General features: G+C 72.0%; 58 protein-coding genes and 1 riboswitch. Of the genes, 15 read left to right on the forward strand and 43 right to left on the reverse strand.

Annotated features, from left to right (window positions below):
* Nucleotides 1-315 precede the first annotated feature (315 nt).
* Both FXF60_RS15220 and FXF60_RS15225 read right to left on the reverse strand, forming a co-directional pair.
* Nucleotides 316-1,197 carry a phosphotransferase gene (locus FXF60_RS15220; RefSeq protein ID WP_192796771.1) on the reverse strand — a complete coding sequence of 294 codons (882 nt, stop codon included), beginning with the start codon at nucleotides 1,195-1,197 and terminating at the stop codon, nucleotides 316-318.
* 245 nt (nucleotides 1,198-1,442) lie between these two features.
* On the reverse strand, nucleotides 1,443-1,976 hold the full coding sequence (locus FXF60_RS15225; protein WP_202879663.1) for a hypothetical protein: 534 nt from the start codon (nucleotides 1,974-1,976) through the stop codon (nucleotides 1,443-1,445).
* A 61-nt stretch (nucleotides 1,977-2,037) separates the two neighbouring features.
* Between FXF60_RS15225 and FXF60_RS15230 the strand changes: the two genes are divergently transcribed.
* Nucleotides 2,038-2,448: a VOC family protein gene (locus tag FXF60_RS15230; protein WP_151526832.1), complete on the forward strand. Its 411-nt coding sequence runs from the start codon at nucleotides 2,038-2,040 to the stop codon at nucleotides 2,446-2,448.
* Between the two features lie 17 nt (nucleotides 2,449-2,465).
* On the opposite strand, the gene FXF60_RS15235 is transcribed toward FXF60_RS15230, so the two are convergent.
* From FXF60_RS15235 to FXF60_RS15250, 4 genes are all read right to left on the reverse strand, one after another.
* The gene (locus FXF60_RS15235; RefSeq protein ID WP_151526833.1) at nucleotides 2,466-2,879 is read right to left on the reverse strand and encodes a VOC family protein; all 414 of its coding nucleotides are present in this window, start codon (nucleotides 2,877-2,879) and stop codon (nucleotides 2,466-2,468) included.
* 48 nt (nucleotides 2,880-2,927) lie between these two features.
* Nucleotides 2,928-4,205, reverse strand: coding sequence for a DUF418 domain-containing protein (locus tag FXF60_RS15240; protein ID WP_202879664.1), 1,278 nt, complete (start codon nucleotides 4,203-4,205; stop codon nucleotides 2,928-2,930).
* A gap of 72 nt (nucleotides 4,206-4,277) precedes the next feature.
* Complete coding sequence (locus FXF60_RS15245; RefSeq protein ID WP_151526834.1) at nucleotides 4,278-4,598, reverse strand: type II toxin-antitoxin system PemK/MazF family toxin; 321 nt, start codon at nucleotides 4,596-4,598, stop codon at nucleotides 4,278-4,280.
* A 3-nt stretch (nucleotides 4,599-4,601) separates the two neighbouring features.
* The gene (locus FXF60_RS15250; RefSeq protein ID WP_151526835.1) at nucleotides 4,602-4,835 is read right to left on the reverse strand and encodes a hypothetical protein; all 234 of its coding nucleotides are present in this window, start codon (nucleotides 4,833-4,835) and stop codon (nucleotides 4,602-4,604) included.
* Between the two features lie 81 nt (nucleotides 4,836-4,916).
* Here FXF60_RS15250 and FXF60_RS15255 point away from each other — a divergent pair, with 81 nt between their 5' ends.
* Nucleotides 4,917-5,675: a DinB family protein gene (locus tag FXF60_RS15255; protein WP_151526836.1), complete on the forward strand. Its 759-nt coding sequence runs from the start codon at nucleotides 4,917-4,919 to the stop codon at nucleotides 5,673-5,675.
* A 9-nt stretch (nucleotides 5,676-5,684) separates the two neighbouring features.
* On the opposite strand, the gene FXF60_RS15260 is transcribed toward FXF60_RS15255, so the two are convergent.
* Nucleotides 5,685-6,725 (reverse strand): succinylglutamate desuccinylase/aspartoacylase family protein, encoded by a 1,041-nt coding sequence (locus FXF60_RS15260; RefSeq protein ID WP_238335887.1) that lies wholly within the window; start codon nucleotides 6,723-6,725, stop codon nucleotides 5,685-5,687.
* Nucleotides 6,722-7,210 (reverse strand): ATP-dependent zinc protease family protein, encoded by a 489-nt coding sequence (locus FXF60_RS15265; protein ID WP_151526837.1) that lies wholly within the window; start codon nucleotides 7,208-7,210, stop codon nucleotides 6,722-6,724. Before FXF60_RS15265 ends, FXF60_RS15260 begins: the two co-directional genes overlap by 4 nt.
* A gap of 25 nt (nucleotides 7,211-7,235) precedes the next feature.
* Between FXF60_RS15265 and rimK the strand changes: the two genes are divergently transcribed.
* Entirely contained in the window at nucleotides 7,236-8,438 is a 1,203-nt protein-coding gene (gene rimK / locus FXF60_RS15270; protein ID WP_151526838.1) for a 30S ribosomal protein S6--L-glutamate ligase, read from the forward strand.
* Nucleotides 8,439-8,512: 74 nt separating this feature from the next.
* Here the strand turns inward: rimK and FXF60_RS15275 are convergent, their stop codons facing one another.
* The 12 genes from FXF60_RS15275 to FXF60_RS15325 all read right to left on the reverse strand — a co-directional run bounded on the left by FXF60_RS15275 (nucleotide 8,513) and on the right by FXF60_RS15325 (nucleotide 19,548).
* A complete protein-coding gene (locus tag FXF60_RS15275) occupies nucleotides 8,513-9,193 on the reverse strand; it encodes an SDR family oxidoreductase (RefSeq protein ID WP_151526839.1) in 681 nt (226 codons plus the stop codon).
* Between the two features lie 43 nt (nucleotides 9,194-9,236).
* A complete protein-coding gene (locus tag FXF60_RS15280) occupies nucleotides 9,237-11,522 on the reverse strand; it encodes an FdhF/YdeP family oxidoreductase (RefSeq protein ID WP_151526840.1) in 2,286 nt (761 codons plus the stop codon).
* Between the two features lie 22 nt (nucleotides 11,523-11,544).
* Nucleotides 11,545-11,697 carry an MFS transporter small subunit gene (locus tag FXF60_RS16600; protein WP_192796772.1) on the reverse strand — a complete coding sequence of 51 codons (153 nt, stop codon included), beginning with the start codon at nucleotides 11,695-11,697 and terminating at the stop codon, nucleotides 11,545-11,547.
* A complete protein-coding gene (locus FXF60_RS15285) occupies nucleotides 11,694-13,049 on the reverse strand; it encodes an L-lactate MFS transporter (RefSeq protein ID WP_151526841.1) in 1,356 nt (451 codons plus the stop codon). Before FXF60_RS15285 ends, FXF60_RS16600 begins: the two co-directional genes overlap by 4 nt.
* Before the next feature lie 99 nt (nucleotides 13,050-13,148).
* Nucleotides 13,149-13,355, reverse strand: coding sequence for a helix-turn-helix transcriptional regulator (locus FXF60_RS15290; RefSeq protein WP_202879665.1), 207 nt, complete (start codon nucleotides 13,353-13,355; stop codon nucleotides 13,149-13,151).
* On the reverse strand, nucleotides 13,348-13,737 hold the full coding sequence (locus FXF60_RS15295; RefSeq protein ID WP_151526842.1) for a hypothetical protein: 390 nt from the start codon (nucleotides 13,735-13,737) through the stop codon (nucleotides 13,348-13,350). The genes FXF60_RS15290 and FXF60_RS15295 overlap by 8 nt, the downstream gene beginning before the upstream one ends.
* Before the next feature lie 45 nt (nucleotides 13,738-13,782).
* Nucleotides 13,783-14,277 carry an SRPBCC family protein gene (locus FXF60_RS15300; protein ID WP_151526843.1) on the reverse strand — a complete coding sequence of 165 codons (495 nt, stop codon included), beginning with the start codon at nucleotides 14,275-14,277 and terminating at the stop codon, nucleotides 13,783-13,785.
* A 101-nt stretch (nucleotides 14,278-14,378) separates the two neighbouring features.
* Nucleotides 14,379-15,077 carry a sirohydrochlorin chelatase gene (locus FXF60_RS15305; protein ID WP_192796773.1) on the reverse strand — a complete coding sequence of 233 codons (699 nt, stop codon included), beginning with the start codon at nucleotides 15,075-15,077 and terminating at the stop codon, nucleotides 14,379-14,381.
* Entirely contained in the window at nucleotides 15,074-16,315 is a 1,242-nt protein-coding gene (cobA, locus tag FXF60_RS15310; protein WP_151526883.1) for a uroporphyrinogen-III C-methyltransferase, read from the reverse strand. Before cobA ends, FXF60_RS15305 begins: the two co-directional genes overlap by 4 nt.
* A complete protein-coding gene (locus FXF60_RS15315; RefSeq protein ID WP_151526844.1) occupies nucleotides 16,309-17,082 on the reverse strand; it encodes a phosphoadenylyl-sulfate reductase in 774 nt (257 codons plus the stop codon). The genes cobA and FXF60_RS15315 overlap by 7 nt, the downstream gene beginning before the upstream one ends.
* Nucleotides 17,083-17,286: 204 nt before the next feature.
* A complete protein-coding gene (locus tag FXF60_RS15320; RefSeq protein WP_202879666.1) occupies nucleotides 17,287-18,573 on the reverse strand; it encodes an MFS transporter in 1,287 nt (428 codons plus the stop codon).
* 9 nt (nucleotides 18,574-18,582) lie between these two features.
* Nucleotides 18,583-19,548 (reverse strand): EamA family transporter, encoded by a 966-nt coding sequence (locus FXF60_RS15325; protein WP_151526845.1) that lies wholly within the window; start codon nucleotides 19,546-19,548, stop codon nucleotides 18,583-18,585.
* Nucleotides 19,549-19,620: 72 nt separating this feature from the next.
* Between FXF60_RS15325 and FXF60_RS15330 the strand changes: the two genes are divergently transcribed.
* Nucleotides 19,621-20,517, forward strand: coding sequence for a LysR family transcriptional regulator (locus FXF60_RS15330; RefSeq protein ID WP_151526846.1), 897 nt, complete (start codon nucleotides 19,621-19,623; stop codon nucleotides 20,515-20,517).
* A gap of 41 nt (nucleotides 20,518-20,558) precedes the next feature.
* Here the strand turns inward: FXF60_RS15330 and FXF60_RS15335 are convergent, their stop codons facing one another.
* From FXF60_RS15335 to FXF60_RS15355, 5 genes are all read right to left on the reverse strand, one after another.
* The gene (locus tag FXF60_RS15335) at nucleotides 20,559-21,584 is read right to left on the reverse strand and encodes an SRPBCC domain-containing protein (protein WP_151526847.1); all 1,026 of its coding nucleotides are present in this window, start codon (nucleotides 21,582-21,584) and stop codon (nucleotides 20,559-20,561) included.
* A complete protein-coding gene (locus FXF60_RS15340) occupies nucleotides 21,581-22,000 on the reverse strand; it encodes an ArsR/SmtB family transcription factor (RefSeq protein ID WP_151526848.1) in 420 nt (139 codons plus the stop codon). Before FXF60_RS15340 ends, FXF60_RS15335 begins: the two co-directional genes overlap by 4 nt.
* Nucleotides 22,001-22,223: 223 nt before the next feature.
* Nucleotides 22,224-23,309 (reverse strand): homocysteine S-methyltransferase family protein, encoded by a 1,086-nt coding sequence (locus tag FXF60_RS15345; RefSeq protein ID WP_151526849.1) that lies wholly within the window; start codon nucleotides 23,307-23,309, stop codon nucleotides 22,224-22,226.
* 41 nt (nucleotides 23,310-23,350) lie between these two features.
* Nucleotides 23,351-23,554, reverse strand: a riboswitch (cobalamin riboswitch).
* A gap of 21 nt (nucleotides 23,555-23,575) precedes the next feature.
* Complete coding sequence (locus FXF60_RS15350; RefSeq protein ID WP_151526850.1) at nucleotides 23,576-24,187, reverse strand: LysE family translocator; 612 nt, start codon at nucleotides 24,185-24,187, stop codon at nucleotides 23,576-23,578.
* A 42-nt stretch (nucleotides 24,188-24,229) separates the two neighbouring features.
* Complete coding sequence (locus tag FXF60_RS15355) at nucleotides 24,230-25,366, reverse strand: DNA glycosylase AlkZ-like family protein (RefSeq protein ID WP_151526851.1); 1,137 nt, start codon at nucleotides 25,364-25,366, stop codon at nucleotides 24,230-24,232.
* 65 nt (nucleotides 25,367-25,431) lie between these two features.
* Between FXF60_RS15355 and FXF60_RS15360 the strand changes: the two genes are divergently transcribed.
* Nucleotides 25,432-25,989, forward strand: coding sequence for an LURP-one-related/scramblase family protein (locus tag FXF60_RS15360; RefSeq protein ID WP_151526852.1), 558 nt, complete (start codon nucleotides 25,432-25,434; stop codon nucleotides 25,987-25,989).
* Nucleotides 25,990-26,006: 17 nt separating this feature from the next.
* On the opposite strand, the gene FXF60_RS15365 is transcribed toward FXF60_RS15360, so the two are convergent.
* The 3 genes from FXF60_RS15365 to fdhA all read right to left on the reverse strand — a co-directional run bounded on the left by FXF60_RS15365 (nucleotide 26,007) and on the right by fdhA (nucleotide 28,192).
* On the reverse strand, nucleotides 26,007-26,339 hold the full coding sequence (locus tag FXF60_RS15365) for a TfoX/Sxy family protein (protein ID WP_151526853.1): 333 nt from the start codon (nucleotides 26,337-26,339) through the stop codon (nucleotides 26,007-26,009).
* A gap of 1 nt (nucleotide 26,340) precedes the next feature.
* The gene (locus FXF60_RS15370) at nucleotides 26,341-26,910 is read right to left on the reverse strand and encodes a mycothiol transferase (RefSeq protein ID WP_151526854.1); all 570 of its coding nucleotides are present in this window, start codon (nucleotides 26,908-26,910) and stop codon (nucleotides 26,341-26,343) included.
* Nucleotides 26,911-26,980: 70 nt separating this feature from the next.
* Nucleotides 26,981-28,192, reverse strand: coding sequence for a formaldehyde dehydrogenase, glutathione-independent (fdhA, locus tag FXF60_RS15375; RefSeq protein WP_151526855.1), 1,212 nt, complete (start codon nucleotides 28,190-28,192; stop codon nucleotides 26,981-26,983).
* Nucleotides 28,193-28,363: 171 nt separating this feature from the next.
* Between fdhA and FXF60_RS15380 the strand changes: the two genes are divergently transcribed.
* Nucleotides 28,364-29,389: a sulfotransferase family 2 domain-containing protein gene (locus FXF60_RS15380; protein WP_192796774.1), complete on the forward strand. Its 1,026-nt coding sequence runs from the start codon at nucleotides 28,364-28,366 to the stop codon at nucleotides 29,387-29,389.
* An 18-nt stretch (nucleotides 29,390-29,407) separates the two neighbouring features.
* Complete coding sequence (locus FXF60_RS15385; RefSeq protein ID WP_151526857.1) at nucleotides 29,408-30,118, forward strand: M50 family metallopeptidase; 711 nt, start codon at nucleotides 29,408-29,410, stop codon at nucleotides 30,116-30,118.
* A gap of 30 nt (nucleotides 30,119-30,148) precedes the next feature.
* Here FXF60_RS15385 and FXF60_RS15390 read toward each other — a convergent pair whose 3' ends face one another.
* The 3 genes from FXF60_RS15390 to FXF60_RS15400 all read right to left on the reverse strand — a co-directional run bounded on the left by FXF60_RS15390 (nucleotide 30,149) and on the right by FXF60_RS15400 (nucleotide 31,485).
* Nucleotides 30,149-30,544, reverse strand: a complete 396-nt coding sequence (locus tag FXF60_RS15390; protein WP_151526858.1) for a VOC family protein — start codon at nucleotides 30,542-30,544, stop codon at nucleotides 30,149-30,151.
* A 24-nt stretch (nucleotides 30,545-30,568) separates the two neighbouring features.
* Nucleotides 30,569-30,757 carry a PspC domain-containing protein gene (locus tag FXF60_RS15395; RefSeq protein ID WP_151526859.1) on the reverse strand — a complete coding sequence of 63 codons (189 nt, stop codon included), beginning with the start codon at nucleotides 30,755-30,757 and terminating at the stop codon, nucleotides 30,569-30,571.
* Nucleotides 30,758-31,008: 251 nt separating this feature from the next.
* Entirely contained in the window at nucleotides 31,009-31,485 is a 477-nt protein-coding gene (locus FXF60_RS15400; protein WP_151526860.1) for a DUF2087 domain-containing protein, read from the reverse strand.
* Between the two features lie 219 nt (nucleotides 31,486-31,704).
* On the opposite strand from FXF60_RS15400, the gene FXF60_RS15405 reads away from it, so the two are divergent.
* Nucleotides 31,705-32,943, forward strand: a complete 1,239-nt coding sequence (locus FXF60_RS15405; RefSeq protein ID WP_151526861.1) for an MFS transporter — start codon at nucleotides 31,705-31,707, stop codon at nucleotides 32,941-32,943.
* Here FXF60_RS15405 and FXF60_RS15410 read toward each other — a convergent pair.
* Entirely contained in the window at nucleotides 32,901-34,199 is a 1,299-nt protein-coding gene (locus FXF60_RS15410; RefSeq protein ID WP_151526862.1) for a citrate/2-methylcitrate synthase, read from the reverse strand. The genes FXF60_RS15405 and FXF60_RS15410 overlap by 43 nt on opposite strands.
* A 52-nt stretch (nucleotides 34,200-34,251) precedes the next feature.
* Here FXF60_RS15410 and FXF60_RS15415 point away from each other — a divergent pair, with 52 nt between their 5' ends.
* The gene (locus tag FXF60_RS15415) at nucleotides 34,252-35,382 is read left to right on the forward strand and encodes a citrate/2-methylcitrate synthase (protein ID WP_151526863.1); all 1,131 of its coding nucleotides are present in this window, start codon (nucleotides 34,252-34,254) and stop codon (nucleotides 35,380-35,382) included.
* Between the two features lie 16 nt (nucleotides 35,383-35,398).
* The gene (locus tag FXF60_RS15420; protein ID WP_151526864.1) at nucleotides 35,399-36,403 is read left to right on the forward strand and encodes an aldose epimerase family protein; all 1,005 of its coding nucleotides are present in this window, start codon (nucleotides 35,399-35,401) and stop codon (nucleotides 36,401-36,403) included.
* 3 nt (nucleotides 36,404-36,406) lie between these two features.
* Here the strand turns inward: FXF60_RS15420 and FXF60_RS15425 are convergent, their stop codons facing one another.
* The 3 genes from FXF60_RS15425 to FXF60_RS16605 are packed head-to-tail and all read right to left on the reverse strand — an operon-like array spanning nucleotide 36,407 to nucleotide 39,554.
* Entirely contained in the window at nucleotides 36,407-38,017 is a 1,611-nt protein-coding gene (locus tag FXF60_RS15425) for an ABC transporter permease (protein WP_151526865.1), read from the reverse strand.
* Nucleotides 38,014-38,934 (reverse strand): ABC transporter ATP-binding protein, encoded by a 921-nt coding sequence (locus FXF60_RS15430; RefSeq protein ID WP_151526866.1) that lies wholly within the window; start codon nucleotides 38,932-38,934, stop codon nucleotides 38,014-38,016. The genes FXF60_RS15425 and FXF60_RS15430 overlap by 4 nt, the downstream gene beginning before the upstream one ends.
* Nucleotides 38,931-39,554: a TetR/AcrR family transcriptional regulator gene (locus tag FXF60_RS16605; protein ID WP_192796775.1), complete on the reverse strand. Its 624-nt coding sequence runs from the start codon at nucleotides 39,552-39,554 to the stop codon at nucleotides 38,931-38,933. Before FXF60_RS16605 ends, FXF60_RS15430 begins: the two co-directional genes overlap by 4 nt.
* A gap of 53 nt (nucleotides 39,555-39,607) precedes the next feature.
* On the opposite strand from FXF60_RS16605, the gene FXF60_RS15440 reads away from it, so the two are divergent.
* On the forward strand, nucleotides 39,608-40,213 hold the full coding sequence (locus FXF60_RS15440; protein ID WP_151526867.1) for a rhomboid family intramembrane serine protease: 606 nt from the start codon (nucleotides 39,608-39,610) through the stop codon (nucleotides 40,211-40,213).
* Between the two features lie 135 nt (nucleotides 40,214-40,348).
* Here FXF60_RS15440 and FXF60_RS15445 read toward each other — a convergent pair whose 3' ends face one another.
* Complete coding sequence (locus FXF60_RS15445) at nucleotides 40,349-40,768, reverse strand: VOC family protein (protein WP_151526868.1); 420 nt, start codon at nucleotides 40,766-40,768, stop codon at nucleotides 40,349-40,351.
* Between the two features lie 50 nt (nucleotides 40,769-40,818).
* Between FXF60_RS15445 and FXF60_RS15450 the strand changes: the two genes are divergently transcribed.
* Nucleotides 40,819-41,835 (forward strand): LLM class flavin-dependent oxidoreductase, encoded by a 1,017-nt coding sequence (locus tag FXF60_RS15450; RefSeq protein WP_151526869.1) that lies wholly within the window; start codon nucleotides 40,819-40,821, stop codon nucleotides 41,833-41,835.
* Between the two features lie 143 nt (nucleotides 41,836-41,978).
* Here FXF60_RS15450 and FXF60_RS15455 read toward each other — a convergent pair whose 3' ends face one another.
* Both FXF60_RS15455 and FXF60_RS15460 read right to left on the reverse strand, forming a co-directional pair.
* The gene (locus FXF60_RS15455; protein ID WP_238335889.1) at nucleotides 41,979-43,331 is read right to left on the reverse strand and encodes an MFS transporter; all 1,353 of its coding nucleotides are present in this window, start codon (nucleotides 43,329-43,331) and stop codon (nucleotides 41,979-41,981) included.
* Between the two features lie 70 nt (nucleotides 43,332-43,401).
* A complete protein-coding gene (locus FXF60_RS15460; protein ID WP_151526871.1) occupies nucleotides 43,402-43,887 on the reverse strand; it encodes an HVO_A0114 family putative DNA-binding protein in 486 nt (161 codons plus the stop codon).
* An 80-nt stretch (nucleotides 43,888-43,967) separates the two neighbouring features.
* Between FXF60_RS15460 and FXF60_RS15465 the strand changes: the two genes are divergently transcribed.
* Both FXF60_RS15465 and FXF60_RS15470 read left to right on the forward strand, forming a co-directional pair.
* Nucleotides 43,968-44,375 (forward strand): VOC family protein, encoded by a 408-nt coding sequence (locus tag FXF60_RS15465; protein WP_151526872.1) that lies wholly within the window; start codon nucleotides 43,968-43,970, stop codon nucleotides 44,373-44,375.
* A gap of 45 nt (nucleotides 44,376-44,420) precedes the next feature.
* The gene (locus FXF60_RS15470; RefSeq protein ID WP_151526873.1) at nucleotides 44,421-45,410 is read left to right on the forward strand and encodes an NAD-dependent epimerase/dehydratase family protein; all 990 of its coding nucleotides are present in this window, start codon (nucleotides 44,421-44,423) and stop codon (nucleotides 45,408-45,410) included.
* Between the two features lie 629 nt (nucleotides 45,411-46,039).
* On the opposite strand, the gene FXF60_RS15475 is transcribed toward FXF60_RS15470, so the two are convergent.
* The 4 genes from FXF60_RS15475 to FXF60_RS15490 all read right to left on the reverse strand — a co-directional run bounded on the left by FXF60_RS15475 (nucleotide 46,040) and on the right by FXF60_RS15490 (nucleotide 48,426).
* The gene (locus tag FXF60_RS15475; RefSeq protein ID WP_151526874.1) at nucleotides 46,040-46,621 is read right to left on the reverse strand and encodes a dihydrofolate reductase family protein; all 582 of its coding nucleotides are present in this window, start codon (nucleotides 46,619-46,621) and stop codon (nucleotides 46,040-46,042) included.
* A gap of 163 nt (nucleotides 46,622-46,784) precedes the next feature.
* Nucleotides 46,785-47,183 carry a nuclear transport factor 2 family protein gene (locus FXF60_RS15480; RefSeq protein ID WP_151526875.1) on the reverse strand — a complete coding sequence of 133 codons (399 nt, stop codon included), beginning with the start codon at nucleotides 47,181-47,183 and terminating at the stop codon, nucleotides 46,785-46,787.
* Between the two features lie 81 nt (nucleotides 47,184-47,264).
* Nucleotides 47,265-47,849: a dihydrofolate reductase family protein gene (locus tag FXF60_RS15485; protein ID WP_151526876.1), complete on the reverse strand. Its 585-nt coding sequence runs from the start codon at nucleotides 47,847-47,849 to the stop codon at nucleotides 47,265-47,267.
* Between the two features lie 10 nt (nucleotides 47,850-47,859).
* Nucleotides 47,860-48,426, reverse strand: coding sequence for a dihydrofolate reductase family protein (locus tag FXF60_RS15490; RefSeq protein WP_151526877.1), 567 nt, complete (start codon nucleotides 48,424-48,426; stop codon nucleotides 47,860-47,862).
* Between the two features lie 84 nt (nucleotides 48,427-48,510).
* Here FXF60_RS15490 and FXF60_RS15495 point away from each other — a divergent pair, with 84 nt between their 5' ends.
* A complete protein-coding gene (locus tag FXF60_RS15495; RefSeq protein WP_302849037.1) occupies nucleotides 48,511-49,134 on the forward strand; it encodes a TetR/AcrR family transcriptional regulator in 624 nt (207 codons plus the stop codon).
* 55 nt (nucleotides 49,135-49,189) lie between these two features.
* Here the strand turns inward: FXF60_RS15495 and FXF60_RS15500 are convergent, their stop codons facing one another.
* Nucleotides 49,190-50,107 (reverse strand): hypothetical protein, encoded by a 918-nt coding sequence (locus FXF60_RS15500; RefSeq protein WP_202879667.1) that lies wholly within the window; start codon nucleotides 50,105-50,107, stop codon nucleotides 49,190-49,192.
* Nucleotides 50,108-50,441 lie beyond the last annotated feature (334 nt).

The following is a 50,441-nucleotide window of genomic DNA, read 5'->3' on the forward strand; positions in this document are numbered from 1 at the left end:
GGCCGCGTCCGCGCCCGACGTACACGCCGGGAACGATCACGGTGACCGCGCTACACCACTATGCGGGACTCAACTGGGCACCGATCCTGAGGTCAATAGAACTAGTAGCCGCGAGTCGGTCGCACGAGACTTGAGTGGTTTCGCGGAACGTGCGTGAGCAACCGTCGGGGACCTGTGGATCGGTGTGTCACGCGAGGCACCGCAGAGTTGGCTCATGCAGCCTAAAGCCAGCGAGATCGCCTACGAACGTTGGCTCATCGCACCGAGGGTGAGGCGCTGACCCTCACTAGGCCGCCCTCGACGTCGGCATCACGGTTACGGCGTGACATTGAAGAGGTCGCGGGACAGTTTCTCGCTCAAGGGAGATGTGCGGCGGAGACCGTCGAGTTCCCAGCGTCCGGGTTGACGCCCACGACGCAGGTGAAACAGGCACAGGCTGAGCATCAGCGCCCACCAGTCGATCAGGACCATCCGCCATTCCTGATCATTGAGCGCGGCTACCTGGTCGTAGGCCAGCAGCACGTCATCGTGACGACTGCGCCACACCAACATCGCCTCGGTGATGCGACGGTCGACTGTGGCTAGCTCGAGGTCCAGCACGCCCGTGAGGCGCCCACTGGACCACAGAAGGTTGTGACCTACGAGGTCACCATGAACCAGAGTTCGCGGGGACGCGTCCCAGTCCACGTCCTGTGCCCCAGACAGGACCTGGTCCAAGCGCCTCAGCAGCCACCCTCGATCCTGCTCGTCGGCGCACTCGGCGAGAACCTGTGCGGCATCGGCCTCGACCAGCACAGCGAGATGGTCGAACCGATGAGGCTGAGGACCGACTTCCTGGGCCAGATCGCCAAGCTCCCCCCAGCGGGCGAGCAGGTTCGCATGTTGGGTCGGGCTCACCTGGGCCGCCGTGCCCGGCAGCCATTCTTCGAGCGTCCACCACGCGCCGCCAGATCGGAGAGGTTGGCCGACTGGAGCGGCCACCGGCCAACCGGCCCGGTGCACCCGAGCCCGCGTCTGGACCTGCCAGTCGATCGCCTCGCGCTGCATGGCCGGACCCAGTTCGAGAACATCGAGGTACTGCCGCAGCACCAGAGCATGGCCTCCCCGTGAGACGAGCCAGTTCGTGCTGGACCGACCACCCAAGGCGCGCTCGAGCGAGACCCCCAACTCACGGGTCGCGTCCGTCACGTCGGGCATATCGGATGCTAGCGGGATCATCGCGGACACTCTCGCACGCTGGCCTGCCAAGGCTGGCCACGATGTCGGCGCGTCATGCCGTGGTCTGTCATCATTCCTCTCTAGGCCAAGGCGTGGGTGGCAGGCACCCGCGAACGCGACGTTGCCGATCAAGATGCGGCCGTCAGGTGGTCGATGGTCCGTCTGTAGGCGCAGGTGATTCCGCGGCGTCGTTGGAGACTGCTTCACGGAATGCATGGCGAGAACTACCGGGCAGGCTCAAGGTCGACCTCGAGGAGCACCCCGGTGCAGACTTCGTGGCGGACCGTGTGAGGTTCCCGGCCTCCGTCGAGATTGTGACCGCAGGATGAGACCTCCTCGTAGCGTGCGTCTGAGGACTCGGGCCCCCACACGCGGCTGCCGGGTGGGTCCTGCACGTACCACCGGTGCACAGTCCACATGCGCGCGACGATCCCCGTCGTCGTCGGCCAGTCAGGCGGAGCGAGGTAGGTGTCGAGACCCAGCACCCCGGTCGCCGTCGTCGCTCCTGCCTGCACCCTCCCTGGAGACTCCCAGTAGACAGGCGCAGGACCGATGTCCAGACGATGGGCGTGCTGGTGCAGGCCCAGTCCTTCCCACGGCGGCAAGGGCGTCACGAGGCCCTCGTAGGTTCTCGACAGTTCAGCCGGCCAGCCCTCTGGGCCGTGCAGCACCAACCATTCCGAGAACGGGTCTCCGACGGCGACGCCGTGGCCGCGGTCGCCGAGCACCCACTCCTGGCAGTGCACCCGCAGCCGCATGACGTGATCTGCCACGTCGGGCGAGATGCCGCCTCAGCGCAAGGTCGATACGTTGCACGCCATGGCCCACTACCCCCAGTTGCTCCACACCGTGCTCGACACCCCCGAGGTCCGCGAGCTGGCGGAGTTCTACCGCCTCCTTCTCGGTCTGCAGTATCGGCCAGGCGACGAACCCTCAGCAGAGGGGGACCACGACGTCGACTGGCTGGTCCTCACCGATGCGCACGGCAACCGCAAGCTGGCCTTCCAGCAGGTCGAGCGCCTGGAACGGACGACGTGGCCGCGGCTTGATGTGCCGATGCAGATGCATCTCGACCTCACTGTCCCCGACCGGGCAGCGCTGGAGAAGCAGCACCGACGAGCCGTCGACCTGGGGGCCGAGCTCCTCTTCGATCGCACGGACGACCCGCTTGAGCCGTTGTACGTCTTTGCCGACCCAGCCGGACACCCGTTCTGCATCTTCGTCGCCTGACGAACCAGGCAGAGGCGTCAGGACGCCTGGGGGCCGGCGATATTGACCATCCAGCTGACGCCGAACTGGTCGGTGAGCTGGCCGTAGGTGTCGCCCCACATCTGCGGCTCGAGCGGCATGGTGACCTGGCCGCCGTCGGCGAGCCCGTCCCAATAGCCGCGCAGCTCGGCCTCGTCGTCGCCGCTCAGGCTGATCGACATGTTGCCCTCGGACGAGGCGGCGGGCATACCGGGCGGGGTGTCCGAGGCCATGAGGGTGAAGCCGGCCGGCGTGGTGAGCTGGGCATGCATGACGCCGTCGCTGCCCTCACCCTCCATGCCGTACTCACCAAACGTGTTGAGGGCGAGGTCACCGCCGAAGATCTGCTGGTAGCGCTCCATCGCTGCCTTGGCCGAGCCGTCGAAGCTGACATAGGGGTTGAGCGTGGACATGGCGTCTCCTCTCGGTCGACGGCCGGTCCGTCGAGCACATCGCGGAAACTACACCCGGGAGGCGACAGACCGCATCGAGTCGCGTGACCCATAGGTGAACCTGCGCAGCACGACCTCCGCCGGCCCCGTGCGGCCGCTGCGGTCGAGCACCGCGCAGCCGACCACGGAGACGCCCCAGATGAGGATCGCGACGCCCGCCGCAGCCGCCGACCCCAGCACCCCGCCCAGGCCCAGACCCCAGGCCGCGAAGAGCGGAGCCATCGCCACCGACTGCCACAGGTAGGACGACAGCGACCGCCGCCCCACCGCCGACAGCGCCGAGGCCACCGGCCCCGGCCGCCAGGACTCACCGGCACGCTCGGCGCGCTGCTGCGCCTGACCGACCACCAGGGCGAAGAGCGCGGCATACCCCAGACCCCCGGCCAGCCCGGTGAGCGACTGCAGACCCATGAACATCCAGCTGATCTCGACGGGCACCCACAGCCCCAGGTGGGTGAGCATCATCGGCACACCGCCGAGCCACGCCACCGGCAGCCCCAGGAGTGCGGTGCGTCGCAGCCGCGGCAGGTGCTCGGCCGGGCGGTCCAGCACACCGTCCCGCGCCCACAGCCACCCGGTGAGGATCGCGGCGGGCACGCTCAGGCTGACGACCGAGAAGCTGGTGATGAAGGCCCACTCCGAGAGCCTCGGCAGGATCGAGGCCGGGTAGGAGGCGATCGCGTTGGCGTCGGTCGTCGCGGGGATCATCCACGTCTCGGGCGGCACCTGCATCAGCGCCACCCCTCCGACGATCGCGCCGGCGGCGAAGAGCACCAGCAGACCCAGCAGCACCCCGCGCACGACCCGGATCGCGCGGGTGCTGCGCAGGAAGAGCAGCGGGACCAGGATCAGCCCGAGCAGGCCGTAGACCCCGAGGACGTCGCCGAACCACAGCAGTGCCGCGTGCACGCCGCCCAGCACGAGGAGGCCGACGTGCCGCCGGGCCAGCATCGCGCGGAACTCCAGCAGCGGCGTCCCCCTGGCCTCCTGCGCCCGGGCGAACTGCACCATGCCGTAGCCGAAGAGCAGCGCGAACATCGGCAGCGCCCGCATGTCGACCAGCGGGATCATCAGCGCCTGGACCACCCTGTCCGCCCCCTGGGCACCCAGCGGGTGGCCGAGGGTCAGGCCGCGCTCACCGGCATACAGGAACCACGGGATGTTGGCCAGCACGATGAGCAGCAGCATCACCCCACGGGCCAGGTCGGGCATCGCGGCGCGCGGCGGGACGGAGGGCGCCGCGGCGCGGCCGGGGGCGGGCGACGGCGTCCCGCTGGAGTCACTCACCCCCGCAGCCTGTCATCGACCGGGCGTCCACGGGTATGACACCCGTCACCTGAGCGGGATCCTCAGCAAGCCTCAGCCTTCGCTCATCAGAGGCAGGTCGAGGTCATAGGCCAGGACGATGGCCCGGGCGAGAGAGCGTTCCTGCTCCGGCGCGAGGAAGCCCAGCGTGCGCCCGAGGACCCCGACCGGGACGGTCACCACGTTGTCGATCGAGACCACGCTCTGCTGCTCCACTCCGTTGACGGTCCCGACCGGGACCTCGCTGGACAGGCCTTTGATGGTGGATGTGATGGGCGCGACCGTCACCTTGCTCATCGCCGAGCGAGCGGCATCCCGCGTGAGCACGAGGACGGGCCTGGTCTTGTCCAGTCGTGCCAGACAGATCTCGCGCACCCCTCAGTCCTCGACCGTCGCGTGGGAGACGGACCAGGACACCAGCTCGTCCAGGTCGTCGCCCGGCCCGTGCTCCGTCAGCACCTCCACGTCCCGCAGGGCGGCTTGCCGTCGCATCTCACGCTCCAGCGCCCTGGTCACGAGCGCTGCCCGGCTCGCTGCTCGCCCGCTGGCGACGCTGAGGTCGAGGAACCGGACGACGTCCTCGGGCAGGCGGACAGCGATCTGGATGGTCACGCCACCAGCATACCGCGCTGCATCCCAGAGTGGGATGCATCGTGGCCGTCGTGGCGCTACCCGCCCTGACATGATGCCTTCATGACGCACCATGAGCCCGAGGTGCTCCGCGACCGCACCTTCCGCGGCAGGAGCCTGCGCGGGTCGCGATTCGTGGGGTGCGACCTCGGTGATGTCGTCGTCCGCGGCAGCGATCTCGCAGGTATGGAGCTCGACTCACCGTGGCTGCTGGAGGGCGACGGCGTGCTGCTCGTCAACGGCGTCGACGTGGTGCCACTGGTCGAGGCCGAGCTGAGTCGGCGGTTCCCGGGGCGGGAGCTGCGCACCGCGGAGGATCCCGACGGCCTGCGTGAGGCCTGGGCGGCGCTCGAGCGCACCTGGGCCGCGACGCTGGATCGCGCCCGCGCCATGCCTCACGGCACCCTCGACGACTCGGTCGACGGCGAGTGGTCGTTCGCCCAGACGCTGCGCCATCTCGTCATGGCCACCGACACCTGGCTCGGCAGGGCAATCCTCCAGCGGGAGGCGCCCTTCCATCCGGTGGGACTGGCCCACGACGACTCCGACAGCGACGCCTACAGCAACGACGACGTCTCGGCGGAGACACCAGCGTTCGAGGAAGTCCTCGAGGCCCGCCACGAGCGGCAGGCGATGGTCCGCGACTTCATCGCCACGGTCACCTCGGAGGCCCTGGGCGAGACGCGCCCCAACCCTCACGCTCCCGAGCACGGGGAGACGGTCCTCTCCTGCCTGCGCACCATCCTGGAGGAGGAGTGGGAGCACCACCGCTACGCCGTGCGTGACCTGGACGTGCTCTCCGGCTCCGGCTCAGCGAAGTAGCCGCCCACCTCAGGGCGTGTCCGTGTCCCGCGCGTCGTCGTCAAGCCCCGACCGGTCCGTCGAGTCCACCTCTCCGATGTGCACCAGCGCGTCACCCCGGTTGACCAGCGGCGCCTCGGCCCGGCCGATGACGACACCCGCGCGGTCGGCCTTGACGATGGCCAGCCGCTTGCCGAAGGAGTTGAAGAGCTCGCCGAGCTTCTCCCCCTCCTCGACGTGCTGCCCCAGCGCGACGTCCAGGTGCACGATCCCGGTGCGCCGGGCGCGCACCCAGCCGCTGCGCCAGCACACCTCGCTGGGGGTATGCAGGGGCGCCAAGTCGACCTCGTCGCGGTCGACCATCCCCAGGTGGGCCAGCACCCGGAGCACCCCGACGACGCCGGCGTCGATGGCCCACTCGTCGAAGCGCCACGCCTCGCCACCCTCGTAGAGCAGGACGCGCGCGCCCCGCTCGCGCGCGGCATACCGCAGCGAGCCGTCGCGGAGCTTGGCGTGATACATCACCGGGGCGCCGAAGGCCTCGGCCAGCTCGCGGGTCTGCGGGTCCTCCAGGTCGCACCGGATCTGCGGCAGGTTGGTGCGCCGGTCGGCGCCGGTGTGCAGGTCGATCCCGACGTCGGAGGGGCCGATGACCTCGCGCATCATCAGGTGCGCGATCCGCCCCGCGAGCGAGCCCCGGGCCGAGCCCGGGAAGCTGCGGTTGAGGTCGCGCCGGTCGGGGAGATAGCGGTCTCCGGACATCACGCCGAGGACGTTGACGATGGGCACCGCCAGCACCGTGCCGCGGATGGTCTTCGGGTCCAGCACCGCCATCACCCGGCGGACCACCTCGATGCCCACCACCTCGTCACCGTGGATCGCGGCGGAGAGCCACACCGTCGGCCCCTCCTCGCGGCCGTGCAGCACGTGCACCGGCAGGCTCACCTCGGCACCCGTGACCAGCCGGGAGATGGGCAGCGACACCTCGCGGCGGCTGCCCGCGCGGACCTTGACGGTGCCGATCGGGAAGGAGGGCCGCAGCGTGCGCGACCGGGTGCGGGTCTCGCTCACCGCTTCCCCCAGTTCCTGCGGCGCACGGCCCGCCCGGGCCGGCCCCCGGCATAGCTCGCGGCCGGGTCGACGAGGAAGCCCTGCACCAGCGCCTCCCTGCCGACGAGCATCCGGAAGCCCATCTCGTCCCGGTCGGTGAGCGTCACCTCCGCGGGCACCTCGCGGCCACCGAGGACCAACGGGAGGAGCACGGCATACCGCTGCTCCTCGTGCCCCGACGAGGAGCGGACCGACCTCGTGTCGAGCAGGGGCAGCTCCATCGTCACCGCGTCCTCCGCGCTCGCCTGCCACGGGTGCACGGAGAAGCTGACCCAGGCACGGCCATACCGCTCCACCGTGCGCAGGTCGAAGGCGTGCAGCGCCGACGTCTTGGCACCGGTGTCGATCTTGGCCTTGATCCAGGGCACCCCGAGCTGCGGGATCTGGACCCACTCGCGCCACCCGACGACGGTTCGATCTGTGGTGAGATGGTTGGACCCTGTCACGCCCCCATCCTCTCAGGACGTCCCGATGAAGCTCGCCATCCTCTCCCGGTCCCTGCGCGCCTACTCCACCCAGCGGCTGCGCACGGCCGCCCTCGACCGCGGCCACGAGGTCAAGGTGCTCGACACCCTGCGCTTCGGGATCGACCTGTCCGGCGACGAGCCGGACCTGCACTTCCGGGGCAGGCCGCTGTCGACCTACGACGCCGTGCTGCCGCGCGTCGGCGCCTCGGTGACCTACTTCGGCACCGCGGTCGTGCGCCAGTTCGAGCAGATGGACGTCTACACGCCGAACACCGCCAACGGGATCATGAACAGCCGCGACAAGCTCCGCGCGACCCAGATCCTGTCCCGCCACGAGATCGGTATGCCGGCCACCGCCTTCGTCCGCAACCGCGCCGAGATCCCGCACGCGATCGAGATGGTCGGCGGCGCGCCCGTCGTGGTCAAGCTGCTGGAGGGCACGCAGGGCATCGGCGTGATCCTGGCGCCCACGATGAAGGTGGCCGAGGCGATCATCGAGACGCTGCACGGCACCAACCAGCAGGTGCTCATCCAGCGCTTCGTCAAGGAGTCCAAGGGCAAGGACGTGCGCGCCCTCGTCGTCGGCGACCGGGTCGTGGCGGCGATGCGGCGGCGCGCGCAGGGCGACGAGTTCCGCTCCAACGTGCACCGCGGCGGCACGGTCGAGAGCGTCGACCTCGACCCGGAGTACCAGGAGATCGCCGTCCGCGCAGCCCACATCATGGGCCTGCGGGTCGCCGGGGTGGACATGCTCGAGGGCAAGGACGGCCCGCTCGTCATGGAGGTCAACTCCTCCCCCGGCCTCGAGGGCATCGAGGCGGCGACCAAGCTGGACGTCGCCGGCGCGATCGTCGACTACATCGCCGACCAGGCCGGCTTCCCCGACATCGACGTGCGCCAGCGGCTCGCGGTGTCCACGGGGTATGGCGTGGCCGAGATCGCGGTCATGTCCGGCTCCGGACTGGTCGGGCAGGAGATCAAGGACTCGGGCCTGCGGGAGAAGGACATCCAGGTCCTCACCCTGCACCGCGGCACCCGGGTCGTCCCCAACCCGGCCGGCAGCAAGGTGCTCGAGGACGGCGACCGCCTGCTCTGCTTCGGCAAGCACGAGAACATGCGCTCGCTCATCCCCGCCCGCTCGCGCCGGCCCCGGCGGGTCCGCAAGCTGCCGAAGCAGCCGATCCACGAGGACACTCCCGGCGCCTGAGGTCGGCGCGCTGGGCGCAGACCCCGGCGGCCACGCGCACCCCAACCACCACACCTCCCTGCCCAGGTATGCCCTCAGGCCCCGGAGGCCACCTCGTCGAGGGCTTCGTCGATCGGGGTCTGGCCGCCGAGGAACTCGATGGTCCTCCCGGTGAGGTCGTCGCGGCCGATCACCGCCGCCAGCACGGCCGCCACGTCGGCGCGGGCGACGTCGCGCCCCTCCGTGCCGGCGATCTGACGGGAGCCGGTGCCGTCGCCCATGACCTCGATCTGGCCGGTCGGGTCGTCCAGGCTCAGGTGACCCGGCGCGACGATGGTCCAGTCCAGCTGCGAGGCGCGCAGGTGGGCGTCCGCCTCGGCCTTGGCCTGGGCGTAGGCGTGGAACGGGTTGTCCTCGGGGACGCCGTGCTCCAGCCCGGCACCGAGGTAGCTGACCATGAGGTAGCGACCGGCACCTGCCCGCCCGGCGGCGTCCATGGAGCGGATGGCGGCGGCGCGGTCCACGGCATAGGTGCGGTCCGGGTCGCCCCCGCCCGCACCCGCGGACCAGACCACGACGTCCTGCCCTTGGAGCAGCTCGGTGAGCTCGTCGGTGCTCATCGTCTCGACGTCGGCGACGACCGGCGTCGCGCCGGCGTCGGTCACGTCCTCGCGATGGTCCGGGTTGCGGATCACGCCCGTCACCTCGTGCCCGCTCAGCAGCGGCCCGAGCAGCAGGGCGATCTTTCCGTGTCCTCCGATGATGGCGATACGCATACCCCGGTCAACACGACTGGCGACGCGCGTGTTCCGGTATGCCTCACCCGCGGGTGCGCAGCTCCACCACGACCGACTTGCTGGCCCGCGTCCCGCTCCGCTTCGACCGTTGGCCGAGCGGCACCAGGACGTTGGTCTCGGGGTAGTAGGCCGCGGCGCAGCCCCGTGCCGTGTCGTAGGAGACGATGCGGAACTCCTGCGCCACGCGCTCGCCGTCCTCCCAGTGGCTCACCAGGTCGACGTGCTGCCCGTCGGCCAGTCCGCGCTCCGCGATGTCGTCCGGGTGGACGAAGACGACGCGGCGACCGTTCTCGATGCCGCGGTAGCGGTCGTCCAGGCCGTAGATCGTGGTGTTGAACTGGTCGTGGCTGCGCAGCGTCTGCAGCAGCAGCCGACCCTTCGGCACCTGCGGGTAGGTGAGCACGTTGGTGCTGAACTGCGCCTTCCCGCTCTCGGTGTCCCAGCGCCGCGTGCGCGCCCCGTGCGGGAGCACGAAACCGCCCGGGTCGTTGATCTTGGCCTCGTAGTCCTCGAACCCGGGCACGACCCGGGAGACCGAGTCCCGGATGGTGCGGTAGTCGTCCTCGAAGGCCTGCCAGTCCGCTACCGCGGCGACCCGCTCGAGCCGCCGGGCCAGGCGGGAGACGACGGCGACCTCGCTCAGCAGGTGCGGCGAGGCCGGCGGGAGCGGCCCGTGGCTGGCGTGCACCGCGGACATCGAGTCCTCCACCGTGACCCGCTGCGGGCCGCTCGCCTGCTGGTCCCGCTCCGACCGGACCAGGACGGGCAGGATGAGCGCCGTCTCGCCGGTGATCGCGTGCGAGCGGTTGAGCTTGGTCGACACCTGCACCGTCATCGTGCAGGAGCGCAGCGCCGCCTCGGTCACGTCGGTGTCGGGCGCGGCCTTGACGAAGTTGCCGCCCATGCCCATGAAGAAGCTCGCCCGCCCGTCCCGCATCGCCTCGACGGCGGCCGCGGTGTCGTAGCCGTGCTCCCGCGGGCTGGAGAAGGAGAACTCCGCGTCCAGCCGGTCGTGGAAGTCGTCGGGCATCTGCTCCCAGATGCCCATCGTCCGGTCGCCCTGCACGTTGCTGTGGCCGCGGACGGGGCACAGGCCCGCGCCGTCCCGGCCGACGTTGCCCTGCAGCAGCAGCACGTTGACCACCTCGGTGAGCATGGCCACCGAGTGCTCGTGCTGGGTCAGCCCCATCGCCCAGCAGACGATGGTCCGGCGGCTGCGCGCGAGCCGGTCGGCGAGGCCCTCGATCTGCTCCCGGGTCAGCCCGGTGGCGGTGAGGACCTCGTCCCAGTCGAGGTCGGCGACGTGCTCGCGGTATGCGTCGACCCCGTCGGTGTGCTCGGCGAGGAAGTCGTGGTCCAGGACCGTGCCCGGGGCAGCGGCCTCGCGCTCGAGCAGCAGCGCGCCCAGCGCCTGGAACAGCGCCATGTCACCACCGAGGCGGATCTGCAGGAAGTCGTCGGCGAGCTCGGTGCCCGAGCCGACCGCCCCGATCGGGTTCTGCGGGTTCTTGAAGCGCTGCAGGCCCGCCTCGGGCAGCGGGTTGACCGCGACGATGGCTGCGCCAGTGTTCTTGGCCTTCTCCAGCGCGCTGAGCATGCGCGGGTGGTTGGTGCCCGGGTTCTGCCCCGCGATGATGATGAGCTCGGCGTCGTGCAGGTCCTCGAGCAGGACCGTGCCCTTGCCCAGCCCGATGGTGTCGCCGAGCGCCGCGCCCGAGGCCTCGTGGCACATGTTGGAGCAGTCGGGGAGGTTGTTGGTGCCGTAGGCGCGGACCAGGAGCTGGTAGACGAAGGCCGCCTCGTTGGAGGTCCGGCCGGAGGTGTAGAAGATCGCCTCGTCCGGGTCCGGCATTGAGACCAGCTGCTCGGCGACCAGCCCGAGCGCGTCGTCCCAGGAGATCGGCTCATACCGCGAGCTGCCGGCCCGCTTGACCACCGGGTGCGTGAGCCGACCCTGCTGACCCAGCCACCAGTCGCTGCGGGTGGCCAGGTCGTCGAGGTCGTGCTCCTCGAAGAAGTCCGGCCCGATCCGCCGCAGCGTGGCCTCCTCGGCCACGGCCTTGGCGCCGTTCTCGCAGAACTCGGCGGGCGAGCGGTGGTCCGGGTCGGGCCAGGCGCAGCCCGAGCAGTCGAAGCCGTGTTTCTGGTTCAGCCGCGGGAGCGTGCGCAGCGTGCGCACCGCGCCCATCTGCTCGTAGGACATCTTCAGGGCGTGGTAGACCCCGGGCACGCCGGCCGCCCAGTCCTTGCGCCCGTGGATCTCGAGCTCGTCGTCGGTGAAGTCCTGCTGTGGTGCGTCTTTCGCCACGTGTCCTCCTCGCGCCGGCCGGTCAGCCGAAGAGCTGGGTGACGCGGGCGATCGTCTCGCCCACGCCGTAGACCAGGCCGGCACCGACGATCACCCAGAGGACGATGGCCGCGGTGCGCTCTGCCGCGTCGGCGCCCTCGGGGCGCTCGGCGGTGCTGGACGGGGAATCGGTCATGAGGACGCTCCTTGGGTCTCGAGCTCGTCGTCGGGGTCCGGGTCCGACTCGTGGAAGCGTGTGTCGACCGGCCGCACGAGCAGGTTCGCGACGAAGCCGACGACGAGCACGCCCACCATGATGTAGAGGGACAGCAGGTAGAGGTCCGCACCCTCCTCGCCGCGCGCGGTCTGCAAGTCCTGGATCCCGGAGACGATGAGCGGCCCGGCGATGCCGGCGGCGGACCAGGCGGTGAGCAGGCGGCCGTGGATGGCCCCGACCTGCAGACCGCCGAAGAGGTCCTTGAGGTAGGCCGGGATGGTCGCGAAGCCGCCGCCGTAGAAGCTGAGGATCACCACGCTCATCAGCACGAAGAGCAGCAGCGAGGTGCGGCCGAGGGTCGCGACGCCGAGGTAGAGCAGGGCTCCCACGCCGAGGTAGAGCATGTAGGTGGGCTTGCGCCCGATGACGTCGGACGTGGAGGACCACACGATCCGGCCGGCCATGTTGGCCAGGCTGAGCAGGCTGACGAAGCCGGCGGCGGCGGCGGGGCCGACCCCGGAGAAGAAGTTCTGCACGATCGGGGAGGCCTGGGCCAGGATGCCGATGCCAGCGGTGACGTTGCAGAAGAGCACCGTCCACAGCAGCCAGAACTGCGGGGTCCGGATGGCGTTGCGGGCGGTGACGTCCGCCGTGGTCCTCATCGAGGTCTCGTCGGACTTCTCCGGCGGGGTCCATCCCTCCGGCTTCCAGTCCTGCGCCGGCACCCGGATGACGTAGGCGCCCAGACCCATGAGCACGGCATACACCACGCCGAGGGTGACGAACGTCGGGACCAGACCGGCGACCGGGTCCTCGCCGCCGTAGAGCCCGAGCAGCCGGTTGCTCAGTGGCGACGCGATGAGGGCGCCGCCGCCGAAGCCCATGATCGCCAGGCCGGTCGCCAGGCCCGGTCGGTCGGGGAACCACTTGATGAGCGTCGAGACGGGTGAGATGTAGCCCAGCCCCAGACCGATGCCGCCGAGCACGCCGTAGCCGAGGTAGACGATCCACAGCTGACCGGCCGAGACACCCAGGGCGGAGACCAGGAAGCCCGCGACCCACAGCGCCGCGGCGACCGCCATCGTCTTGCGCGGGCCGTTGCGCTCCACCCAGGTCCCCAGGATCGCCGCGGACAGGCCGAGCATGACGATCGAGATGGAGAAGATGGTGGAGACCGCGGTGGCGGAGGCGCCGAAGCGCTCCTCGAGCGGGATGTTGAAGACGCTAAAGGCATACACCTGACCGATGGACAGGTGCACGGCGAGCGCGGCAGGCGGCACGAACCACCGGTTGAACCCGGGGCCGGCGACGGTGCGCTCCCGGGCGAGCATGGGGACTCCTCGCGTGACAGGAGTGACGGGAAGGGACACCCCAGCCTCACACGTCAGCGGCCGGTCGGCATGTCGAGCCGCGCGTCACCGCCTGCCTGCTCACTCCTCGACGAGTCGGAAGATCTCCTCGACCGGCCGCCCCAGGAGCCGGGCGATGCGCAGGGCCAGCGGCAGGCTGGGGTCGAACCTCCCGGTCTCGATCGCGTTGATGGTCTGCCGGGAGACACCCAGCTCCTCCGCCAGCCGCCCCTGGCTCCAGCCCCGCTCGGAGCGCAGCGCCCGCAGGACGCTGGTGGTCTCAGCCACCCAGCCGCTCCAGGTGGATCGTGTAGCGCACCCAGAACAGCGCCACCATGCCCAGCAGGCACAGGACGGCCCACACCATGGGCAGTGCCCCCGGCACGACGGTCAGCGCCAGAATGGTGAGGGCGACGAGGATCAGTGAGCCCTCGAAGGCGTCGCTGCGCGCGGCGTGGGTGGCGCGGCTCTCCACGCTGTCGGGGGCGTCGGCGCGCCGCGCGGCACGGCGTCGGCGGGCGCTGATGTTGGTGGCCAGACCGACCGGCACGACCACCAGGACGGTGGCCAGGATCCGGAGCCAGGTCGCCCCGTCCTCGGCGACGTAGAGCAGCGCGATGCCCCCGACGGCGAGGAGCGCCGTCACCAGCCAGATCGTCCGTGTGGTCATGATGTCAAGTGTGCTTGTCACTTCTGCGCCTGTCAAGCACACTTGTCAGTAGTTTCGCTCAGGGGGACCAAGAGGTCCGTCGCGGCCCAGCCCGGCGCGGGCCGAGCGCATCATCGCGGCGTGGTTGGCGCGCAGTGCCCAGCGGACGGGAGGGAGCGCGGCGAGGTGACGCAGGCCGGGCTTGGTCAGCAGCACCCGCTGCTCCCAGACCATGCGGCACCCGGCGGGGATCCGCGTGACCTGCACCTCGACATACCCCTGCAGGTCTCCCTCGATGCCGACCCGCAGCTGCCCGGCCTCCCGGTCCTCGCGCTCGCGGACGAGGGTCAGGTGCAGCGGCGCGGGGAGGAGGCTCCGGACGCGGACCCGCGCCCGGTCGGAGGCCAGCTGCTCGACCAAGCGCACCTGTCGCCACCACGTCGGGTAGGCCTCGAGGTCGACGAGCCGGTCCAGCACCGTCGCGGGCTCGACCGGCAGGGTCCAGTCCTCGTGGAAGCGGAACTCGCGGCCCCCGTCCGAGGGCCGCGGTGGGGTGGGCATACCGGCCATCATCGGGCACGCCCTGCGGATCTTCTACGCAGAAGCTGCACCGATGTCGTGATGCATCACGGCAGACGTACAACATCTGCGTATGAGCGGTCTCAGGACGCGGACACGGCCTCGCGGTAGCGCCGGGCGACGAGCGCGCTCACCAGGTCGTGGGTGCCCAGCGGCTCGGTCGGGGCGCAGCCGGCGGCGAGGGCGACGGCGTGCGCCTGGTCGAGGAAGTAGCCGGGCGAGAGCAGGTGCGCGGCCACCGCGACGCGGGTATGCCCGGCCTCCCGCAGGCGGGCCAGCTCGTCCGTGGGGCGCGGGCCGGGCCCGCTGAGGAAGGCGGTCGTGGGCACCGCGGAGAGCGCGGCGGCGACACCCTCGGCGACCTCGGCCACCTCGGCCCGGGCGCCGTCGACGCTCGACCCGGCCCCGATGACGAGCAGCGCCTCGGGCGACTCCTCGCCACGCACTGCCCAGGCGTCGCGGACCCGGTCGGTCAGAGCGCGCACCACCTCGTCGGCGGCGCCGAGCGCGGGCGTCACCGTCGCACCGGCGACGGCCTCGACGGCCGTGGGGACGTCGTGGCGCACGTGGTATCCGGAGGCCAGGAAGAGCGGCACCACGACGGGCGCGTCCACCTCGGCCAGCACCTCGTCCAGCGTCGGTCCGCAGACGTCGACGAAACCGACGGTCGGAGGGCCTGGCATCCCGAGCTCCTGCAGCGCGCGGGTGGCGCAGCCGCGGACCACCGCCTGCCCCTCCAGGCTGGCGGTGCCGTGCGCGGCCACCACGAGCGGGCGGCTCACGCGACCGCCCCTGCCGACCCCCTCGCCGCACCGGCCCAGCCGTGCGCCAGGGTGACGACGTCGCCGACGACCACGACCGCGGGCGAGGCGACGCCGACCCGCTCGGCCCGGTCCGCGATGTCGGCCAGGGTGCCGAGCGTGACCCGCTGCTGCGGGGTCCAGCCGTTCTCCACGATCCCGACCGGGCAGGTGCTGGGACGCCCCGCCTGCACCAGCCCCGCGGCGGTCTCGCGCAGGCTGCCGACCCCCATGAGCACCACGAGCGTGTGGTCGGTGCCGGTCGGCAGGCCGGGCAGCTCGTCGTGCCCGGTGACCACGGTGAATCCGCGGGCCAGGCCGCGGTGGGTGACGGGGATGCCCGCCGCCGCCGGGACCGAGACGGCGCTGGTCACGCCGGGGACGACCTCGACCTTGACGCCCACCGCCTCGCAGGCGGCGCGCTCCTCCCCGCCGCGACCGAGGACATACGGGTCGCCACCCTTGAGCCGCACGACGCCCCGGCCGCGCAGCGCCTCCTCCACGAGGATCCGGTTGATCTCGCCCTGCGGGACCGGGTGGTGCCGCGGCGACTTGCCCACGTCCACGACCCGGGTGCTCTCGGGCAGCCGCGCGAGCAGCGCCTGGGGCACGAGCCGGTCGGTGACCACGACGTCGGCGGCGGCGAGCAACGTCGCGGCGCGGCGGGTGAGCAGGCGCTCGTCGCCCGGTCCGGCCCCCACCAGCGCGACCCACCCCCCGGTCGGCCGGCGGCCGCGCAGGTCCACGATGCCGCTGGTCAGGTGGTCGACGAGGCTGTTGCGGATGGTGGCTGCGCGCCTCGGGTCGCCGCCCGCGTGCACGGCCACCCGCACGTCCCCGGCCGGGGTCGGCACCTCCGCCCGGGCCGGCACCTGGGCGCTGCCGGTGGTCGCGTCGCCCGCGTTGACGCAGAAGGTGTGCCGGGCCTCCGCGTCCTCGGCGACGGCCCGGTCGGTCGCCGGGTCGCCGGTCGCGGTGTGCACGAGGAAGGCGCCGTCGAGGTCGTGGGCACCGGCATACCGTCGGCGGGTCCAGACGACGTGGCCCGCGGCGGCCAGGTCGGCCAGCTCCGCGACGACGGTCGGCGCGACCACCTCGATCGCGGCCCCCTCGGCGAGCAGGTCTCTCACGCGCCGGGCGGTGACGGCACCGCCGCCCACCGCGACGACGCGTCGGCCCTGCAGCGACAGGTCGAGGAGGAAGGGCCCGGCGCTCACGATGCCGCCTCGCGCGATTCGGAGGCGTCGGCCTCGGGGCCGCCGTGCAGGCCGCACTCGGTCTTGGCGAAGCCGGACCACCGGCCGGCCCGCGGGTCGTCGCCCGGCGCCACCGCACGGGTGCAGGGGCTGCACCCGATCGAGGGATAGCCCCGGGACAGCAGCGGGTTGGCGGGCAGGTCGTGCAGGTCGGCGTAGAGCCGGACCTCTTCGTCGCTCCAGGCCGCGAGCGGGTTGATCTTGACCAGCCCGAAGCTCTCGTCGAAGGCCACGACCGGGGTGTCCGCGCGGGTCGGTCCCTCGGCGCGGCGCACACCGGTGACCCAGGCGGAGTAGCCGGCCAGGGCGCGGCGCAGCGGCTCCACCTTGCGCATCGCGCAGCAGGCGCCCGGGTCCCGGTCGTGCAGCCGTGGCCCGAGCTGCGCGTCCTGCTCGGCCACGGTGAGGTCGGGCCGCAGGTCGACGACGGTCACGTCGAGCTCGGCCGCCACCCGGTCGCGGGTCGCCAGCGTCTCCGCGAAGTGGTAGCCGGTGTCCAGGAAGAGCACGTCCACCCCTGGCCGGTGCCGGGAGGCGAGGTGCGGGAGGACTGACTCGGCCATGCTGGAGGCCACCGCCAGCCCGGCCCCGAAGGTGTGCGCGGCCCAGGAGAGGACGGTGTCGGCGTCGGCGTCGGCATAGCGCTCGGCCGCGTCGGCGGCGCAGGCGCGCAGGTGGTCGCGCTGGGCGCGCTCGGAGCGCGTGGCCAGGTGCAGCTCGGTGATGCTCATCGGTGGTCACCTCGGGGACGTCGCTGGGCTGGGTCGCGCGGACGACCGTGGGTGGTGGTCCGCGGCAACCCGGGTGGGCGGGATGCGGTCAGCGACGGGCGCACATCAGCATGCTACTGACGCGCAGGAGGTCTACTTCGTGACGCGCGGTGAGGCGCCAACCCCGAGAGTGCATGGGTCCATCATGCACAGTTATGCATGCGGTCACAAGTCGTTGGGTATGCCTGGCGCCGCGTCCGCCCGTCCCGCCGACTCGTCCTCGTCGAAGGCCGCCTCGATCGCGACCCGGTGCCGGTGCAGCACCCACCACACCCCGAGACCGGCCAGACCCGAGCCGACCCCGGTGAGGACGAAGACCGCGGGCAGGCCGAGCAGCCGCCCGAGCAGACCGCCCAGCAGCGTGCCGACGGGGATGCCTCCCCAGATGACGGTGCGGTAGGCACCCTGCACCCGGCCGAACAGGCGCTCCGGGATGATCGCCTGCCGCACCGACATGATCTGCACGTTGAAGGCGGTCACCGAGCCGGCGCTCACCGCCAGGCCGGCGACGGCGACGACCGGGTGGACCCACAGCCCCATCACCGTGACCGCGACGGCGGAGACGAGCTGCAGCACCCCCATCGAGGTGGTCCTGCCCATCAGCCGGGTCGCGAGGGGTGAGAGCAGGGAGCCGGCGATCGCCCCCACCCCCGCGACGGCGAGGAAGAGGCCGAAGGCGCGCTCGGAGAGGCCCAGCTCCTCCAGGACGAAGAGCACCAGGATGCCGCTGGTCATCGTCCCGAGGGTCGCGGCGACCCCGGTCGTCAGCATCAGCGGGAAGAGGATCGGGTGGCGTCGCAGCCACGCCAGGCCCTCGCGCGTGTCCTGGCCCGCGGTCGTGGTCGTCTCCCGCTCTGGCCGGAAGCGACCGGCGACGAGCAGGACGAGCGCCCCGGCGACGAGGTATGCCGTGGCACCCCCGAACAACGGCAGGCTGGCGGCGATCGCGAAGAGCCACGCCCCCACCGGCGGCCCGAGGAAGATCTGACCGGTCGACTCGGCCGTCGTCAGCAGGCTGTTGCCACGCTCCAGCTGACGCTTGGGCACCACCCGCGGCAGCAGCGCCCGCGCCGCGCTGTCGTAGACCACCTCCGCGGTCCCGAGGACCAGCGCGACGGCATACAGCACCGGCAGCGAGACCCACCCGGTGACCACCGAGACGGCGAGCGCCACGATGGCGAGCGCGCGCAGCAGGTTCGCCCCCGCCATCGCGCGGCGGCGGTCGACGCGGTCGACCAGCGTGCCGGCCGGGATCGCGAAGAGCAGCCAGGGCAGGAAGGCCAGCGAGGCCAGCAGGCTGACGAGGAACGGGTCGCGGGTGAGCGTCGCGGCCAGCAGTGGTGCCGCCGCCTGCATGACGCCGTCCGACACGTTGGACGTCGCGCTCGCGCCGAAGAGGTGCCAGAAGTTCCCGCCCAGCCGGCGCGCGTCCGTCTCGACACCACGCCTCACGGCGCCATGTTACGCCCCGGCACGAGCGGTCGAGACGTCCTCGGCACGGTCGCCGGACCGCTGCGTCGGGTGCCTTCGCCCACCCGCGCGCGTGGCCGGGGGCGGGACGGGCGCCGGACCACGGGCGGCCCACAGCACCCCGGCCACGACCAGCACACCACCTGCCACCTCCAGGGGGACCGGGCGCTCGCCGAGCACCCACCACGCCGCGGTCATGCCGACGACCGGGACCAGCATCGAGAAGGGCGCGACCACCCCGGCGGGGTGACGGGCCAGCAGCCACACCCAGATGCCCGAGCCCACGACCGTGCCGAGGACCACGGTGTAGGCCAGCCCCAGCCACGCGGGGACGGCACTGGCGTCCACGGAGGTCACCAGCGCGGAGCCGATCTGCTCCGGGCCCTCGACGAGCAGCGAGACCGCCAGCATCGGCAGCGGCGGGACGACGGACATCCACAGCGTGAGGTGCAGCGGGTTCGGCGCCGCCGCGAGCCGGCTGCACACGTTGCCGACGGCCCAGCCGAAGGCTCCGAGGACGACGAGCAGGAAGGGAACCCAGCTGGTGGCCTCGGCGCGGCTCAGGCCGACGACGGCCAGCCCGGTGACCGCAGCCGCCACACCTGCGGCGCGTCTCCAGGTGAGGCGCTCGCGCAGCAGCAGCACACCGAGCACGACGGTGAACGGTGCGGACGCCTGCAGCACCAGGGACGCCAGCCCGGCCGGGAAGCCGGCGGCCATCCCGAGGTAGAGACCGAAGAACTGCAGCGTCCCGAAGCCGAGCCCGTAGCCGATCAGCCAGCGCAGCGGGACCGCCGGGCGAGGGACCAGGAGCACCGCCGGGACGGCAAGGACGGCGAACCGCAGCGCGACGAGGAAGAGTGGCGGGAAGTGCTCCAGGGAGGCGTGGATCGCGAGGAAGTTCAGCCCCCAGACGGCGGCGACGGTCACGGCCAGGAGGGTGTGGCGCAGCGGCATACCTCCGAGTGTGTGCGGCTGCGTCGATGAGGTCCAGCGAATGTTTCTGCACTAATTCATTAGGGTGGCTGCATGGACACGCGCCACCTGGAGCTGCTGCGCGAGCTCTCCGTCCGGGGCACCCTCGCGGCGGTCGCGGCCGCCACGCACCGCACGCCGTCCGCGCTGTCCCAGCAGCTGCGCACGGCGGAGCGCGACTTCGGCGTCGCCCTCGTCGAGCCGGTGGGTCGAGGCCTGCGGCTCACGGCCGAGGGGCAGCTGCTGGCCGACTCCGCCGACGAGGTATGCCGGGTCCAGGCGCAGGTGCAGGCGCGGCTGGACGCGGCGCGCGGAGAGCCTCGGGGCCGGGTGAGCATCGGGACCCTGCCCAGCGCCGGGCAGGCACTGCTGCCGGGGCTGGTGTCGGCCCTGCGCGGCTCCGATATCGAGCTCGAGCTGGACGACTTCGACCTGGCGGAGCAGGACTACGCCGCACGCACCCTGGACGTCGACGTCGTCATCTCGCACAGCCTCCGCGGGGACGTGCCCGCCGGCGCCGAGCGGCTGACCGCGCGCCTGCTCGCCCGGGAGCCGATCGACGTCGCCCTGCCCTCGGATCACCCTCTTGCCCGGCGGGCCGAGCTGCGGCCCACCGACCTGGTCGGGACGGACTGGATCGGGGTGCCGGAGGAGTATCCCTTCGACACCGTGCTGCGGGCGGTCGAGGCGGTGACCGACAGCCCGCTCACCCGCGTCCTCCGGCTGCGCGACAACCACCTGATCAGGGCACTCGTCGCGCAGGGCGTGGGGCTGGCGCTGCTGCCGCGGTTCACCACGCCCGTCGGCGGTGAGGTGGTGCTGCGCCGGCTCGTCGGGGTGCCGGCGCGCCGCAGCATCGTGGCGCTCTGCCGCCCGGACCGGTATGCCCGGCTCGCCGTGCGCCGCGTCGTGGACGAGCTGGAGCGGGTCGGCTCGACCCTCGGCGGGTGACCGACCGCGCCCCGGGCCTGCCGCTGAGACGACGCCGCGGCTCAGTCGACGACGCGGCCGGCGAAGGCCGCCAGGCCAGCATAGGCGTCGCCACCCTGCGGCTCCGGCCGCGCCGGGCCGAACGCCTCGCCGCGGTTCTCGTCGGTGAGGTTGGCCCGCATGAACGCCCCACCCCGCTCCGCGACCCGCTGGTCCAGGTCCGCCGTCGAGCGTCCGAGGGCGGTCGCGAGGTCCCAGGTGTGGACGGCATACTCCGCGAGCTGCCAGTCCGGGGGATCCACGCCCTCCCCGGCGCCGGACCTGGCGTGGAACAGGTCGTCGGCAGCCTGCGCGAACGCCTGCGCCACGTCCCCCTCCACCGGCTGCGGCGACGCGGTCCAGTCGACCGCCTCCCCGCGCACCCCACGGGTGAAGGCGTCGGTCGTGGTCACGAGGTGCTCGCTCAGACGACGGACGTCCCAGCCCTCGCAGGGGGTCGTCATCCCGGCGGCCTCGCCGTCGGTCCCGGCCCTGACCAGCTCCTTGAGCTGGGCCAAAGCCGACATGAGGACCGCCTCGCCCACCTGCGCGGCGGGGAGGTCGAAGGCCTCGGCATACTCCGTCCCGAGCGCGAGGTAGCCGTCCCACGTGGTGGTCGCCACCTCACCGGTCCGCACGGTGTCGGTCAGCCGGTCCAGGTAGTACTCCCAGCCCGGTCCGACGTCGACCACCAACGCGGGGTCGGTGAGCACCTGGGCGAAGCGGAGGGTCGTGACCCCGTCCTCCTCCGCCAGCCGCAGGTCCAGGGTCCACACCTGATCCGCGTCGTCGCTCTCGTTGTGCACCCGCAAGCGGGTCGGCTCCTCGCACACCTCGATGACGTAGGGCTCGCTGCCCGCCTCGTCCTCGTAGGCCCAGCTGACCTCCACCCGGCCGCTCGCGGGGTCACCGGTCCACGTGCCGAACCAGCGACCGAGCCGCTCGCTCTCGGTGATCGCGGCCCAGACGTCCTGGACGGGCGCGGTGAAGGTGCGGGTGAGGACCAGGTGCTGCTGGCCGTCGATCGTCTCGGGTGCTCCGGTGATCATGCGCTCTCCTCGGTGTCTGCGGTGCTGGTGGTGTCGTGGTCTGGGTCGGTATGCCGCTGCTCGCCCTGCGCCGTCCGGTCGCGGACGGTGCGCCGCACCTCGAGGCCGAGGGCGTCCAGCGCGGTGGCGCTGACCGGCGGCCGGGCGGTCGCGTCTCCCCCGGTCGCGCGCAGGCGGGCCAGCAGGTCGTCCACCTGCGCCAGCGGGGACGCGTCGAGGGAGTAGTGCCGCTCCCGCCCTCGGTCGGCGGCGGAGACCAGCCCGGCCTCACCGAGCACACGGAGGTGTCGGCTGACGGCCGGGCGGGAGATCCCGCGGTCGCGCGTCAGGTCGACCACCCGGCTGGCCCCGTCGGCCGCCAGCTGCTCCAGCAGGTCCCGACGGACCGGGTCGGCCAGCGCGGCGAAGACATCCATGCCGATAGGTAACCACATCGTTACCAATCGGTCAAGGGACGGCCCTCACCACCAGGAGTGACCACGGGATAGCACAACCCTCATCGGCGAACTTCCCGATGGAGGTTGTGCTATCCCGACCACACTCCCCTGTGGGCACGCGGCGACGCTCCCTCGACTCCCGTCCGTCACACGGGATGTCACGCCGTCCCGCGGCGGTGGGCCGGCGCCGTGCCGCCGGCCGTCACGCCGTCCCGCCGAGCGCCTTGATGTGCTCCGGCAGCCGGGCGTTGTCGCCATACATGAAGTGGTTCTGCATCTTCTCCGAGAAGCGGCTGGCCTCGGTCGTCAGACCGACGGCCTCGGCCACCTGGCGCACCAGCATCGGGGAGGCGCCGCAGCACACGCCGAGGTAGTTGATGCCGAGCGCGAAGGCATCGGCCGCGAACGCCCCGACCTCGTAGCGGTTGCAGGACAGCGGGTCCAGCGCCGTCGGGAAGGTGCGGCCGTGGGGCGAGGGCACCGTCACGCCGTTGGTGTCGGTGAGGTTGAAGAAGGTGGGCTCCGCGTCCGTGGTGCGGTAGGGGATCGGCAGCGCCGCCACGTGGCAGGTCACGGCCTCCCGGATCTGCCGCAGCCAGGGCAGCATGGTGGTCGGACCGCGGAAGCAGTTCATCCCCACGACGTCGGCCCCGCCCTGCTCCAGCCGCTGGCACACCTCGACGATCCCGACGTCGTCACGCATCTGCTCGCCGGCCATCGGCGCGACGGTGAGCACCACCGGGAGCCCGCTGGCCCTGGCGATCTCCAGGGCCGCCTCGGCCTCCCCGGCGTAGTAGAAGGTCTCGCCGATGATGAGGTCGGCGCCCTCCTCGACCGCCCAGCCGGCCATCTCCTCGAACATCGAGCGCACCTCACGCTGCGAGTCGGGGTCGCTCGGGTCCCACAGGTTGCTGTTGGAGATGTTGCCGGCGACGAGGTTGCCGGGCTTCTCGTCCGCCACCGACCGGGCGATCTGCAGCGCGGCCCGGTTGAGCGGCTCGAGCAGCTCCTCCTTGCCGATGACCCGCATCTTCTCGCGGTGTCCGTTGTAGGTGAAGGCCTCGACGATGTCGCTGCCCGCGCGCTGGAAGTCACGGTGCAGGGCCCGCAGCGCGTCGGGGAACTCCAGGGCGACCTCGGGGACGAACTCCCCGGCGGTCAGGTAGCCGCGCCGTTCCAGCTCGAAGAGGAAGCCCTCGGCGCAGATCACGGCCCCCTGGTCGAGACGCTCGACCAGTCCGGCAGCAGGTGTGGTGGTGGGGTCGGTGGGGGTATGCGTGTCGCTCATCCGTGCTCATCCCTCGCGAGCTCGTCGGGCACCGGGCCCGGACGGGCCCTGCGGTCGAGGCAGGTCTTCGGACTCGTGGGCACACCTGTCGACAGGCACCTACCGGCGTCGCTTCCCAGGCGTGCAGCCCAGTGCTTGTGTGACGCGCTCGTTCCCACATACCGCTGCGGGGCAGTCCAGGACTCGCACCTGGTTCCCTCTTACGACGACCCCTGCGGGGCCGAACCACGACGCGACGATGCTACTCCCGTGGCACCGGCCGGACGTCATCTGGACTGGAGGGCCAGTCGTCCGGCCAGGAGGACATACGTCCCGCTGAAGACGCGACGCAGCCAGGTCATGACGCGAGGACGACGGATGACCCGGTCCCGCATGGTCGAAGCGAAGAGACCGTAGAGCGCGAAGACGACGAAGGTCACGGCCATGAAGACCAGGCTCAGCCCGACCATGGTCGCCGTCGCCCGCGCGGACCCGGCCGGCACGAACTGCGGCAGGAAGGCGAAGAAGAAGATCGTCAGCTTGGGGTTGAGCAGGTTGATCAGCACAGCCCGTCGGATCACCTGGGACACCGTGGCTCGCGGCGCCGACTCGTCGACGTCCACCGTCGAGGAGTCACGCAGCGTCTGCCAGGCGAGCAGCAGCAGATAGAGCACGCCGAGCCACTTGATCGTCTGGAAGGCCACGGCGCTGGTGTGCAGGACCGCTGCCAGGCCGGTGATCGCAGCCACCATGTGCGGGATCACGCCCAGCATGCACCCGAGCGCCGCGACCAGCCCGGCACGGGTGCCGCGGGACAGGCCGGCGGCGATCGTGTAGACCGCGCCGGTGCCGGGCGTGGCGACCACGACCAGGGTGGTGAGCAGGAAGGCCAGGCTCATGGTGATCCCCTCGGATGCCGTGCTGAAGGCCGACGCTACACCTCATCCACCCAGGTGGGCGGGCAGCTGCGGGTCGAGGTCGAGCCAGGCGGCCAGGTCGTGGATCTCGGCGACGACGCGGTCCCGGCGCGCCGCGCTCCAGGCCCCGCCCTCGTGCAGCGCGTCGACCCGCAGCACGCCCCGCTTGTGCTCGGCTGTGGCGTCCAGCTTGCCGACCAGCTCGTCGCCGTCGAGCACGGGAAGCGCGTAGTAGCCGAACCTCCGCTGCGCCTTGGGCTTGTACATCTCCAGCACGTAGTCGAAGGCGAACAGCTCGGCCATCCGCTCGCGGTCGAAGACCAACCGGTCGACCGGGCAGAGCAGCGCGGCGCGGCCGGTGAAGCGGTCGTCCGGGTCGAGGTATGCCGGGTGCACCCGCCAGGTGCCGGGCACCCCGTCGATGGTCGCCCGCTCACCGGCCTCACCCGCGTCGCCCGGCTCGGTGGGGCGCTCCGGGCCGCGCGAGCGCAGCAGCCCCAGGGCGGCCAGCCGGCGGGCGTCCTGCTCGGCCAGCGCCTCGTCCAGGGCGAGGTCCGGGACGTCGGGGTAGACCCGCTCGGCCAGGTCCCAGAGGCGTTGCCCGCCCTCGCGCCCGGACACGGCGACCTCACCCCGCTCGACCATGAAGTCGAGCAGCCGTTGCACGTTCTTGTCGTTGGTCCACCCGCTCGACCGCCACGGCACGTCCGTCGCGTCCGGCAGCCCGCCCGTGGGCGTGGGGCCCTCGGCCTCCAGGTGGGCCAGGATCTCGCAGCGGCCGCGGTCGTTGGCCTCGACCCACCGGGCGTTCGACTCCTGCCAGGCGCTCACCTCGCCGTGCCGGCGCAGCGGCGTCGGCCAGCCCGCCATCTGGGCGCGGTAGAGCGCGACGTCCTCGCCCGCGCGGATGAAGCCGCGGATCTCCACCAGGGTCCGCTCGGCCAGCAGCCGGTCCAGCTCACCCATGTCGTAGGCGCTGCCCAACCGGCTCCACAGCACCAGATGGTGCGCCGGTGCCACGGCCTTGACCGGGTCGATCTGCAGCAGCGTCAGCTCGCGCACGGTCTCCACCACGTCGCCGGGCCGCTGCGCCGTGAGCAGCTGGGCGCGCACCGCCACCCGCCGGGCGTCGCGCACCGAGAGGTGGTGGACCACGGTCACCGCACCCACCGCGCCGCTCGGGCAACCGCATGCGCAACGCCGGTGAGTGGTGTCAGGATCGGGACATGCATCTTCTCGAGCACGAGGTCTGGGTGATGGACCAGGTCAGCAGCTTCCTCAGCAACGACTTCGCCATCCACGCCCTGGACGGCTCCACCATCGGGCGGATCCGCACCGAGGGCGGAGCGCTCGGGCGGATGCTCATGGGCAGCCGCGAGCTGACCGTGCTGGACATGGACGGCACCCCGCTGCTGCGGTTGCAGGACACCATGACCCTCGGGCGCGAGCGGATGGTCATCACCGACGGCACCGGTGGGCCGCTGGCGCACCTGGTCAAGCGGATCACGCTCTTCAAGACCCGGTTCACGGTGGAGTTCGACGGGCAGCCGCTCGACCTGACCGGCAGCATCTGGGGCTTCGACTTCACGATGTCCGGCCCGCGCGGGCAGATGGCGACGGTCGCCCGCAGCTGGGCGGGTGTCGCCAAAGCGCTGCTCGGTCGCAGCAGGTATGTCGTCCACCTCACGCCCGAGCTGGTGGCCCGGGAGCGCCTCGTCGTGCTGGGCACGGTCATCGCGCTCGACCTGGTCCGGGCCAAGCAGGACCGCTCCTCCGCCGGCTAGGCCTCGCGCGTCGCTCCTCACCGCGCCGGCTGCGCTCGTGCCCAGGTGGTCCCGAGGCGGACCAGCTCCGCGAGCAGGGCGTCGTCGGAGGCCGCCGACGCCTCGCTGTGGACCCACTCGCGCATCGGGCGACCGCGCATCACCATCGGCTCGAGGCCCTCGCGACGGCTCAGCTCCTGCGCCAGCGCCTCGTCGACGTGGATCATCACGCCCTCGTCACCGGTCGCGGCGACCGCCATGTGCCCGTCGACGAGGAAGGCGAGCCCGCCGAACATCGCCTTCTCGACGACCCCCGTCTCCCCCGCCAGCAGGTCACGGATCCGCTGGGCCAGACCCTCGTCGTAGGCCATGTCAGACCCAGGACGCCGGCGGCGCCCAGTCGTCCGGCGGATCCTCACCGGCGCGGCCGTCGACCGCCTCCCGCAGCAGGTCGGCGTGACCCGTGTGCCGGGCATACTCCTCCAGGATGTCGAAGAGCATCCGGCGCAGGCTCATGTCGACACCCCACTGCTTGCCCCACTCGATGATGTGGTCCAGCCCGTGCTGCTCGATGTAGGCGCGCTGTCTGGCCCGGGTCGTGGCGACGGCCTCGACGTAGCGGTCGTACAGCTGGTCGGGCGTCTCCTCGGCCGCGCTGAGGAAGTCCCAGTCGGGCTGGGCCTCCCAGTCGACGTCGGTCCACGGGCTCCCGGGCGAGGACCCGTCCATCCGCCACGTGCCGGCCGTCACCTCGACCCCGCTGAGGTGCTTGAGCAGGCCACCGAGCGTGAGGGACGACGCCCCGACCCGGGTGCTCAGGCCGTCGGCGTCCAGCCCTTCGGCCTTCCACCAGAAGGTCATGCGTTGCCGGTCCAGCGCACCGAGCAGGTGACCGATCTCGTCACCGGCGACCGGCGGCTCCCAGGGGCGTTCGTCACTCATGGACGGCACGGTAGCGCCCGCGGCGGACAGATGGTGTCCGCCGCGGGCGCGGTGGCACCGACGGGGGTGGTCAGGCGACCATGCCGTGCGGGTCGATGACGAACTTCGTCGCCGCTCCCTGGTCGAACTCCTGGTAGCCGCGCGGAGCGTCGTCCAGGCTGATCGTCTGCGCGTTGACCGCCTTCGCGATCTGGGCACGGTCGTGCAGGATCATGTTCATCAGCTTGCGGTTGTAGCGCTTCACCGGGCACTGGCCGGTGGTGAAGTGCTGGGACTTGGCCCAGCCGAGCCCCAGACGGACGCCGAGCGTGCCCTCCTTGGCGGCGTCGTCCACGGCACCGGGGTCTCCGGTGACATAGAGGCCGGGTATGCCGATGCCTCCTGCCGCGCGGGTGATCGTCATCGCGTCGTTGAGCACGGTGGCGGGCGCCTCGTCCGCGCCCTGGCCGTGGCCCCGCGCCTCGAAGCCGACCGCGTCGACGGCGGCGTCGACCTCGCGCTCGCCCACGACCGCCTCGATCTTGTCGACCAGGTCGCCCTCGGCGGTGAGGTCGATCCCGACGCAGCCGAAGCTCTCCGCCTGCCCCAGGCGGTCGGCGTTCATGTCGCCGACCATCACCACGGCGGCACCGAGCAGCTGCGCGGCGTGGGCCGCGGCCAGGCCGACCGGGCCCGCGCCCGCGACATACACCGTCGACCCGGTGGTGACGCCGGCCGTGTAGGCGCCGTGGTAGCCGGTCGGGAAGATGTCGGACAGCATGGTCAGGTCCAGGATCTTCTCCAGCGCCTGGTCCCGGTCGGGGAACTTCAGCAGGTTGAAGTCGGCGTAGGGGATCATGACGTACTCCGCCTGACCACCGACCCAGCCGCCCATGTCGACGTAGCCGTAGGCGGCGCCGGCCCGCGCCGGGTTGACGTTCAGGCATACCCCGGTGTGTCCCTCGTTGCACATCCGGCACCGGCCGCAGGCGATGTTGAACGGCACCGAGCAGATGTCGCCCTTGTTCACGAAGAGGACGTCCTCGCCGGTCTCCACCACCTCCCCGGTGATCTCGTGGCCGAGCGACTGCCCGACCGGCGCGGTGGTGCGGCCCCGGACCATGTGCTGGTCGGAGCCGCAGATGTTGGTGGTCACGAGCTTGAGGATCGCCGCGTGCGGCGCCTTCCGGGCGATGCCGAAGTGGTCCGCCACCTCCTGCGGGATCTCCAGGCCGGGGTAGTCGACGGACTCGACCGCCACCTCTCCCGGACCCTTGTAGACAACGACTCTGTTGCTGGCCATGACGTCTCGCGCTCCTTCGTGCGGTCGTGGCCCCGGGGGTCGGCCGGGGCCCTGGGTGGCACCGCAGGCCGCCGGACCTCACCGTCCTCGCGCGGCCTGCGCCGCGCACCTGTTCACCCTCTCCCCGCTGGAGGGTCGGCGCAACCGCTGCCGGGTGGTACTTTCACGCGGGTGAGACGCCACGAGCTTCCCCCGCACAAGACCGCCACCTATGTCCTCCCGGACAAGAAGCTGGTCTACGTCTCGGTGCCGAAGGCGGCCTGCACCAGCCTGAAGTGGCTGGTCGCCGACCTCCAGGGGGAGTCGCGTGCGAGGTTCTACACGACCCTGAGCGAGGAGACCGGCCGCTCGATGACGGTGCACCGGCGCTCGAGGTGGCAGCACACCCCGATGCTGCACCAGCTCGACGAGGACCAGCTCGCCGAGATCACCCCCGACAACGGGTGGTTCGTCTTCGGGGTGGTGCGCCACCCCGCGTCCAGGTTCTGGTCCGGCTGGCAGTCCAAGATGCTGCTGCACGAGCCGCGCTTCGTGCGGAGGTATCCCGACGCCCAGTGGCCGCGCATCCCGAGCACGAGCAGCGACGTCGAGGAGGACTTCGCCCGGTTCAGCGAGGTCCTGGACAGCCCCGAGGAGCAGCCCATCCTCAGGGACCGGCACTTCATGCGGCAGACCGACCTGCTGCGCCTGGGCACCACGCCGTACGACCGGATCTACCAGACGTCCGAGATGGGGCAGCTGCTGACCGACCTCGCGGAGCACCTGCGGCCGCTCGGGGTGAGCGAGCTCCCGGAGATGCCGCACAGCAACGAGACGCCGCTGCGGCCCACCCGGTCCGTCCTCTCCCCCGCGGTGCTGGAGCGGATCAACCGTTACTACGCCGACGACATGGAGCGCTTCGGCTTCGACCCGGACAACCCCTCGGGCATGGACCAGCGCGAGAGCTACCCCGACTCGGAGCTGGTCGAGATCTCCCGCCTGGTCGAGCGCGGCGAGCGGATCGGGGACCTCGCGAAGATGGCGACCTCGGCCCGGCGCGAGCGCGCCAAGCTGGCCCAACGGGTCAAGGAGCTCGAGGGCGCCGCCCCGGCGTCGGCGAAGGCGCCCGTGAGCGTGCCGGCGACGAGGACCCGACGCAGGGTGGCCGGCGCCGCGCGGTCCCTCGCCCGTCGGGCGGTCCGGCGTCTGTCCAGGTAAGCCTGGCACGCTGCCGTCGTGCCCCCGCTCGACCTCGTCTGGGACCGGCTCACCACCACCCAGCCCGCGCTGTCCTGGCAGGTCAGCCTGCTCCTCGCCGTCGTCGTGCTCGTCATCACGTGGAGTCCTGCGGGCTACCGGCTGGTCCGCCACCTCATCACCCTCGTGCACGAGGCGGGGCACGCCGCAGTGGCCGCGCTGGTCGGGCGTCGCCTGAGCGGGATCCGGCTGCACTCGGACACCTCGGGGGTCACGGTGTCCCGCGGCCGCCCGCGCGGCCCGGGCATGGTGGCCACGGTGCTCGCGGGATATCCGGCGCCCGCCCTCGTCGGCCTCGGCGGGGCGCTGCTGCTCGGGCAGGGCTATGCCGCCGCGCTGCTGTGGTCCCTGGTCCTCGTGTGCGCGCTCATGCTGCTGCTCATCCGCAACCTCTACGGCCTCTGGGTCGTCCTGGTGACCGGCGTCGCCGTGGCGGCCCTGTCGTGGGCCGCCACGCCACCGGTCCTGAGCGCCACGGCATACCTCGTCGTCTGGGCGCTCCTCCTGGCGGCGCCGCGTGCGGTCGTCGAGCTGCAGCGGCAACGTCGCCGGCGGTGCGAGCGCGGCAGCGACGTCGACCAGCTGGCCCGGCTGACGGGGGTGCCGCCCGTGGTGTGGGTCGGGGTGCTGTGGCTGGTGTGCGTCGGCGCGCTCGTCGTCGGCGCGCGTGAGCTGCTGCCCCTCGGGTGACCTGACGTCCCGCGGTCCTCGCGCACCGGCTCAGGCGACGACGATCTCCACCTCGAAGCCCTGGACGTTCTCCAGGAAGAGGGCGGTGTGCCCGGGCCCGCCGGCGTGCGGGTAGGCCTCGGCGAACAGCTCGGACCAGCCGTGCTCGCCCGCCTGGGCGCGTATGCCGTCCAGGTCGGACCGGTGGTCGATGCGGAGGGCGAGGTGGTTGAGGCCGGCGCGCATCCGGTCGTGCGGTGCCGTCACGGCCGGGGACTGCTCGAGCGTGACGTAGGCCCCGCTCGGGTGCAGCCACACCCGGCCCTGCGGCCAGGCGGGGTCGTGGTCGGCGGCCCAGCCGAGGCGGGGCAGCAGCCAGTCGAAGGAGGGCTCGACCTGCGCGAGGTCGTGCGTCCAGAGCTCGATGTGGTGGACCGGGTTGCTCACCCGCCCGAGGCTAGCCTCGCCGCCCTAGTCGGACGGCATGATGATCCAGAGCACGATGTAGGCGATCACCTGCGGCCCGGGGAGCAGCACGGACAGCACGAAGAGCAGGCGCACGAGGCTGGCGCTCATGCCGAAGCGGCGGGCGAGGCCGGCGCAGACTCCGGCGATGACGCGGTCCTGGCGGGGGCGGACGAGGGCTGGTGCAGCAGTCATGTCCTCCACGCTAGGCGCGGCGGCGGGGCATCACCATCGGGTCCGCCACCCGGCCCGGGTGGGGCTACCCCCCGTCCGCCCTCTGCCCCCCTCAGGACCAACGTCGGGATAGCACAACCCTCATCGGGAAGTTCGCCGATGAAGGTTGTGCTATCCCGTGGTCACTCCCGGCTGGGGTGGGGGTTCGGGGCGGGGGTGGGGGATGGGGTGGGGCGGGTTCGGGGTGGGGGCGGGGGTGGGCTCGGGTGGGGTCAGCCGGGGGTATGCCGCGCCCGGGGCACCCGCGCCAGCCGCGCGACCTCGTCCGACGGCACCTCCTGGGCCTCCTGGGCGTGCCGCTCCGGCACCTCGTCCACGACCCGGTAGATCCCGTCGGCGCGGCGCACCCAGCGGTAGTCGACCAGCTCGCGCCGTAGGGACGCGACGTCCTCGTGCGCGGTGGCGAGGATCTCGTTGACCTCGCGCTCGGCATACTCCCGCCCGCGCTCGAAGCGGGTGAGCAGCTCCATCAGCACGGCGGCCCGCGCCCGACGCCGCGTCGGGATCGAGCGCAGCCGGTCGCCGTCGAAGAAGGAGCGCACCGCCTTGTCCGCGACGAGGTCGGTCTCGACCACGAGGGCGCGGCGGGGTGGCTCCGTGAGGAGTGCCGCACGGGCGGCGGTGTAGTTCTCCCCGGTGCGGGCCATCCGCTCACGCACCCGGGCCTTGAGGTCGGCGTCGGTCGTCATGCTCACTGCTGTCCGGTCGGTCACGCCCCAGCCGCGGCCGACCTCGGTGAGGTATGCCGTTGCGCCGGCCCCGGAGGATCTGCTCCCCTTCGCCGTGGGTGACCTGCGGGCTGGGCGCGGGTCCGGCTCGGTGTCAGGGCGACACCACGTGCACGATATCGCGGTCAGGCCCCTGCCGGCGCCTCTGCGTCCGTCGCCGCGGTGCTCTACTGTCGAGCGGTGACCGAGGCGCCACCCGACGGACGTCGGGCCACCGGCCAGCTCGCGCTGGTCTGCGTCATCAGCGTCCTGGCGCTGACCACGTGGTTCTCCGCGACGGCGGCCGCGCCGGCCCTGCGCCGCGAGTGGTCGATCGGCCCGGCGGCCGAGGCCCTGCTCACGGTCGGGGTCCAGCTCGGCTTCGTGCTCGGCGCGCTCGCGTCGGCCGCGACCAACCTGCCGGACCGCGTCCACCCACCACGACTGATCGGGATCGGGGCCGCGCTGGCGGCCGCGGCGACGACGGCCACCGCCACCCTCGCGGACGGACCGGTCACCGCCGTGGTGCTGCGGGTCGTCACCGGGGTCGCGCTCGCCCTGGTCTACCCCGTCGGGATGAAGGTCCTCGTCAGCTGGTTCGCGGTGCGCCGCGGCCTGGCCGTCAGCCTGATGGTCGGCTCGCTCGCGCTGGGCAGCATCTTCCCCCAGCTCGTCTCGGGTGCCCTGGCGCAGTCCTGGCGGCCGGCGCTGCTGATCACGGCCGGCCTCGCGGCGGTCGCGTCCCTGCTGCACCCCTGGCTGCGGGTCGGCCCGCTCCTGGATCGCTCGGAGGGCTTCCGCCCCGGCGTGCTGGTCGAGCTGTGGCGGCAGCCGGCCCCGCGGCTGGCCAACCTCGGCTACCTCGGCCACATGTGGGAGCTGTATGCCGTCTGGGCCTGGGCACCGGCCTTCCTCGTCGCCTCGCTGGCGGCCCGGGGCCAGGAGGCGCAGAGCGCCACGGTCGGGCTGGTCGTCTTCGTCGCCTTCGGGGTGTGCGGGCTGCTCGGCTGCGTGGTCGCCGGGTGGGTGGGTGACCGGATCGGGCGCGCCCGGGCCGCGGCGGCGGCGATGGTCGTCAGCGGGCTGTGCTGCCTCGGCGCCGCGCTCGCCTTCGGCGGACCGCTGTGGCTGCTCGTGCCGTTGCTCATGGTCTGGGGGGCGTCCGTCATCGCCGACTCCGCGATGTTCTCCGCCTGCCTCGGCACCGTGGTGGACCGGCGCTACGTCGGCACCGCGCTCACCCTGCAGACCGCCCTCGGCTTCCTCCTCACCATGGTCACCATCCAGGGGCTGCCGCTGGTCGCGGAGGCCACCAGCTGGCGGCTGGCCGTGGGGCTGCTCGCGGTCGGCCCGCTGCTCGGCTCGCTCGCCATGGTGCGGCTGCACCGGCTGCTCCCTCAGGACGCGGCCCCGGCCCCCGCCCCACGTCGCCCGGTGTAGACGCCCCGCAGGCGGAAACGCATACCTGGCTCGGCGAGCTCCTCGACGGCGTGCGCCGTCCACCCTGCGGTGCGGCCGCAGGCGAAGAGCACCGACCCGGCATCCCGCGGCAGGTCGTGCAGGTGCATCATCAACGCCAAGGCGGTGTCGACGTTGAGCACCCAGCCGCGCCGGACGGCCAGCTCCTCCTCCAGCAGCTCCAGCGCGCCGCGCGTCGCCTCGTCGCACTCCAGCCGGGCCAGCAGCAGCTGCGCACGCGGGTCCTGCTCGGTGTAGACCACGTGACCGAAGCCGGGTGGCGGCCGGTCGGCGACGAGCGCCGCGTCCAGCGCCGCGCCCGGGTCGCGCAGCGCGCCACGGAGCCAGTCGATAGCCAGGGCGGAGGCGCCGACGTGCAGCGGGCTGTCCGCGGCGGCGAGGCCGGCGAGCAGGGCCGAGGACAGGTCGCTGCCCGCCGAGACCGCCACCCGCACCGCTGTCGTGGACACCGCGAGGTCGTGGTCGGCGAGGAGGACGAGCACCAGGTCGACGAGGTCGGTTGGCAGGTCGAGGTATGCCGCGAGACCGGCCGCAACGGAGGTGTCCGGTGGCACACCGGTGAGCGAGGACACCATCGCGTCGGCCGCCCGGGCTCCGGCGAGCGCGACGGCCCCGGGGCGGCGGTCGTGCCGCCCCATGTCCGCCGCCCCGGCCACGAGCACGGCGTGCTTGAACCGGTCCAGCGCGGTGGTGCTCGCGGGCAGCGCCGCGACGAGGTCGCGCAGGGCGCTGTCCGCGGCGGGGTCGACGCAGACCGTGCGGTCGGTCGACGCAGACCGTGCGGTCGGTCGACGCAGACCGTGCGGTCGGTCGAGGGGTATGCCGGTGAGCAGGTCGCGGACCTCCTCGAAGGTCCACGCCTCCCCGCTCGGCACTCCGTCGTCGACCGGCACCGTCGCACCACCCTGCCCCGTCGCAGCGCCGGCGCCCACGAGGTCCCGGATGTCGCGCCCGCGGTAGGCCAGGCTCCCCGGACCGATCTCGGTGATCTGGGTGCGGACGTCGTCGCTGGTCGAGGGGTCGCGCGAGCGTCGCGAGTGTCGCGACCGGCCACCCGCACCGGACAGCGCCTGCACCTCGGCGACGTCGAAGAGGCTCCCGGTCCCCGGCACTCGGCGGCGGGGCGCCAGCACGCCCCGGCTGACGTAGGCATACACCGTCTGGACCTTGACACCCAGGTAGTCGGCGACCTGCTGGGTCGTCAGCTCGCCCCTCATGTTGACGTGATCAACGTTGACACACGATCAACTCTAGCGGCACCCTCGGCCCATGACCACGGCACCAGCAGGACTCAAGGGCCTCGTCGTCGCGCAGACCCGGACCGGCGACGTGAAGGGGCAGGACGGCTTCTACCACTTCCGGGAGTACTCCGCCGTCGACCTGGCCCGGCACCGCACCTTCGAGGACGTCGCCCACCTCATGGTCGGGGGCCACCTGCCGTCAGCAGCCGAGGCGGACGCCTTCGCCGCCGAGCTGGCCGCCGCGTCGACCATGCCGCACGAGCTGCTCGAGGTCCTGCTCGCCATCGCCCGGTCCGGTGCGGACCGCGCCTCCCTGGCCCGGCTGCGCACCGCGATCTCGATGCTGGGCTCGCTCGAGGACTTCCCCGCGAGCTACGGCGCCGAGCCGGAGCAGGTGCGCGCGGGCGTCGTCCGGCTCATCGCCCTGACGCCCGTGCTGCAGGCGGCCATCCACCGGCTCCGGCGCGGCGAGACGCCGCTGCCGCCGCGCCCCGAGCTGGGTGCCGCCGGCAGCTGGCTGTGGATGCTCACCGGCGAGGAGCCGGCGCCGGAGCACACCGCGGCGGTCACGGCATACCTCATCAGCACGATCGACCACGGCTTCAGCGCCTCCACCTTCACCGCGCGCGTGGTCACCTCGGCCGGCGCCGACGTGGCCTCGGCGGTCTGCGGCGCCCTCGGCACCTTCGCCGGGCCGCTGCACGGCGGTGCCCCCGACCGGGCGCTGGACTCCCTCGACGAGATCGGGACCCCGGACCGGGCCCGGGGATGGGTGCGTGAGCGGGTCGCCGCCGGCGAGCGGATCATGGGCTTCGGGCACGCGGTCTACCGCACCACCGACCCCCGGGCCGTCCTCATGCGTGACCACGCCGAGCGGCTCGGCGGACCGCTGGCGGAGCTGGCGGTGGCCGTGGAGCGCGAGGTCGTCGCCGCGCTGGCCGAGCTGAAGCCGGGCCGGGAGCTGCACACCAACGTCGAGTTCTACGCCGGTGTCGTCATGGAGCAGTGCGGCATCCCGCGGGAGATGTTCACCCCGACCTTCGCGGTGGCCCGGGTCGTCGGCTGGGGCGCCCACATCCTGGAGCAGAGCGCCGACCCAAGGATCATCCGGCCCTCGGCGGAGTATGTCGGCCCGCCGGCGCCGGCACCGCTGCCCTGAGCACTAGTCTGCTGCGGTGACCCCCGCTCCCCCGTCCCGCACGCTCTGCGCCGACGGCATCCGGCTGACGACGATCTCGACGGGGGCGGCGGTGGCGGGGCTCCGGCTCGAGGACAGCGAGGGCGGCTGGACCGACGTCGTCCTGGGTCACGCGGACCGTCGTTCCTACCGGCACGGGGGATACCTGGGAGCCGTCATCGGGCGGGTCGGCAACCGGATCGACCGCGGGCGGTTCGAGCTGGACGGCGCGACCCACCAGGTGTCGGTCGACGAACGCGGCAACGCGCTGCACGGCGGCGTGGAGGGCTTCGACCTGCGGGAGTGGGAGCTCGTCGACGCCGCGGCGGACCACGTGACCTGGGGTCTGGTCTCGCCCGCCGGCGACCAGGGCTTCCCCGGTGAGGTGCGGGTGCAGGTGCGCTACCGGCTCAGCCCCGGCGAGGTGAGGCTCGACTACTCCGCCACCACGACCGCCCCGACCCCGCTCAACCTCACCCACCACGCCTACTTCAACCTGGACGGCGAGTCCTCGGGCACCATCCGGGAGCACCGGCTGCAGGTCGAGGCCGACACCTTCATCCCCACCCGCCCGGACCAGATCCCGACCGGCGAGGTGCGCGAGGTCGCAGGCACCGCCTTCGACCTCCGCCAGCCGACGCCCCTCGCGGCGCCGCTCTCCGCGGCGGACGAGCAGGTGCGGATCGCCGGCGGCATCGACCACCACTTCGTGGTGCGCGGTGAGGGTATGCGCCGGCACGCGACCCTCGTGGGCGGCTCGGGGCGCCGGCTGGAGGTCTGGAGCGACCGGCCCGGGGTGCAGGTCTACACCGGCGACCACTTCGACGGGACGATCACGGGGATCTCGGGGTCGGCATACCACCGCGAGGCGGGCGTGGCCCTGGAGACCCAGGGCCCGCCCGACGCGATCAACCAGCCGGGCTTCCCCTCGCCGGTGCTGCGCCCCGGCGAGACCTTCCGGTCGTGGACCGTCTGGCGAGTGGGCACCTCCGACCCGATCTGACGGTCAGCGGACGGGGACGTCCCGGCGGCGCAGGCCGACGAAGCCGGCCGCCACCAGCGCCGCACCGACCACGGTCAGCACGACCGCACCGGACGCGGAGGCACCCTCGCCGACGACGTCCTGCCCCACGGCCAGGTAGGGCGAGGCGTCCAGCAGCGCGTCCGGCAGCCCCAGCCCGGGGCCGAGGTAGGCCAGCAGCGCGGCCACCGCGAAGACCGCCCAGGCGAGGCCGAAGCCCCGCGGCAGCCAGCCGAAGAGCGCCACGACCAGGCCGAGGAAGATCACCGCCGTCGGGGCGTATGCCGCGGCCCCGGCGAGCAGCTCACCCACCCACGAGTCGTCCTCCAGCGAGGCGGCGGCGGTCCCGCCCAGCGCGAGGGCGCCGACGGCTCCGATGACCGCGGCACCGACGACGACGATCGCCAGGTGGGTGGCCATCCAGCCGCCCCGGGACCGGCGGGAGGACAGCTCGACCTCCATCCGGGCACTCTCCTCCTCCCGGCGCAGCCCGCCGACCGCCATGACGACATAGGCCGTCACCAGCATCGCGAGCATCATCAGGAAGGTCGACATCACCGGTGAGAGCACCAGCTCGGCGGCCTGCTCCTCCGAGCCCCCACCGGCACCGAGGAAACCGCCCAGGGCGGGGTTGTCCAGCACCGCGTCGACGATCTCCTGGGCCAGCGAGCCGAAGACCGCCATGAGTGCGGCGCCGCCGACCGCCCAGCCGATCACCGCGCCGCGCTGCTGGTGCCAGGCCAGGCCGACCGGGGTCCGCAGGGCCCGCGAGGCCCGGGGCGTGGCCCGCCGCGGCTGCACCAGGGCGCTGCCGACGTCCCGACGGCCGCGCAGCCAGAAGGCGAGGACCAGCAGCAGCGCCCACGCCGCCAGGGGCAGCGCCAGCGGCCACCACCGGGCGTCGTCGCCGAAGGTGCGCAGCTCGTCCACCCAGCCGTGCGGGCTGGCCCAGACCAGGGCGCTCTCCTGCAGCGCCCCGACCCCGCGCACCAGGTAGGACGCGACGGCCAGCGCCAGGCCGATCCCCCACACGGCGCGGTTGTGCTCGACGACCTGCGCCGCCACCGCGGTGAGGCCCACGAAGACGAGACCGAGGCCGGCGACCCCGAGGCCGTAGCGGACCGAGCCGGTGGCGTCGGCGTCGAAGGCGACCATCGCCGCGCCGATGCCGAGCCCGGCCAGGACCACCGCCGCGCTGGCGAGCAGGGCCGCGGCCACGAGCGGGGCATACCGACCGACCCGGGCCGCGAGCAGCAGCTCCAGCCGGCCGGTCTCCTCGTCCCGGCGGGTGTGCCTGGCGGTCAGCGCGATCGCCATGACCGGCACCCCGAAGGACATGACGAAGCCGAACTCGTTGGCGAAGACGCCACCCAGGGTGTCCAGCCCGGCGATCCGGCCGTTGAGGACGGCGATGGCGTCGCCGCCGAGGCTCGCGGCATAGCCTGCGACCTTCTCCGGGGTGTCGTAGAGCGCCGCGATGGAGGACCCGGTGAGGACCATGACGCCGATCAGCGCCACCACCCAGGCGACCAGCCCCTTCCACCCGGTGCGCCAGGCGATCCCGGTCATGGTGCCGACGCCGTGGACCGCGCTCATCGCGCACCGACCAGGGTCTCGTCGCCCGCGTAGGCCTGCAGGAAGAGGTCGTCCAGGCTCGGCGGCGTCACGGTGAGGGTGTGGATGCCGGCGTCGTGCAGCACACCCACCAGCCGGCCGACCGCGTCCGGCTCGGCCGACGCGTGGACCTCGTGCCGGCCCTCGTCGTCGGTGCCGGTCTCGACGTCGCTGACCCCGGGCATACCCTCCAGGGCGGGCCGCTGGTCGGTGACCGCGCGCACCGTGGAGTGGGTATGCCGTCGCAGGTCCGTCAGCGTGCCGGTCGTGACCGTGCGGCCGGCGCGGATGATCGAGACCCGGTCGGCCAGCGCCTCGACCTCGCCGAGGATGTGGCTGGAGAGCAGCACGGTCGTGCCCTGCTCCCGGCGCTCACCGACGACCTGCTGGAAGACCTCCTCCATCAGCGGGTCCAGGCCCGAGGTCGGCTCGTCCAGCACGAGCAGCTCGGAGTCGGTGGCGAGCGCGGCGACGAGGGAGACCTTCTGCCGGTTGCCCTTGGAGTAGTCGCGCGAGCGCTTGCTGGGGTCGAGGTCGAAGCGGTCGATCAGCTCGGCCCGCCTCGACTCGTCGATCTGCCCGTGCGCGCGGGCCAGGATGTCGATGCACTGACCGCCGGTGAGCCCGGGCCACAGCGTCACGTCCCCCGGCACGTAGGCGAGCCTGGAGTGCAGCTCCACGGCGTCCGCCCACGGGTCACCGCCGAAGAGCCGGGCGGAGCCGCCGTCGGCCCGCATCAGGCCGAGCAGGATGCGGATGGTGGTGGACTTGCCGGCGCCGTTCGGGCCGAGGAAGCCGTGCACCTCGCCGCGGTCGACGACGAGGTCCAGCCCGTCCAGCGCGGTGGTGCGGCCGAAGGTCTTGCGCAGACCGTCGATCTCGATGAGGTGGTCGCTCATGGCGTGCCTTTCGCGTCGGGGGTGAGCATGAGGGCGAAGAGGGAGTACATGTCGGTGCCCCAGCGGTCGATCCCCTCCGGGGCCAGCGGGTCGAAGCCGAGCATGTCGCTCAGCGGTCCGCGCAGCAGGACCCCGCCGAGGTCCATCGCGAGCAGGGCGGCGGCGCGGACCTGCGGGTCCGGCCCCGGGTCGAGGACCCCGGCGTCCCGCCACCGCAGCAGCAGGCCGAGGGTGAGGTCGTACCAGCCGCGGAGGATGGCCCGCGCCCGCTCGTCGTCGGTGAGCAGCATGCGGCGCAGGTAGGGCAGCACCGGGGAGTCCCCGGGGAAGAGCTCGGCGAAGGACCCGAACTTCTGCGTCGGCTCCTCGCCGAGGGCCGCCGCGAGCTCCTGGTCGGCGACCTGGGCCTCACCGAGCAGCCCGTCGAACAGGCCGAGGATGTGCTCGTCGCAGGCGGCCCGCAACCCGTCCTTGGAGCCGTAGTGGTGCACGACCAGGCCGGGTGAGACCTCGGCCGCCGCGGCGATGCGGCGGACCGTCGCGGCCTCGAAACCCTCGTCGGCGAAGAGCCGCAGGGAGGCGTCGCGGATCCGCGCCTTCGTGGTGAGGTCTGAACGCATGTTCAATACCTTAAACGATCGTTCAATCGCACGCAAGGTGCGAGACTGGGGGCATGAGCCAGCCAGCCACCCGCAGGGTCGACGTCCCCGCCTGGGCGAACCGCGTCATACCCGTGCTGGTGCTCGTCGCCGTGATGTGGGTGACCGAGATCGTCGACCTGCTGCTGCCGCTGCCGCTGGACCAGTTCGGCATCCGGCCGCGGGACCCGGGGCACCTGGCCGGCATCGTGCTCAGCCCGTTCCTGCACCTGGGCTTCGGCCACCTGATGGCCAACACCGTGACGCTGCTCGTGCTCGGCTCACTGCTCGCCCTGACCACACGGCACCTGTGGCTGGTCACCGGCGGCGTGGTCCTGCTCGGCGGGCTGGGCGTGTGGCTGCTCGGTGGCCCGAACACGGTCCACATCGGCGCCAGCGGCGTCGTCTACGGGTATGCCGCGTTCCTCGCCGCCTACGGCTTCGTCGCCCGGCGGGTGGGGCAGGCGCTGCTCGGCCTGCTCGTCATCGTCGTCTACGGCTCCATGCTGTGGGGCGTGCTGCCGGTGCGCGAGGGCGTGTCCTGGCAGGCGCACCTTTTCGGGGCGGCCGCCGGTGTGGCGCTGGCGTTCTGGCTGGGGCGGCGCGACCGCGACCGCGACACGGCACCCGCCCGGCGCTGATCCGGCGACCCGACCGGCCGCACGGTTTGCACCGACCGGCCGCACGGTCTGCGTCGACCGGCCGCACGGTCTGCGTCGACCGGCCGCACGGTCTGCGTCGACCGGCCGCACGGTCTGCGCCGACCGGCCGGTGGGTCAGGCGTCCCAGGCCGTGACGTGCCGCGCCTCGTAGATCAGGATGTCGTCGGCGCCCGGGACCTGCACCATCGCGGCGAGCCCGAAGCCCATGTCCGTCGGGCCGGAGGTGAAGATCGCCCCGCGCTGGGTCAGCTCGGCCATGGTGGCCTCGATGTCGTCGCAGACCAGCGCGATCTCGTGATGGCGTGACCCGTTGTAGCCCGGCGAGGAGGTGGGATGCACGCCCAGCTCGCTCGGCCCGGTCGCGAAGATCAGCCAGTCCGCCGGGTCCTGCGACCCGGAGTCGCCGCCGCTGCGCCTCCCCTCGTCCCCGCTGCCCGGCTCGGCCACGAACGGCCACCGCAGGACGTCCTTGAGGAAGGCGCGGGTCGCGGTCGGGTCGTCGCTGTAGATGAGGGTGTGCACCGCCGTGATCATGACTCGACGCTAGCGAGGAATGCCGCGCCCCACCAGGCGTTGACCAGGGTATGAAGCGCATCGGCTTTCTCTCCTTCGGCCACTGGACGCCGCACCCCCAGTCCGCGACGCAGTCCGCCTCGGACGTCCTGCTGCAGTCGATCGACCTGGCCGCCGCGGCCGAGGACCTCGGCGCCGACGGCGCCTACTTCCGGGTGCACCACTTCGCCCGCCAGCTGGCCTCGCCCTTCCCGCTGCTCGCCGCCGTTGGCGCGCGGACGCAGCGGATCGAGATCGGCACCGGCGTGATCGACATGCGCTACGAGAACCCGCTCTACATGGTGGAGGACGCCGGGGCCGCCGACCTCATCGCCGGTGGTCGCCTCCAGCTGGGCATCAGCCGCGGCAGCCCGGAGCAGGTCGTCGAGGGTTACCGGCACTTCGGTCACGACCCTGCGGACGGTGAGAGCGACGCGGACATGGCGCGACGGCATACCGCCCGCTTCCTCAAGGCGCTCTCGGGCGAGGGGTTCGCCGAGCCGAGCCCCCGCCCGATGTTCCCCAACCCGCCCGGGCTGCTGCGCCTGGAGCCGCACAGCGAGGGCCTGCGCGAGCGGATCTGGTGGGGTGCCGGCACCCGCGCGACCGCCGAGTGGGCGGCCGGTGAGGGGATGAACCTCATGAGCTCGACCCTGCTCACCGAGGACACCGGCGTCCCCTTCCACCAGCTGCAGGCCGAGCAGATCCAGGTCTTCCGCGACGCGTGGACCGCCGCCGGTCACGACCGGACGCCCCGGGTGTCGGTGAGCCGCAGCGTCTTCCCGCTGCGGACCGCCCAGGACCACGCATACTTCGGGCTCGAGCGGCGCAGCTCCGACCAGGTCGGGATCATCGACGGCGTGCGCGCGACCTTCGGCAAGACGTATGCCGCCGAGCCGGACGAGCTCGCGCGTCAGCTGGCCGCCGACGAGGCCGTCGCCGCGGCGGACACGCTGCTGCTGACGGTCCCGAACCAGCTCGGCGTCGACTACTGCGCGCACGTGATCGAGGGCGTGCTGGAGGTGGCCGCCGAGCTCGGCTGGCGCTGAGGAGGTCCCGACCGTCGAATTCGACCTTGCCTTCTCGCGCCATGGCGACGTTTCCCATAGTCGAAATCGGGCCGAACCTCGATTTTCGACCGTGCTTTTTCGCGCCATGGCGACGATTCCAGTAGTCGAAATCGAGGGGCAGGTCACTCGGCGACGCGGAACTCGCCGACCTCGCGGTGCGTGAGCGCGACCCAGGCCCCCGCGGCCAGGCAGGCGAGCGAGCCGAGCAGCGCGGACCAGGCCGGCGTGGTGAGCCCGGCGACGAGGCCCGCGCGGGCGTTGCCGACGTCCGGCCCGGCGACGCCGATGACGTGCTCGACCGCCGACACCCGCCCCAGGTGGCTGTCCGACGTGGCCAGCTGCACCATCGCGGCCCGTGAGGTGACCGACACCGTGTCGGCAGCTCCCGCCACGACGAGGGCGCCCAGCGCTGCCCACGCCACGCCGGTGAGCGAGGCGACGCCGAAGCCGAGCAGGGCCAGGCCCCAGACCCCGACCGCGAGCAGCTGGACCACGCCGAGGCGGCGCCGACGGGTGACCAGGCCGGATCCCAGCCCGGCGGTGACCCCACCGATGGCGATGCAGGTGAGGAAGAGGCCGAGGGTGCGCGGGTCGCCGCCGAAGAGGGACTGGTTGACCATCGGGAAGAGCGCCACCGGGAAGGCGAGCAGCGTCGCCGCCAGGTCGAGGAGGAACGACCCGCGCAGCACCGGGTCGCGACGCACCTGCCCCACGCCCTCACCCAGCAGGACCAGCGCAGTGCGGACGCGGCGTCGCAGCCTCGCGGACCGCGGGACGGGGTATGCCTGCTCGGCCTCGGCGGGGCCGCGCGCCGGCGCCGCGCCGTCCACGTCCCCGCTCCCGGGCGGTGGCGTGGGCCGCTGCGGTGGCATCGCCGGCAGGGTCCACACGGTCCACGCGCTGACGACGAGCGCGACGGCGTTGACCAGGTAGCACAGGGCGGGTGAGGCGACGCCCAGCAGCAGACCGCCCACGGCCGGGCCGGCCATCATGGCCACCTGGAAGCTGATCATGTGCAGCGCGATCGCCGCTGGCACGAGGGTACGGGGCATGAGGCGGACGATGAAGGTGCGTCGCGCCGGGGCACCGAGCGCGCTGCAGGCGGTCTGCAGGCTGAGCACGGCGAGCAGGAGCGGCAGCGGGTAGAGCCCCACCGCGAGCTGCGCGCCGAGCACGAGCGCCGCGGCGGCCTGCCCGAGGGTGGCCCCGAGGGCGACGCGGCGCCGGTCCAGGACGTCGGCGACCGGACCGCCGACCAGTCCCATGACGATCATCGGGACCGCCTGCGCGACCCCGATCGAGGCGACCCAGAAGGGGTTCCGCGTCATCTCCCAGACCTGGAAGAGCACCGCCACGACGGCGACCTGGTGCCCCAGCCCGGACAGCGCACCGCCGACCCAGAGGCGGCGGTAGGGACGGCTGTGCCGCAGCGGCGTGAGATCGATCAGGGCGCTGCCGGCCCGAGGCCCGCTCACCTCACCCCACCGGGCGTCGCTCCTGGTTGCCCTGGTCCTGACCGAGCGTCGGTCGTGGTTGTCCGAGCCGTCACGCTCCGTCCCTCCCGAGGTGCTCCTCCAGCCGCTCGGCGAACGACCGGCGACCCAGTGCTGCGGCCATGTCCGCGGCGACCTGGGTCGCGGCATACGGCAGCTCGGCGTCCAGCTCGGCGATCGCCGCCTCGGTCGCCCGCCACTCCGCCTCGGCCAGCGGGACGAGCGCCCGGCCGCGGTCGGTCAGGGTGACGACCCGGGTGCGGCCGTCCTCGCCCGGCTCGCTGCCGACCAGGCCCGCCTGGCGCATCTGGGCGACGGTCTGCGACAGCGCCGAGTGGGTGCGGTCCAGCTCGCCGGCGAGCGCGGTGATGGTCATGGGTCCCACGTGCGCCAGCCGCACCAGCGGGAGGATGAAGCGCGACCTGACCTCGCCCTCGCCGCGGGCGCGGTAGACCTCGGTGATCGCCGCGTCGATGTCGGCGAGGACGTCGAAGAGCTGCTTGAAGTGGCTGGTGCGGGTCGGGTCGGTCGATGTCACAGCGCTAATATAACAGCACTGTTGGAAATCCGCGGTCGCATGGCGATGAGGTGCGTCGGTCCCGTGAATCAGACTGAGGCATGAGCACCGACCTGGTCCCCTCCCTCTTCGGGCTGGAGGACGCCTTCAACGGCTTCTCCGTCGACGACCTCGACGCCGCCGAGGCCTTCTACCGCGACACCCTCGGCATACCCGTCGACCGCACCTACGGGGCGATGGACCTGCTGCAGCTCCGGCTGGGTGCCCGCTCCGTGCTGGTCTATCCCAAGGGCCCGGCGCACGCCCCCGCCAGCTACACCGTGCTCAACTTCCCGAGCGACGACGTGCATGCCACGGTCCGGGAGCTGACCGAGCGAGGGCTGAGCTTCCTGCGCTACGACGGTATGCCGCACGACGAGCTGGGGGTGATGACCGGCGGTGGGCCGCTGATCGCGTGGTTCACCGACCCGGCCGGCAACGTCCACTCGGTCATCCAGCGGGACGACTGACCGGGCACCGGCCGCAAGGGGCTGGGCGGCTGGTAGACCTGAGCCATGAGACTCCTGCTGCTCGGCGGCACCGCCTTTCTCGGCCGTGCCGTCGCCATCGAGGCCATGGGTCGTGGCCACGACGTCACCTGCCTCGCCCGGGGCAGCGCGCCTCCCCCGGACGGCGTCACCTTCGTGCGCGCCGACCGGGACGAGCCGGACGCGCTGGCCGAGGTGCGCGGCCAGGACTGGGACGCGGTGCTCGACGTGACCCGGCAGCCGGGGCAGGTGCGTCGTGCGGTCGCCGAGCTGCGCACCCCGCACTGGGTTTTCGTCTCCACCGCCAACGTGTATGCCCCCGCGCCGGGCCTCCGGCCGGTCGAGACCGACCCGTTGCTCGAGCCGCTGGCCGGCGAGGTGATGGAGTCGATGGAGGACTACGGACCGGCCAAGGTCGCCTGCGAGCAGGCCGCGGCCGACGGCATGGCGGCGACCGGGGGCACCGCGACCCTGGCCCGCGCGGGGTTGATCGCCGGCCCGGGCGACGAGTCGGGGCGCGTCGGCTACTGGCCCTGGCGGTTCGCGCACCCCAGCGGCTCGGACGTGATCGTGCCGGACGACCCCGACTTCCCGGTCGCCTTCATCGACGTGCGGGACCTCGCTGGCTGGCTGGTGGACGCGGCCGAGCAGCGGTTGGAGGGGGCATACAACGTCACCGGCGAGGTGGTGTCGCTGACCGACGTGCTGGCGGCCGCCGCGGACGCGGCCGGCGCGAGCGTGCCGGCCCGGCCGGTCGCGCCGCAGACCCTGGCCGAGCTGGGCGTCGCGCCGTGGATGGGCCCGCGGTCGCTGCCGCTGTGGATCGACGACCCGGACCTGCGGGAGTTCGCGGCGCTGAACATCTCCCGGGCCGTGGGCTCGGGCCTGCGGCTGCGGCCGCTCGCGACCACGCTGGCCGACACGCTCGCCTGGGAGGAGACCCGGCATACCCCGCGGCGGGCCGGCCTCACGGACGACGAGGAGCGGGAGATCCGCGCCGCGCTCGACGCCGGCTGACCCCACACCCCACCGGGCGTCGCCTGTGGTCACCCCACACACCACCGGGCGTCGCCTGTGGTCACCCCACACCCCACCGGGCGTCGCCCGTGGTGGCGACACGAAAGTCCTCTCTTTGATGGCTTCCGGGCCAATCGCGTTCTGAGTCCGTCTATCGAGTCACGCCAGCTCGCGCTGGAGATGGACGGTACGCGGGCGCCCCAGCTGGCTCGAAATGTGTCGTTACTGGACCAGAGTCGCCAGCACGCCTTAGCGTTCGAAACGCTCCGTTATGGGTGGCGACCGACGGCGGCCCCCATCTCAAGCCCGACGCCGCTCTCCCGATCGGCTGGGTCGCCGTCGGCTACCCGGACCGTCTGATCCGACCCTGTGATCACGAGCAGCACTGTGTGTGGCGTCGACCGTGCACCTCGATGCGCAGATGTGCCGCCGCCAGTCCACCCTGTAGGGACCGAGTCACGTTGACCTGTGCCGTAGGAGGTCCCTGTCCCGGTGAGTATGTGCGGACGGGTCCAGTGAGACGCGCCAGGTTGGCTTGAACTCTTGCCACCACACCAGCCCGCGGTGTCGCCGTTCGTGGTTTGGCTTGTGGGACCGCTCGTACATGTAGAGGGTTGAGCGCTGGTCAACTATCGACGCGACGTCGGTCGGTAGACCAACTCTTGCGTGTTCCCGTCCAGGGTCCGGCTCTCCAGCAGCTCGAGGTCGAAGTCTCCCGCTCCTCGGAAGACGGGGAAGGCGCCCGTCTTGGCCGAGATCACAGGGAAGACCGTCAGCTGGATCCGGTCCACGAGACCTGCGGCCATGAGCGACCAGTTCAGGGCCAAGCTGGCTTGCGACCGTAGCGGGCGGTCCGAGGTCGCCTTGAGATGCCGCACCACGGCGACGGCGTCGCCACGCTCGATAGTGGCTTCAGGCCAGCCCAGGGTGCTCTGCAGGGTGGAGGAGATGACAGTTGCTGGGGCGCGCCACGTGCGGAGGTTCCACTCATCGAGTGCGTTCGGGTCATCCAGTGCGGTCATGATCGCGGCGTTCTCGCGGAAGAAGTTGGCTCCGAAGATCATTCGGGGCTCGGGGTCGAACAGTGAGGCGCGGTGTTCGAGCAGTTCGGGGCCCTGCTTGCTCCAGTAGCCGCCCCAGTTTGCCCCCTCGGCGTAGCCCCCGTATCCGTCGAGGGTGGAGAAGACATCCCAGGTGTAGGTGGCGCTCATCCAGCAACTCCTTCGCTTCGGTTATCGCCGGTCGACGCTCAGACCGGACCAGTGATCAAGACTCATCTCGCCGCGCTCGCACGTGCCGCGCCGGTCACGCTGCGCGTGACGATTCCGGTTGCGGCGTGACGCCTGCAGGTCACCAATCTCACATGAGCGGGCGTCAGGAAGGGTCGTCGGCGAAGGTCTCGGTGACCAGGTGGGTGTCCATGTACTCGCGGATCTCGTGGATCTGGCCGTCTGTGAAGTCGAGCACCCAGCAGTAGTTGTTGTCGTATCTGCGGCCGTCGGGTGTTGCGCTGCTGCCGGTGTGCTCGACCACCACGTGGTCTCCGTCGGCGTAGATGTGGTGCACCCGGGTGGTGCCGCTGTCGTCCAGCGTGTCCGCCACACCGCTGAACAGGTCTTCGATCACAGCTTGCTTGCCCTCGAAGGTCTTGGACCACCGATCGACGCCCATCCATCGCCACCTCACATCCTCAGCCATGGCCTCGAGAAGCGGCCGGTGGTCGCCGCTGGCCAAGGCATCGAAGATGCCGCGTACCCGATCCTTGTGCCTCATCTCCTGCTTAGTCCCTTCCGTGGGGCTGCTGGTCTCCTGTTGCCTGCCGGGTCGTGGTCGACTCTGCTCACTGAACTGTCTTCACGAATCGACATTCCGCTCAGGTTGGCCTCCGACGGAATGGATGTCGTAGCGAACGTGGGTGAGGGTGCCCCAGTCTTCGCTCAGCGTCTGTGACAGCGAGAGGGGTTCGGTCAGCAGCGCGACGCCGGTCCCGAGGACCACTGGGAGCACGAAGAGATCGAGCTCGTCCAGCTCGCCGGCAGCGGCGAGCTGGTTCATCAGGGCCAGTGATCCCCAGATCACGATGTCACCAGGCCCGTGGTGGCGGGCTTGGCGGACGTGTTCGACGGCATCAGTCACCACCGTCGCCGGTTCCCCGTCAGCCCAGGGCGCCTGGTTCAGGGACCGTGATGCGACCACTTTCGGCACGGTGTTCACCGTGTCGGCGATCGTCTCGGTAGATGTCGGCCAGTAGCTGACGAACGACTCGTAGGTCCTCCGGCCCAGCAGCACGTGCTGGATGCTCGGGCGCAACTCGACGTTGTACCGCTGGCTGCGTTCGTCGGCCCCGGGGGCCACGTGCGCGAAGAGTGCGTCCTCGCCGTCGGTCCCGCTGGCGAACCCGTCGAGCGAGACCCACTGCTGCGCGATGATCCTGGTCATGCTCGCGGCCTCAGTCGGTGACCGGTCGGTGCCGCATGAGCACGATCCCGGACCGGAACGTCTTCGCCTCGAGGAGCTCCAGTCGTGGGACCTGGTAGCCGTCGGGGAAGAGGCGACGTCCGGCGCCCTGCACGACCGGGTAGACGAACAGTCGGTACTCATCGACCACGCCTGCGGGGATGAGGGCGTGGACCAGGCTGATGCTGCCGGTGCAGACGATGTCCTGGCCCTCGGTCCGCTTCAACGCCCGGACCTGCTCGACCGGGTCGCCGGAGAGCACGACCGACCGGTCCCAGCCCGGGTCGGTCATCGTGGAGCTCACGACGTACTTCGTCACCCTGTTCAGGGTGTCGGTGACCCCGGTCCGGTCGTCGGTCTGCTGCGGCCAGTAGCCGCGCATGTCCTCGAACGTCCGCCGGCCGAAGAGCACCGCATCGTTCGTCGCGTCCTGCCGGGCCATCTCCTCGATCAGGTCGTCCTGGTCCTGCTCCGCCTCGGGCGAGAACCAATCGGTGCCCTCGAGCATCTCGATCGACCCGTCCAAGGTGATGTTCTGGGTCACGATCAGCTGTCGCATACTCAAACTCTCCTCACTGCTGAGTGAACGTTGTTCACCTGCTACCCTAACGCTGTTAGAGCAGGAGTCAAGAGAAAGGTCCTCGTGGTCCAACCCAGACCCCCCGGCGATCCGCGCGTCAAAATCACGCCAGAGTCCATCGCGGACACCGCACTGGCGATGATCCGCGAGGCTGGAGTCGACTCGATGACCATGCGGGCGCTGGCGGCCCGGTTGGACGTGAGCGCACCGGCGCTCTACCACCACGTCGCAGGGCGCGAGGAGCTGCTCGACCTGGTCGCGCGCCGGGTACCGGCCGACTCCGGGGACACCCAGATCTGCCTGGACTCGGTCACCACCATCGAGGAGTACGTCGCACTGGCCCGCCCCGGCTCCCTCGCGCTGCGCGACTACTACCTGGCCCACCCAGGGCTCGCCCGGGTCATGCTGGATCGAGTTGGCGGCCGCGGACACGACAGCGTCGACGACCGCCACCAACGCACCGCCGCCGACATCGCGGCGCTTATCCGTTGCGGGCTCGACCCGACCGTGGCTTCTACGACCTACGACACCATGGCCCGGTGGACCCTGGCCGCCATCGCCGCCGAACACGATGCCCAACCCACCCCCTCCGCCAACGCATCCTTCGCCCACGGACTGGACCTCCTCCTAGCCGGCCTCGTCGCCACCGCCAAGAACCCACTCGCAAGACCCACGTCAGATACATGACCCGGGGACAGGCTTGTCGGCCCTAGGCTCGAAACGGTCGCCACCGGACAGGTCCTCAGGAGCTGATGAGCACGCCTGCGGAGACGGAAAGATAGAACGGCGACGGGACCACGGGCCGCCTCCCCCGCAAGAGCCGCTGCGCGATGAAACGCGGCCATGATGGAGCCTCGCGGACCCCGGTGACGTACACGACAGTGCGGCCGGTGTCGGCGTCATAGAGCACGCCAGGGCCGTAGACGCCCCGCGCGAGCGATGCAGGCATCCCGGCATCTGCGGTGTTCAGCACGTGGCGCGGCACCGACCATGAGGAACGATCAGCGGAGAGCTCGCGGGTCGTGCTCACCCACAAGCCCTGCTCCGGGAATCCTCCGGTGCCATGCAGGTCCGGTCCTCGGGCGAGCACCATCAGCCACCCATCTCTCGTGCGGGCGATGGTGTTGTCGAAGAACCCCTTCGCCGGCGTGGAGAACACCCGCGGTACCGACCAGGACACCCCGTCCACGCTCTCGGTGACACGCAGCTCATAGTCCGGGTACTCCCCCGGCCCGATCTCGTGGGGATTGGCCTGGAACCACATCACGTACCGACCGCGGTCGTGGACGACGAGCGGTTCGAGAACACTGGACCGTGGTGCGGTCCCTCGGATCAGCGGCTCATCGCGGCGCACCCACGCGCCGTCGATCAGTTCCAGGGCACCGATCGCGTAGCTGCTGTCGGGGCCGTACTGCTTCTTCGACGCTCGCCCGGTGTAGTAGACGCGGGCAGGCTGGCCGTCGGCCGCGGGCACGAACGAGGGGGTATGCATACCCTCGGCATCCCAGGCGTCCTTAGGCGGGTCCACGGTGAGGGCACGGGCACGGCCACGCGCGTCACAGACAAACCGCCAGGAACGGCTCCCCGGGTCGGCGCCAGGGGTCAGGGTCGCGGTGTAGAGACGGTTGCGGAAGGACGTCGAGAACCCTCCGAGGAACATCGTCGGACCCCATCAATGACGTGCACATCAGGATCACCGACGCCCAGCACACCCCGCGGCATCGGCCCACCCACCATGTCCCACAACGAAACGATGGCAGACGGGGGAACGATCTGAAACACGGCGACCTCCACGGAATCGAACACGCCAAGCAGGCGCGGACTCCCCTGCTGATCAGGTAGGTCGGTGAAGCAAGCCTACCAGTGCCCGGCCGGGGGGATCGATGGTGCCGGTCCACCGAGCACCGTGCGCGGCGGCCAGTTGAGTCCCGCATAGTGGTGTAGCGCGGTCACCGTGATCGTTCCCGGCGTGTACGTCGGGCGCGGACGCGGCC

This window comes from Serinicoccus kebangsaanensis (assembly GCF_008919445.1).
GTDB classification, from domain to species: domain Bacteria; phylum Actinomycetota; class Actinomycetes; order Actinomycetales; family Dermatophilaceae; genus Ornithinicoccus; species Ornithinicoccus kebangsaanensis.

Bases quoted from the DNA above. Each gene is read 5' to 3' on its own strand.
- FXF60_RS15500 (WP_202879667.1), bottom strand. From the start codon at position 50,107: ATGTTCCTCGGAGGGTTCTCGACGTCCTTCCGCAACCGTCTCTACACC.
- FXF60_RS15315 (WP_151526844.1), bottom strand. From the start codon at position 17,082: ATGAGCATCACCGAGCTGCACCTGGCCACGCGCTCCGAGCGCGCCCAG.
- FXF60_RS15300 (WP_151526843.1), bottom strand. From the start codon at position 14,277: ATGCCCACCCCACCGCGGCCCTCGGACGGGGGCCGCGAGTTCCGCTTC.
- FXF60_RS15400 (WP_151526860.1), bottom strand. From the start codon at position 31,485: ATGACGACCGACGCCGACCTCAAGGCCCGGGTGCGTGAGCGGATGGCC.
- FXF60_RS15350 (WP_151526850.1), bottom strand. From the start codon at position 24,187: ATGAGCCTGGCCTTCCTGCTCACCACCCTGGTCGTGGTCGCCACGCCC.
- FXF60_RS15330 (WP_151526846.1), top strand. From the start codon at position 19,621: ATGGACACGCGCCACCTGGAGCTGCTGCGCGAGCTCTCCGTCCGGGGC.
- FXF60_RS15255 (WP_151526836.1), top strand. From the start codon at position 4,917: ATGACGCACCATGAGCCCGAGGTGCTCCGCGACCGCACCTTCCGCGGC.
- FXF60_RS15285 (WP_151526841.1), bottom strand. From the start codon at position 13,049: ATGCTCGCCCGGGAGCGCACCGTCGCCGGCCCCGGGTTCAACCGGTGG.
- FXF60_RS15475 (WP_151526874.1), bottom strand. From the start codon at position 46,621: ATGAGCGCCACCTACACCTGGGATGTCTTCTCCACCCTCGACGGATAC.
- FXF60_RS15295 (WP_151526842.1), bottom strand. From the start codon at position 13,737: ATGACCACACGGACGATCTGGCTGGTGACGGCGCTCCTCGCCGTCGGG.
- FXF60_RS15425 (WP_151526865.1), bottom strand. From the start codon at position 38,017: ATGAGCGCGGTCCACGGCGTCGGCACCATGACCGGGATCGCCTGGCGC.
- FXF60_RS15345 (WP_151526849.1), bottom strand. From the start codon at position 23,309: ATGAGCGACACGCATACCCCCACCGACCCCACCACCACACCTGCTGCC.
- FXF60_RS15395 (WP_151526859.1), bottom strand. From the start codon at position 30,757: ATGACTGCTGCACCAGCCCTCGTCCGCCCCCGCCAGGACCGCGTCATC.
- FXF60_RS15340 (WP_151526848.1), bottom strand. From the start codon at position 22,000: ATGGATGTCTTCGCCGCGCTGGCCGACCCGGTCCGTCGGGACCTGCTG.
- FXF60_RS16600 (WP_192796772.1), bottom strand. From the start codon at position 11,697: ATGACCGATTCCCCGTCCAGCACCGCCGAGCGCCCCGAGGGCGCCGAC.
- FXF60_RS15410 (WP_151526862.1), bottom strand. From the start codon at position 34,199: ATGAGGGGCGAGCTGACGACCCAGCAGGTCGCCGACTACCTGGGTGTC.
- FXF60_RS15230 (WP_151526832.1), top strand. From the start codon at position 2,038: ATGGCCCACTACCCCCAGTTGCTCCACACCGTGCTCGACACCCCCGAG.
- FXF60_RS15225 (WP_202879663.1), bottom strand. From the start codon at position 1,976: ATGCGGCTGCGGGTGCACTGCCAGGAGTGGGTGCTCGGCGACCGCGGC.
- FXF60_RS15485 (WP_151526876.1), bottom strand. From the start codon at position 47,849: ATGACCAGGATCATCGCGCAGCAGTGGGTCTCGCTCGACGGGTTCGCC.
- FXF60_RS15440 (WP_151526867.1), top strand. From the start codon at position 39,608: ATGAGCCAGCCAGCCACCCGCAGGGTCGACGTCCCCGCCTGGGCGAAC.
- FXF60_RS15470 (WP_151526873.1), top strand. From the start codon at position 44,421: ATGAGACTCCTGCTGCTCGGCGGCACCGCCTTTCTCGGCCGTGCCGTC.
- FXF60_RS15220 (WP_192796771.1), bottom strand. From the start codon at position 1,197: ATGCCCGACGTGACGGACGCGACCCGTGAGTTGGGGGTCTCGCTCGAG.
- FXF60_RS16605 (WP_192796775.1), bottom strand. From the start codon at position 39,554: ATGCGTTCAGACCTCACCACGAAGGCGCGGATCCGCGACGCCTCCCTG.
- rimK (WP_151526838.1), top strand. From the start codon at position 7,236: ATGAAGCTCGCCATCCTCTCCCGGTCCCTGCGCGCCTACTCCACCCAG.
- FXF60_RS15335 (WP_151526847.1), bottom strand. From the start codon at position 21,584: ATGATCACCGGAGCACCCGAGACGATCGACGGCCAGCAGCACCTGGTC.
- FXF60_RS15365 (WP_151526853.1), bottom strand. From the start codon at position 26,339: ATGGCCTACGACGAGGGTCTGGCCCAGCGGATCCGTGACCTGCTGGCG.
- FXF60_RS15325 (WP_151526845.1), bottom strand. From the start codon at position 19,548: ATGCCGCTGCGCCACACCCTCCTGGCCGTGACCGTCGCCGCCGTCTGG.
- fdhA (WP_151526855.1), bottom strand. From the start codon at position 28,192: ATGGCCAGCAACAGAGTCGTTGTCTACAAGGGTCCGGGAGAGGTGGCG.
- FXF60_RS15445 (WP_151526868.1), bottom strand. From the start codon at position 40,768: ATGATCACGGCGGTGCACACCCTCATCTACAGCGACGACCCGACCGCG.
- FXF60_RS15235 (WP_151526833.1), bottom strand. From the start codon at position 2,879: ATGTCCACGCTCAACCCCTATGTCAGCTTCGACGGCTCGGCCAAGGCA.
- FXF60_RS15415 (WP_151526863.1), top strand. From the start codon at position 34,252: ATGACCACGGCACCAGCAGGACTCAAGGGCCTCGTCGTCGCGCAGACC.
- FXF60_RS15480 (WP_151526875.1), bottom strand. From the start codon at position 47,183: ATGAGGCACAAGGATCGGGTACGCGGCATCTTCGATGCCTTGGCCAGC.
- FXF60_RS15465 (WP_151526872.1), top strand. From the start codon at position 43,968: ATGAGCACCGACCTGGTCCCCTCCCTCTTCGGGCTGGAGGACGCCTTC.
- FXF60_RS15360 (WP_151526852.1), top strand. From the start codon at position 25,432: ATGCATCTTCTCGAGCACGAGGTCTGGGTGATGGACCAGGTCAGCAGC.
- FXF60_RS15450 (WP_151526869.1), top strand. From the start codon at position 40,819: ATGAAGCGCATCGGCTTTCTCTCCTTCGGCCACTGGACGCCGCACCCC.
- FXF60_RS15490 (WP_151526877.1), bottom strand. From the start codon at position 48,426: ATGCGACAGCTGATCGTGACCCAGAACATCACCTTGGACGGGTCGATC.
- FXF60_RS15275 (WP_151526839.1), bottom strand. From the start codon at position 9,193: ATGCGTATCGCCATCATCGGAGGACACGGAAAGATCGCCCTGCTGCTC.
- FXF60_RS15370 (WP_151526854.1), bottom strand. From the start codon at position 26,910: ATGAGTGACGAACGCCCCTGGGAGCCGCCGGTCGCCGGTGACGAGATC.
- FXF60_RS15430 (WP_151526866.1), bottom strand. From the start codon at position 38,934: ATGAGCGACCACCTCATCGAGATCGACGGTCTGCGCAAGACCTTCGGC.